Source organism: Paraclostridium sp., from assembly GCF_051656405.1.
Lineage (GTDB): Bacteria > Bacillota > Clostridia > Peptostreptococcales > Peptostreptococcaceae > Paraclostridium.
The window spans coordinates 1-54,796 of the sequence record NZ_JBOGBV010000014.1 but is presented as its reverse complement, the minus strand read 5'-3'; the positions used below and the strand labels follow the sequence as shown (position 1 = coordinate 54,796).

The window sequence follows — 54,796 nt, the reverse complement described above, 5'->3', positions numbered from 1 at the left end:
TAGATGTTATAGTTATAAAAAAATTAGGTGTTGTTATGCTAGATGCAACAGCTCCTCATATTGTAGATCCTAAAAATCCAGGAGCTATAGATGAAATTTTAGATTTAGGAAGATATTGGGATAGAAAAGCTATTGAATTAAATAAAAAAGACTCAATTGATTGTAATAAAGAGGTAAGTAGGTTCTTCCAAGTTGGATTTAAATATTTTGAAGCAGCAGCTCCTATAGCTTATGAAATACAATCTAAAAACGTAGATTGTATGGACTTTGGAAAAGTAAACTTGTTAACTGCAAATTTACTTCAATCAATATTTGAAAATGTAATTCCTAATGGTGAATATAAAGAACAAATACATTTATTTGGAAGTGCATTATCTCCTTTAGGTCATGTAGAATACACAGATACAATTTTGAAAGACGTAAATAAAATTTACTACCTAGAAGGAGATTTAGGTACAGGAAAATCAACTTTATTAAATAAAGTTGCAAATAAAGCTACAGAAAATGGTCTAGAGGTAGAAATATTCCATGCTCCATTATTACCAGAAAAAATAGAAACTATTTTAATTAAAGATTTAGACTTAGCTATAACAACTAGCAAATTATTTAAAGATAAGAATTTAGAAACTTTAGATTTAAATAGTTATATGGATACTAAAAAACATGATAAGTATGAAGATGAGCTAAGTTATAGTAATAAAGTTTTAAATGATTTAGTTGAATATGGATTGTTAAATATTAAAAGAGCAAAACAGCAACACGACTTATTAGAAGAGTACTATGTGCCTAATATGAATTTCTCAGAAGTGAATAAATTAAAAGATATAATAATAGATAGAATTTTAGAATATAAATAAAACAAAAAGAGAGCCTTATTAGGCTCTTTTTTTGTTTATTTATATAATTTTATTTATATAAATAGAATTATTTGAATGTATGAATAAATCCTATATGTTAATAATTGTAGATGAAGTTAGTATATAAACTATTGAAATACTCAATAGTTTATATACTAACTTCAAAATAATATAAATAAGTGAAAGGAGAATGAGATAAATTTTAGTATTAGACAAAAAAGCTCCATCTACAATAAGAAAAAATTTAGCTATGAAGTATAATGCAATACCGATTGAAATAAGAGAAAATGATTTGGTAGTAGCTATAAGTAAAGAAAATATTTATGCATTACAAGATTTTAGATTAGCAACTAGAAAAAATATAGTTTTTAAATTAGAAGATGAGTTAAAAATAAAAGAAGCTATAAAAATATATTACTCAGAATGTGATATAAATAATGATGACTATTACCAAAGTATATTAAATGAGATGTTATCTAAAGCATTAAATTTTAATTCAAGTGACATACATATAGAACCATTTGAGGATAATCTAAAAATTAGGATGAGAATAGATGGAAACTTAAAAGAGATTTATAACTACTCGAAAGATATGCATATGCAATTAGTTACAGTTATAAAATTAATTGCAGGATTAGATATAGCTGAAAAAAGATTGCCTCAAGATGGGCGCATAGACAAAAAAATTAATGGAAATACATTAGACCTTAGATTATCTACTATACCTACTGTGCATGGAGAAAAGGTGGTTATTAGAATATTAAATAGAAACAAATTTCTAAAGAATAAATCAGAAATTGGATTTTCAAATATTGCTATAAATAAGATTAGAAATATAGTTAATCAAATGAGTGGTATCTTGCTTATAACAGGTCCTACTGGAAGTGGAAAAACAACAACTTTATATTCAATATTAAATGATTTTAAATTTATGGATAAAAATATAGTAACAATAGAAGACCCGGTTGAATACAAGATAGAAGGCATAAATCAGACTCAGGTAAATACAAAAATAGGATTAACTTTTTCAAAAGGATTAAGATCCATATTAAGGCAAGATCCAGATGTAATAATGGTAGGAGAGATAAGGGATCAAGAAACTGCCCAAATAGCCATTAGAGCCGCTTCTACAGGACACTTAGTAATAAGTACCATGCACACTAATAATGCGATTGAATCAATAAACAGATTGCTTGATATGGGGATACCAAGATATTTAATTGCATCAACATTAAATGGTATAATATCTCAAAAATTAATTAGGCGTGTATGCAAAAACTGTAGTTTTGAAGAACATATAGAAACAAATATATCTAAATATCTAAAATTACATAAAGATATAAAAATTAAGAAAGCTAAGGGGTGTAGGGATTGCAATGGCACTGGATATAAAGGAAGAGTAGCACTGTATGAAATAGTAGAAATGGATAAAGATATTAGGAATGCTATAATGAGTCAAAATAATATAGAAGATATTTATAATACTGCCAGACTAAATAATATGATTACCTTTTTAGATAGTTGCTCATATTTAATTAATGAAAATATAACAACAATAGAAGAAATTATAAGTGCTAGAGCTATATTGAATAGAGGTGAAACAAATGTCTCTATATGAATGTATAGTATATGATGAGCATGGAAATAGAGCAAGGAAAAAATTAAATTTTGATTCGGAAAAAGAATTGAAAGTATATGCATTAGAAAATAACTTTAAAATAGCAAATATAAGATTATTAAAAGATAGAAATAACAAAAGTTTAAGAGACAAAGACCTATCTACTTTATGTAATCAATTAGGAATGTTGATTTCATCGGGATGCGAAATTACACACTCGCTAAATACAATTCAATTAAATTGTAGTAAAAAATTAAAACCAATTCTAAAAAATATAAATTATAACCTTCAAAAAGGAAACTCTATTTCGTTATCATTTAAAAACTCAGCTAAGTTTTCAAAGTTTTTCATAAATATGGTTAAAGCAGGAGAAGTAAGTGGTAAATTAGATGAAATCTTAATGAATCTATCAGATTATTATAAAAAAGAATATGAATTTAAAAGAAAATTAATCTTGGCTATGGTATATCCTATAGCGTTAATTCTTACATGTATATGTGTAATTTTATTTACATTAATATATACTGTCCCTAAATTTCAACAATCGTTTATTGGAAGTGAAAGTAACCTGTCTCTAACCACTAAGGTTTTAATAAATTTTTCTATGAATTTAAGAAATCATTATAAAATAATTTTTTTAATAATAGGTGCTATTATAGGACTTCTAATTTACATGTTTAAAAAAGAATATAAAGTTAGAATGTATTTTGATAAGAAATTATTTAAATTTAAATTAACTAGAAATATTATTCAAACTATAGAAGTAAATAAATTTATAAGATGTATATACATATTGATAAGTAGTGGAGTACAAATTACAAATGCTTTGGATATATCTTGTGATGTAATAAGTAACAAATATATGGTACAGAAATTAAATATATCAAAAAACTTAATTCAAAAAGGAAACAGTATAGCGTTCTCATTAGATAAGTCACAAGTCTTTCCTAAAATAGTAATATCCATGATAGAAGTAGGTGAAGAAACAGGCAAAATGGAACATTGTTTACGAAATATAAATACAAATTATGAAAATGATTTAGAAAATTTAACTAGTAAAATAATTAAACTAATAGAGCCTATTATTGTTTTAGTTTTAGGATTAGTTATAGGAACTTTACTAGTTTTTATAATGACGCCTGTATTTGATGCAGTAACTTCATTTGAATAAAAATAAATAAAAGGAGAAATGAAATGAAAATAGATAAGAAGATAATTATGAAAAAAAGAAGAGGTTTCACATTAATAGAACTTGTAATTGTAGTTGCAATACTTGGGGTACTATCAAGCATTGCATTAGTCAAGTTTGGTGATGTTGAAAAAAATAGTAAGCTAAATGCAGATTATGTTACGGCGAACAATATAGCTACAGCTGCAAAAATAGCGATAAATAGTGATGTATCTGAAGATGAAATTAGTGTAGATTATTTAGTTGAAAAAAATTATTTAGAAGGCAAGCCTAAAGTTCAAAGCCAAAGAGATAAAAACTTTAAAATATATACTAAAGGCGAAGATATACAGGTGAAAGTAGATGAACAAACTTTTTATCCTAAAAATGAACAAGAATAAAGTATAGAGGTGATAAAAATAAAAACATTAACTTTAGAGATAAAAGAAAATACAATTAAAATGCTTGTTATAGAAAAGTATTTTGGACGTGTTAAATTTAGAAATATGAAAACTTTTGAATTTAATCAAATAGATCAAAATGGATTAATTTTAGATATTAACAAGTTAAGTAAAATAATAAAAAATGAATTGAATAATTTTAAAATACCATGTAGGAGAATATCTTTTGCAGTTCAAAATGAAAGTATAATAAATAGAAATATTAAAGTGATAAATACTGGGCATAAGGGTGATATAAAGGGTCTTATAGGATATGAGTTAAGTGAGTATATGCCTATAAATATGAAAGATTATATATTAAAGTACAATATATTAAAACAAGAAGACGAGTATCTAGATGTACAAGCTATACTTATGCCAATATCCCTTATGAAAAGGTATAGAGAACTAGCTAAATCATTGAAATTTAAACCTATAAGCTTAAGTGTTAATTTTGATATATTAAATAAACTTATATATAACGAAACTATTGAAATAGAAGGAGAAAACAATTTGATTTTAGATATGGGAAGACAATACACTAATGTAAATTTAATTAAAAATAAACTTATTATAAACTCATACACATTAAATAATATGGATGTATATGAGTTTTTAAATAATGAAATTGAAAATAATTATGAGAAAATATATTACTATGGTTTTCAAAACTGTGAACTTATAAAAAATTTAAAGACAAAATTTAAGGTAAATAAACTTTTTTTAAAAGATGAAAAACAAGATGAATTAAATGATTTTATTAATAATATAGGATTGATATAGTTATGAAGAATGGAAAAATATTAAACTTTTTTTTCGAAGATGAGAAGTTTTACAATAAGGAAATAGATAAAGAAAAATTAATATTAATTAGCATTATAGTATTTACAATTGTAATTAATTTAAATAAATTTTATAAAATTCAAAATCTAGAAGAAAATGTGACAGAAAGGAAATCTGTTTTAAATTGTATTGAACAAAATAAAGAAACTTCAAATATAAAACAAACCACATCAAAACTATCTAGTATATTGAATTTAATGGATGATAGTGAATTAAAAAGTATAGAAATAAAAAATAAAAAATTAAAATTTAAAGGTGAAACTAATGACTTTGAAAAAATAAAAAATTATTTGGATATAGTTAAGGAAATAGAAAATACAAAAGAAGCTAATATCGATTTTATAAATAACAATGAAAATATATATGAATTCGAAATAAGTAGTTTTTAGGAGTTAATGATGAAAATAAATAAAAATAAAATAAATATAAGTATTTTTTTAGTATTATTTTTAGTTTTGAATTTTAGTTTTATATATTTGAAATTGGATAAAAAAGAAAAATTGTTAGGCAATCAGATTAAAGTTATAAAAAAGTTGGAAAATGAAAAAGATCAAAAGTTAAAAGCTGGATATAGAGAAGATATAATAATAAGTATTCAAAAACAATTTAAAGATATTGCAACTATAAAATATATCAAGACAAATTTAAATAGTGATGATGAAATAGAGCTTGAAGGAGAGATAAATGGAGATAGAAATTTAATATATCAAAGTATTGAAAGTATAAATAATTCAAAGAAAAAAATAAACATAGATAGTATAAATATAACAAAGATGGATGAAAATATTATAAATTGCAAATTTAAAGTAAAAGTCATATAAAAGGTTTTCCTATGTTTTATGTAGAATAATTTAATATATAAGAATATTCTACAAATTCTTAAGGAGGACTCCAATGGATAATAATATACTTTTTTTAAATAATTATATAAATGATATCGAATATGATTTTCTTAAAAATGGAAACACAAAGTACACTTACGTATGTAAAAAATTTTATGGTGTAGATATAGAAAAGATAAGCATATATATTTGGACATTAAATATAATGGATGAATTTAGTCAAACAATTAATGAAAAGTGTAAAGACATAGATAATATAGAGAAAATATCTAAAGATGTTTATGATTTAATAAAAACAGATAGGAAAAAAGTTATATTGTATTCATATTTAAAAGGACATTTGTTGGGATACAACAATTATGTATTAATAAAAGAATTTAAAAGCATAAATAAGGATATTATTGAACAAGATTTGGCTGAACTTTTATCGAAATCTGAACCAGATGAATATCTTGAAATAAAGAAATTTCAAGGCGATATAAAGTTAAAAGATATATATATTAATGATGAAAATAAACTAATTGAAAATATAAAAAAATTTTATTTAAATAGTATGGAGGAAAAAATAAAAGATTTAAATTTAAAAGTAGATGTAGAAAAAATAATTAATTCAGTAAATGAAATTATGATAAACGATGCAAAAAACAAATATAATGAGGCAATTTTAGATGGAATTATACAGAAAATCAATAAAAAATCGCTTAAAATCAATAAAATAACTTTATAGTGTAGAATCATTGAGGGAAAGATGATATAATTATAAATTGTATTTAAATTTAGAAATGAAGGAGTGAAAGTAACAGTGTTAGGGAGAAACGAGTTATGCCCATGCGGAAGCGGGAAAAAATATAAAAAATGCTGTTTAAATAAAGATGTTGTGTCGGAGAGAGCTAGTAGAAAAATTGTACTTTCACAAAAACAATATTCACAACTGTACTCAAAACTGTATGAATATTCAAGACAGCCGAAGTTTAAAGAAGAGTATAAAAAAGCACAAGAAATGTTTTATATATTAGATGATGAAAATGTAAATGGTAAGTTTGAAAGCTTCTTTAATACATACTTTATACAAGACCATATAATGGAAAATAAAAAAGTTATAACTGTAGACTTTTTTGAAGAAAATAAAAATAGCTTAACTAAGCCAGAAGTAGATATACTAAAAAGCTTATTTGAATCTTATGTAAGTGTGTATGTTATAAAAGAAAAGTTAGAGGATAAAATTTTATTAAAAGATGCTATAACAGGAGATGAAATATACACTGAAGATATAAATCTATTAAATGGGTTTAATCAAGGTGACTGTATAATAGCTAGAATAGTTGAAGTAGGAGAATCTCATCTATTACTAGACGTTACAGTAAGTATATCAGATGCTGTTAAAGATGTAATAGTAAATGATATAAATCATTTCTTTAGCCAATATGAAGATTTATATAAAGATATAAAAACTTTCTTAATATATCATACTCACATACTTTACAAGTACATTCAACAATTACTAGATCCTAACATAGCTGAATATCTTAAAGATCAAAAAGACGTTAAAGCTAAAAAACAAGAAGAAGTTAAGGAAATGATTGACGAGAATGAGTGCTCAGTTTCAGCTTTACTTAAAGCTCAAGTTGAAAGTGATATATTAGAAAACTGCTTAGAGTTTTGGAACGAATATAAAGCTAAAAATAGCGAAATAAAAGGTTCTGAGAATGGATGGGCAGCAGCAGTAGAATATCATATTAAAAAAGAAAATGGACAAACAGTAACTCAATCACAAATCTCTAAAAAATATGATATAAGTCCAAGTACTTTAGGTAAGAGACATAAAGACTTAAAAATGTAGTAAAACTTAATTTAAAATATACAGAAAGAGGTATATAGATGAGCCTTAATTTAGGAAAAGCAATTGCTGTATCAACAAGTTATATAAAATCTAATCCAGCAGTACCGGTATATAAGGGAGATGAAACTCCTGAGAATTTATATGCAGTAATATACCATATAGAAATAGGGTACAACGAAAAAAGTTTAGAAAAGGCGATGCAATACATAATTATAGATTATAAAGAATTTGAATTATGTGAGAGCGATAAAAATGAATTAGTAAGTATAGCAAAACAATACTGTGAACAAAACGGTATAAAGGATGATGAGCAAACTCAAATAGCATTACTAGATAATGAAGAGGCAGAGAATTTCTTAGAAAAAGTATTTAACAACATGAAAGTTATAAGAGGGTTAATAACTCAAAGAGATTAAGTAACAATATAATTAGAATTTACCATAAAAGCTAGGCCCTACGAAGCCTAGCTTTTATTTTTACTAAAGAAAGGTAGGTATGACATGTTAAGAGTTTCTAATATTAAGTTAGATATAAATGAAAGCTTAGATAATATAAAACCTATGTTATTAAAAAAATTAAAAATTAGTGAAAAAGAATTACTTAATTATAAGATATATAAAGAATCTATAGACGCTAGAAGAAAAGGCAAAATAGATTTTGTTTACACTGTTGATGTAGAACTTAAGCATGAAAATAACATATTAAAAAAATCAAAAATTAAAGATGTTGTAGAAGTTAAAGAAAAATCATATACAGATGTACAAAGTGGTACTGAAAAGTTAAAAAACAGACCTGTTGTAATAGGAAGTGGGCCAGCTGGATTATTTGCAGCATTAGTTTTAGCTCAAAGAGGATATAATCCAATTTTACTTGAAAGAGGACTGGATGTAGATACAAGAACAGAAGATATTAAAAAGTTCTGGGAAGATGGAAAGTTTAATCCAAAATCTAATGTCCAATTTGGAGAAGGTGGAGCAGGAACATTTTCAGATGGAAAATTGACTACTAGAATAAAAGACATAAGATGCAGAAAAGTTTTAGAAGAACTTGTTAACTTTGGAGCTCCAGAAGAGATTTTATATTCATATAAGCCACATGTTGGAACAGATATATTAAAAGAAGTAGTTAAAAATATAAGAGAAGAAATTATAAGACTAGGCGGAGAAGTTAAATTTGATGCGAAAGTTACAAAGATAGATATAGAAAATAGCGAAATAAAATCTGTAATTGTAAATGATAATGAAACTTTTGAAACAGAGGCTGTAATACTTGCAATAGGACATAGTGCTAGAGATACATATAAAATGCTATATGAACAAGGTGTAAAAATAACTCAAAAACCTTTTGCGATAGGAGCAAGAATAGAGCATCCTCAAACATTAATAAATAAATCTCAATATAAAGAGTTCTATGATCATCCTAGATTAGGGGCAGCTGATTATAGATTAGTTGAACACACATCAAATGGAAGAAGTATATACACTTTCTGTATGTGCCCAGGAGGGACTGTGATAGCCTCAGCATCTGAGGAAGGTCAAGTTGTTACTAATGGGATGAGTGAACACGCTAGAGACCAAGAGAACGCAAATAGTGCAGTTTTAGTAAATGTTGCTACAGAGGACTTTGAAAGCGACCATCCGTTAGCAGGAGTTTACTTCCAAGAAAAATATGAAAGATTAGCATTTGAACTAGGTGGGAAAAACTACAAAGCTCCAATTCAATTAGTAGGGGACTTTTTAAATGATAGAGTAAGTACTGAATTAGGATCTGTAAGACCTTCATATAAACCAGGATACGAATTTATAGATTTAAGAGGTTGTTTACCGAAGTTTGTATGTGACACAATGAAAGAAGGATTACTTTTACTAGATAAAAAGTTAAATGGATTTGCTATGAATGATGCAGTTCTAACAGGGGTAGAAACTAGATCTTCTGCACCTATAAGAATAGTTAGAGATGAGAAAACATTAGAATCTGTTAATGTCAAAGATTTATATCCTAGTGGTGAAGGAGCTGGATATGCAGGAGGAATAGTGACTGCAGCTGTAGATGGAATAAAGTGTGCTGAAAAAATTATTTCTAAATATTGTGAAAATTAAAAGTTAACCATAATTTAATAAATATTTAATATATTTTTAATATTTAACATAGATTTAACAAAACTAGACAAGCTGTTTGATAAAATGGATAAGGCTCTATATTTGTAGACTAATAGTATAAATATTTCAAGGAGGAAATGAAATTGGATATAGTAATTAGCCTTATGGGAGGATTGGGTTTATTCTTATATGGAATGAACTTAATGGCAGAGGGTCTTGAAAAATCAGCAGGATCGAAACTTAAAAGAATAGTTGAACTTCTTACTAGTAATATATTCATGGGAGTTATTGTAGGTGCATTTGTTACTGCAATCATACAAAGTAGTAGTGCTACAACAGTTATGGTAGTTGGATTTGTAAATGCAGGTATAATGAATTTAACACAAGCAATAGGCGTTATAATGGGAGCTAACATAGGAACTACTGTAACTGCTCAGCTTGTATCATTTGACTTAAATGGAATGGCACCTATAGCATTAGGGATTGGTATTATTTTATATTTATTTGCATCCAAGCCAAAAGTTAAAAACATAGCAGAAATATTAATTGGATTTGGTATATTATTTACTGGTATGGACTTTATGAAGAATGCAGTTGAACCATTGGCTGAATATAAAGGATTTACAGACTTATTAGTAGGGTTTGGAGATCATCCTTTATTAGGATTATTATTAGGATTTGGGATAACAGCTATAGTTCAAAGTTCAAGTGCTTCTATGGGTATGCTTATAGCCTTAGCATCACAAGGATTAATACCTTTAAATGCAGCATTACCTATATTATACGGACAAAATATAGGGACATGCGTTACATCATTAATATCAAGTGTTGGGGCGTCTAGAAATGCTAAAAGAGCAGCTGTTATGCATTTAATATTCAATGTTTTAGGTACGGCAGTATTCTTGATAGTATTAAACAAACCAGTAGTAAGCTTTGTAACTAATATGAATCCTGGTGATGTAGCTAGACAAATAGCTAATACTCACACATTATTCAATATACTATCAGTTATTATATTACTTCCATTTACGAAGTTTATTATAAATCTTGCTATAAAGCTTGTTCCAGATAAAGCTGGAGAAGAAGATGAAAGTAAAGCTATAAAGTATCTAGATGATAGAATAGTTGAAACACCATCAATAGCTGTAGCAAGTGTAGTTAAAGAAACTTTAAGAATGGGTAAAAAAGCTAAAGAAAGTGTAAATTATGCGCTACATGGATTTTTAGAACAATCTCAAGAGAATATAGATAAATCATTTAAAAATGAAAAAATAGTGAATGAATTACAAAAGGGAATTCTAAACTATTTACTTAAATTATCAAAAGCTCATTTAGATGAAGATGCTAGAGATATAGTAGATTCTTTATTTAATACAGTAAATGATATAGAAAGAATAGGGGACCATGCTGAAAATATAGCTGAATTAGCTCAAGATATAATTAATTCAGATTTAAAATTATCTAAGCAAGGAACTGAAGAAGTGAGAGAATTATACAATAAAGTTATAGCAACTTATGATTATGCACTACAAGCTATGAAAACTTATGATGTAGACTTAGCTTGTAAAGTTATAAAGATGGAAGAACAAGTTGATATAATGGAAAAATCATGTAGAGCAAATCATATACATAGATTAAATAATAGTTTATGTAGTATAGACAGCGGAATTATATTCTTAGATTTAATATCTAACCTTGAAAGAATATCAGACCATGCGGTTAATATAGCTCAACAAGTTATAGCAAACAAATTAGAAAAACAATAATATAACTATCGACAAACTCCTGTATAAAAAATATACAGGAGTTTTGTATATATAAATGAATAATTGAAAATATTAAAATTAAATTATAAATAAATATTATAATTAATTTGGAAAAATACATATTGTTTGATATAATTTTCTATATAATAAATTTTTAACGAGATAAGGAAGGTAATGGGCTATGAAAAAGTTAAGTTTTGATTATAGTAATTCAATAGGTTTTTTAAATCAAAAAGAAATCGATTGTATGAGCGAGTATGTAAAAGTTGCTCATGAAATGATACATAATAAAACTGGTGAGGGGAACGATTTCTTAGGTTGGGTAAACTTACCTAGTGATTATGATAAAGAAGAGTTTGATAGAATAAAAAAAGCTGCACAAAAAATAAAGCAAGATTCAGATGTACTTTTAGTTATAGGGATAGGTGGATCTTACTTAGGAGCAAGAGCTGCAATAGAAACATTAGGACACTCATTTAGAAATAACTTAAGTAAAGAAGAAAGAAAATCTCCAGAAGTTTATTTTGTAGGTCAAAATATAAGCTCTACATACATGTTAGATTTATTAGATATAATCAAAGATAAAGATGTATCTATAAATATAATATCTAAATCTGGAACTACAACAGAGCCAGCTATCGCATTTAGAGTATTCAAAGATTTCTTAGAGAAAAAATATGGAAAAGAAGAAGCTAGTAAAAGAATATATGCTACAACTGATTCTAAGAAAGGTGCATTAAAGTCTTTAGCAAATGAAGAAGGATATGAGTGTTTTGTAATACCTGATGATGTTGGTGGAAGATTCTCTGTATTAACTCCTGTTGGATTATTGCCAATAGCAGTTTGTGATATAAATATAGATGCTATGATGCAGGGTGCAAAAGATGCAATGGATGATTTTTCTAATCCTGACTTAAAGTCAAACTATAGTTATCAATATGCTGTAGCTAGAAATATTCTTCACAGAAAAGGTAAAGATGTAGAGTTAATGGTAAATTATGAGCCAAGCTTACACTATGTTGGAGAGTGGTGGAAGCAACTTTACGGAGAAAGTGAAGGAAAAGACAACAAAGGTATATATCCAGCTTCAGTAGATTTCTCAACAGATTTACATTCTATGGGACAATATATACAAGAAGGTAAAAGAATAATATTTGAAACAGTTTTAAATGTTGAAAAAACTAGAAGAGAAATAACTATAAATGAAGAAAAAATAGATTTAGATGGCTTAAATTACTTAGCTAACAAGACTGTTGACTTTGTAAATAAAAAAGCTTTCCAAGGCACTTTATTAGCTCATACAGATGGAAATGTTCCAAATTTAATAGTAAATATACCTCAATTAGATGAATATAATTTTGGTTACTTAGTTTACTTCTTTGAAAAAGCATGTGCAGTAAGCGGATACTTATTAGGAGTAAATCCATTCAATCAACCAGGAGTAGAAGCATACAAGAAAAATATGTTTGCTTTATTAGGAAAGCCTGGTTTTGAAAAAGAAAGAGCTGAATTAGAAAAAAGATTAAACAATTAAGGTTTAATTAAGGATACAGTTATATAATAAACACTATACAGAAATTAACTGTATAGTGTTTTTATATTTAAGAATATAAAAACATTAAAAAAATAATAATAATACAAAAAGTAAAACAATATAAAAATTAAAATAGGAGGGATAAATATATGAGTAGTGGAAAGAAGACTAGTATAACTCTTATTATAATAGTTAGTATAATAAGTGCGATGGTTGGAAGTTTTATAACAGCTTTTATACTTGGGGATAAGCTATCATCTAAATCTGATGGGAATAAACAAGATATCGTTGTAAATGAAGGGACTAAAAGTGAAAATATATATCATGCAGTAACTGATAAGGCAATGCCTTCTGTAGTAGGTATAACAACTACTACAATAGATACTAATAATATATTTGCAATACCACAACAATCACAAGGTGTTGGAACAGGATTTATAGTAGATTCTAAAGGATACATATTAACAAATTCACATGTTGTATCTGATGGAAAAGCATCTGATGTAAATGTTTTATTTAATGATGGATCAACTTCAAAGGGAAAAGTTTTATGGAATGATCCAACTATAGATTTAGCTATTGTAAAGGTTGATAAGACAGGACTTCCTGTAGCAGACTTAGGAAATAGTGATTCTGTAAGAACTGGAGATTTAGCAGTAGCAATAGGAAATCCACTAGGATTAGAATTCCAAAAGAGTGTTACACAAGGAATAATAAGTGGATTAGATAGAAGTATACAAACAGAGCAATCTAATATGACAGGGCTTATACAAACTGATGCAAGTATAAATCCAGGTAACAGTGGAGGACCTTTATTAAATGATAAAGGAGAAGTTATAGGTATAAACACAGCTAAAGCATCTGGAGCAGAAGGATTAGGATTTGCCATACCTATAAATACAGCAAAACCTATAGTAGAGCAAATTATCAAAGATGGTAAATTTGAAAAAGTAACATTAGGTATAAAAGGTATAGATGTAAAAACATTTGAAACAACAACAGGAACTGACTTAGCTGCTGATGAAGGTGTTTATATAGCAGAAGTAATAGCTAATACTCCGGCACAAAAATCAGGAATACAAGCAGGAGATGTAATAACAAAGGTTGGAGATACAAAAATAACATCAATGAGTGATTTAAATAAAGCATTATATAAATTCTCAGTAGGAGATAAAGCTAAGATAGAAGTAAATAGAGGTGGAAAAAACATAACTGTAGATATTAAGTTTTAAATATAAATAAAAAAGATGGGATTCAATCCCATCTTTTTTTTATTTATATCAATAGATTAACTTGTCATTTTGTTTTTACTGCTAGGGCAAGAACCACTGCTAGAACAACCAGAACAACCAGAGCATCCATTACCTTTTGCTTTTACGTTCTTGTAAAGAATAAATGCTGCTGCAAGTACGATTATTCCTCCAACTAATAATTCTACTAATGAAGATGCTGAAGCTCCTTCAAATGCTAATGAACCTAGAGTTTTAACCATGAATGCTACAATCCAAGCTAAAACAAATTGGTAAACTGCTGATATCATCATCATTTTGCTTCCGTATTCTTTTTTCATTGTAGATAAAGCTGCTATACATGGAGTATATAAAGCAGAGAATACTAAAAATGCATAAGCTGAAACACTTGTAAATACTGTTGGTAAAACTGTATTTAAATTTCCATAAAGTATTTCCATTGTACTTATAAGAACTTCTTTTGCACTTATACCAGTTAATATAGAAACTCCTGCTCTCCAATCTCCAAATCCTAAAGGAGCAAATATAGGAGCTATTAATCCACCTATTAAAGCTAAGAAACTGCTATTTATATCACTAGTAAATCCGCTGAAATTAAATGATGATAATGCCCATATAACAACAGACATAGCAAACATTATTGTACAAACTTTTATTAAGAAACCTTTAGCTTTATTCCATGTATTTTTAAATAAAGCGCTTAGAGTTGGAAGTTTATACTCTGGTAACTCTAAAACAAAAGGTTCTATATCAGCTTTATATACTGTCTTATTTAATATTAAGGCTATTATTATTGCGATCACTATACCTAATAGATATAAAGATGTAGTTACAATAGCTGCATTTTTAGGGAAAAATATAGATACAAATAATGCATAAACAGGTACTTTAGCACCACAAGTCATAAGTGGAGCAATAAGTGCTGTAACTTTTCTATCTTTTTCACTTTCTAAAGTTCTAGTAGCCATTATCGCTGGAGAAGCACAACCGAATCCCATTATCATAGGTATAAATGCTTTACCAGATAAACCAACTTTTTTCATTATGCTATCCATTAAGAATGCTGTTCTAGCCATATATCCACTATCCTCAAAGAATGACATTCCTAAGAATAATACAAATATTAATGGGAAGAATGGTAGAGCTCCACCTAATCCACCTATTATTCCATCTACTATTAGTGAATGGAACCAAGGACTAGAATTTGCTAACAAAGCATCTACAGGTGTAGCTATATAAGTATCTATTAAAGTTTCTGTTAATGTTTGAAGAGGCCCACCGACCCATTCAAATGTAAATTTAAAAAGTGTTAATAGTGCTAAAACAAATATAGGATAAGCTAATATTGGATTTAATATTATATTATCTAGTTTGCTACTAATACTTTCCTTATTTTTAGAATCCGACTTCATAGATTTACTTAATATTTTTTCGATTTCCTTATAGGTATTTATTTCGTTTCCAAAATCTTTTCTATAATTAGAAGTTATATTTAAACATGATTTTATTTCATTAGATATATTTTCAAGACCTTCTTTTTTCTTAGCGACTATAGGTATTACTTTAACCCCTAATTCCTTTTCAAGCTTTGCTGGGTCTATGTGTATACCTTTAGCCTCTGCAACATCTATCATATTAAGTAATAATATAATTGGCTTATTGTATTGCATAAGCTGAGTAGTTAAATATAAGTTTCTATCTAAGCTAGATGCATCTACTATATTTAATATTAAGTCTACATCTCCGCTTTCTAAAAACCTTTTAGATACTTTTTCTTCGTTAGAGAATGTATCCATAGCGTATATACCAGGAAGGTCAATAACCTTAATATCTTCATTTATAAATCCTTCTTTTTTTTCTATAGTAACTCCAGGCCAGTTACCTACATATTGTTTAGATCCAGTAAGAATATTAAACACTGTAGTTTTACCAACGTTAGGATTACCGAATAATGCAACATTAATCACGATGATACCTCCTATTTTAAGCTAATGTTTTTTGCGTCACTCTTTCTTATCGCTAAATCGAATCCTCTAAAACGAACTAATATAGGATCTCCTAATGGAGCGATTTTTCTTACTTCTATTTCAGTTTCATTTATACATCCAAGAGCTAATAATCTTTTAGCTAATTTTTCGTTTCCGTATATATTATTAATGATACCTTTTTCACCGACTTTTAAATCGTAAACAGTCATCATTAGCACCTCCTAATGAGTTTCATTCTCAATTAATTATAATATAAATATACCATTTAATATTCAAAAAGTCAATAAATAGTGAATAGATTAAAAAAATAATTAAAAAACTTACTTTAAGACTATGGTAGTATATAGGTAATAGAAAATTTCAACTAAGGGGGAGCGAAATATATGAAGACTAAAAAACTGGCTCATATGTCATTGATGGTTGGATACAGCTTAATATTATATATAATCGAAAGCTACATGCCAAATCCGCTAATTGCTATATTTCCAGGCGCTAAGTTAGGGATTGCAAACATAGTTACATTAACTTCTTTAGTTTTATTTGGTCTAAAAGATACATTCATAATTTTATCTGTACGGGTGCTTATGTCATCTATATTTGCAGGTCCAATATCATATTTATTGTTTAGTATAGCGGGTTCATACTTAAGTTTGATATTTATGTACTTAGCTTTAAAAATTAATAAATTTTCATTAATAGGGGTAAGTGTTATAGGAGCTATTGGTCATAATATAGGGCAGTTAGCGGTGGCTGGAATGATAATAAAAAATGGTATGATATTTGGATATTTACCATATATGTTATTCGCATCTATAATAACTGGACTGTTTGTTGGAATTGCTTCTAAATTTACAGTAGGAAAGTTATCTAGTATTGATAAAAACGTTTATTGACACACTAGGGAAAACCTTGTTAAAATATAAATGAATATATATAAATTTGTAACTATGGTGATAATATGACTAAAAATGAACTGATTTTACTAAAGAAAGAAATAGAAGCTTTGAGGGAAGAAATAAATACTTATATAGAATACCCGGATATATTTAAAGATGAGTTGGTTAGTACGAGTAATAAAATTGATCAAGCAATAAATAAGTATATACAGCTGAGCAAAGAGTCTTCTGAATAAAAAGAAGGCTTTTTTTGCGCTTAAGCAAAAGTGAATTTTTGCATGTGGAAAAATTCACAAATGATAGATATATAAACTGGTTTGATTAGGTATATCATTTAAGTATAGCGTCAATAATTAATAATTGAGATATAGAAATTGTTAAAAGAAAGGTATTAATTATGATTTTGGCAAAGTTAATAAACTCAGTTATTATAATTATTTGTGCGTATGTTTTATTAAAATTAATACAATACTTTTTAAAAAAACTATTTGAATTTACTAGATTTGACGTAAGATATGAAAACACTTTAAACAGTCTTTTATGCTCAATGTCATATTATGTTATATTTATCTTAACGATAATACTATTGTTGAAAGAATTTAACATAGTTGATGTAACTAAATTCGGTACTTTAGTTACAGGCGCAAGTATAGTTGGATTGATAGCTGGGGTTGCATCTCAAAGTATACTAAAAGATATATTCAATGGTTTTTTTATAATATTTGAGAAGCAAATACAAGTTGGTGACTTTGTTTTTATAAATGAGGAATTTAGAGGAACGATAGAAGAAATAGGGCTTAGGAGTACTAGCTTAAGAGATTGGGATTTGAGAAGAGTAACTATCCCAAATGGAAATATTATTAGTATTAGAAATTACAGCAGGAAAAATATGCGAGTAGTTGTGAGTGTTAGAGTGCCGTATCAAGAAGATCCTTTAGAAGTTATTAAGTCATTAGAAGAAGTATGTACCATATTAAATGAAAGGCATAAAGAATTTTTACATACAAAAAAGGGGAAGGAAAATGTTGGGTCATTTAGTGTTTATGGAGTTACAGATATTGAAGAAAAGTCTGTAGGAGCTAAATACACTATAACTGGAATTGTTCAATCTCATAAATATTTTACAGTGCTTAAAGACACAAAACTACAGATACTCATAACATTTAGAAATAATGGAATAAATATAGCTTACCCTACTCATATAAATATAGTTAAACAAAATATGTGTGATTAAGATTAAGGACTATTCAAAATAGTCCTTTTTATTTTCGGTTAAAATATAGTCGTAATAATGGACTAACCCCTGCAAATATAAATATAAATATACCTAACTATAAAGGAGGGGGAGTAAAATATCACCTACTGAAATTTTAACTAGATTATTAATAGCTCTTATTATAGGAGGATTGACTGGACTAGAGAGAGAAAAGTCATATCAATTTGCAGGATTTAGAACACATATTTTGGTTTCGATTGGATCATGTATAACAGCTATAACATCTGTAACATTATTTATGGAATATAGTTCAAAAACAAATTTGGACCCATCAAGGTTAACAGCTCAGGTATTATCAGGGATAGGTTTTTTAGGAACGGGAGCTATACTTAAAAACTCAAGTGGAATAAGAGGGCTTACTACGGCAGCAGGAATATGGGCAACAGCATGTATAGGAATTGCTATAGGCTATGGTCAATATATACTAGGAATATCAGCTTGGCTATTTGTAATGGTTACACTATATATATTGAAAAATATAGATAAAGTAGTTTTTAGAAAAAAGCAAAATATATTAACTATAAAGATAGATAATGTAAATATTATTTCTACTATATACAATAAACTTGAAAAATCTCAAATAAATGTTAGTAATATTGATGTAATTAGTGGAGAAAATGATTATATAATAAACTTTTTCATTGTTTATGATAGACGAATTATGGTAGAAAAGATAATATTAGAATTAAATGACCTAAAAAATATAATAAGTGTAGATTATTTACATTAAAATATATAAAATAAGATATAGCTATAATTAAAATCGAGGTGTATGAATTGAAGACAAACATAAGAGTAATAATTGAAGGGTCAACTGATTTCCCTAAAGAACTATTAGATGAAATGGGAGTAAAAGTTGTAGGAATAAATATAGCATTTGGAGAGGAAAACTATATAGGCGGAGAAGAAATTACTGAAGAAACGTTTTATGAGAAAATGAAGGGGTGTAAAGAATTACCTAAGACATCAAGTCCATCACCTGAGAGATTCATAGAAATGTTTGACTGTGAAGAAGAGGAAATATTAATTATTACACTTACTTCTAAATTATCTAGTACTTATAGTAGTGCTGTATTAGCTAAAAATATATATTTAGAACATAATCCTGAAAGTGAAAAGAGAATAGCTGTTGTAGATTCATTAAGTGGATCTATAGGAGTTGGATTAATGGTTTATAAATCTAATAAATTAATAGAAGAAGGAAAATGTTTAAAAGAAGTAGTTGAATATTTAGAAGATATAAAAGGAGACATAGCTTTTTATGGTGTGTTAGATACGCTTGAAAACGCTATAAAAGGTGGAAGGGTAAATCCTATCGCTGGAAAATTAATAAATGCGCTTAACTTTAAAGTTATAATAGAAATATCAGAAGGATTAGTTAAACCTATAGATAAAGCAAGAGGCGAAGGTAATAGTATGAAAAAGCTATTTGAGAAGGTAAAAAACAATGTTCATGATATAAAAAATAAAAATTTAGTTATAGGACATTCAAACTGTAAAGAAAAAGCTGAAAAAATAGCTAAACATATAGAAGAAAATTATGAACATAAGGACATAATAATATCAAGTATAGGTCCTGTTATGGGAACTTACACATCAGAAGGAGCAATATTAATAGCTGTTCTGTAAAATATTATAAACAAAGGAGTGAAATTATGGGATTAGATAGAGCTTCTATAGAAGAAAAGTTTAAATGGGATATAGACAATATGTATAAAAGTGAAGAAGCTATAGACCAAGATATAAAAAAAGTAGATGCAATTATAGGTGAACTTAAAACTTACAAAGGAAAACTTGCTGATAGCAAAGAAAACCTTTATAAGGTATTAATAGATTCAGAAAAAGCATCTAGAATACTTCAAAATTTATACGTATATACTCATATGAAACAACATGAAGACACTAGAAAAAATGAGAATCAGGCTAAAGCTACTAAGACTGAAATGTTATCTACAGAATTATCAATGGCAACATCATATATGGTTCCGGAGATAATAGCAATGGATGAATCAAAATTACAAGAGTATTTAAGTGATGAAAAATTAAATTTTTACAAAAAACATTTAGATGAAATACTAAGGGATAAACCTCATACACTTACAGAAAAAGAAGAAGAAATACTAGCAGCAGCTTCAGATTTAAGTGGAATAGCTGAAAATGTATATGAAATGTTTTCTTTTGCAGATTTAAAATTCCCTGAAATAAAAGATGAAAAGGGAGAAACTGTACAAATTACTCATGGAAATTACTCTGCGTTCTTAAAGAGCAAAGATAAAAGAGTTAGAAAGGATGCATTTGATGCTGTATATTCAACTTACGATGAATATAAAAATACATTTGCATCAACTTTATACGGTGGAATAAAAAGTGAAATTTTCTATGCAAAAATGAGAAACTTTAAATCAGCTATAGAAGGTTCATTATTCCAAGATGATATAAGTGTAGATGTATATAATAACTTAATTGATGCAGTTGATGAGAGTTTAGATACATTAAATAAATATGTAGATTTAAGAAAAAAATATTTAGGTATAGACGAAATGCATATGTATGATTTATATGTACCTATAACATCAAACTTTGATATGAAGGTAACTTATGAAGAAGCACAAGAAATAATATTAAAAGCATTAAAACCATTAGGTGAAGAATACTTAAGTGTTGTTAAAAAAGCTTTTGATGAAAGATGGATAGATGTTTATGAAAATGAAGGTAAGCAAGGTGGAGCTTATTCATGGGGAAGTTATGATTCATCTCCATACATATTGATGAGCTATAAAGATGATTTAAACTCATTGTTTACATTGATTCATGAACTTGGACATTCTATGCATAGTTACTACTCAAGAAGTAATCAAGAATATTTATATTCATCATACAAAATATTTGTAGCAGAAGTTGCATCAACTTTAAATGAATTATTGCTTGTAAATTATTTACTAGAAAACTCAAAATCAAAAGAAGAAAGAATGTATCTTTTAAATTATTATTTAGAACAATTCAGAACTACAGTATATAGACAAACTATGTTTGCTGAATTTGAAAAGATAACTCATGAAAAAGTAGAAAACAAAGAACCGTTAACTGCTAAAGAATTTACAGAAATATATTATGATTTAAATAAAAAATACTATGGAAAATCTTGCATAGTAGATGAACCGATAGGATTAGAGTGGGCTAGAATACCTCATTTTTATTCAAATTTCTATGTATATAAATATGCAACAGGATTTTCAGCAGCTAGTGCTTTAAGTGAAAAAATCTTAAAAGAAGGTGATGTAGCTGTTGATAAGTATATAGAGTTCTTAAAAAGTGGAGGATCGGAATATCCACTTAACCAACTAAGAGCTGCTGGAGTAGACATGGAGAAAAAAGAATCTATAGAAAATGCTTTAAATGTATTTAAAGAATTAGTAAATGAATTAGAGAGAGAATGTTAATCAACATTCTCTTTTTTTTTGAAAATATTGAATTTAGTTTGAAAAACTTCATTTTACGGCGAGTTAACATACTTTACTTTCAGTTAACATAACTCTAATTTAAACTTAACATTTAAACTTTATTATTGAATTGTAGAGAAAAAACTTAAAAAAGAATAAAGCATAGTAAAGTTGACAAACTAAAATTATAAATTAGAAATCATAAGAGTTATAAAAAATTGGAGGTATTTATGTTAGCTAATGAGCAACTGATTAAAACTAAAAATAACAACAAAACAAAGTATACAATAGAAAAAATAGCAAAAAATGTATTTATGATAAGTGCTTTAATTGCAGTAATTAGCTTATTACTTATTATAGGTTTTGTTTTTTATAAAGGACTTACACCATTTATATCAAAAGGATACTCATTTATAGACTTTTTAACAGGTACTTCGTGGGTTCCAAGTGCAGATCAATATGGAATTTTACCTATGATAGTAGCATCAATTTTATCAACACTAGGTGCACTTTTAATAGGTGCTCCGATCGGGATTCTTACAGCAGCATTTATTGCAGAAGTAGCTCCTAAAAAAGTAGCAAACCTAATAAGTTCTGGAGTTGACTTATTAGCAGGAATACCATCTGTGCTTTATGGATTATTTGGATTAGCAGTTATTGTTCCAACTATTCAAGATGTATTTAATTTACCAAAGGGACAAAGTTTATTTGCTGTAATAATAGTTCTTTCTATAATGATGTTACCTACGATAATAGCTGTTTCAAAAACTGCTATAAAAGCTGTACCAGATGCTTATAGAGAAGGGTCTTTAGCTTTAGGAGCATCAAAAATTGAAACAATATTTAAAGTAGTTTTACCAGCTGCAAAATCAGGTATTTTAGCGGCTGTAGTATTAGGAACAGGAAGAGCTTTAGGTGAGACTATGGCAGTAATACTAGTTGCAGGTAACTCACCAGTTTTACCTAACTCACTTATGGATAGTGTAAGACCATTAACAACTAATATTGCATTAGAAATGGGATACGCATTTGGAACACATCAAGAGATGCTATTTGCGACAGGAGTTGTACTATTTATATTTATATTAGTACTTAACTTAGTATTAAGTAAACTTTCTAATAAGGCAGGCAATTAATATGAGAAAATTAAGAGAAAATTTTTTAAAGGCGGCAGTTTGGCTATCAGCTATATTCACAATAGGAATGTTGTTAGTAATAGTTGGATTTATATTTATAAAAGGTATTGGGGGAATAAACCTAAACTTTTTAATTAGTGATTATTCAGCAAGTGGTGATGGTGGAATACTACCAATGATCGTCACAACTTTATATACAGTATTTTTATCATTAATAGTTGCTACACCAATAGGTGTTTTAGCGGCAGTATATCTACAAGAATATGCTAAAAAAGGACCAATAGTTAATATTGTAAGATTTGCAACAGAGAGTTTAGCAGGAATACCATCTATAGTTTATGGATTATTTGGAGGTATATTCTTTGTTATAACACTTCAAATGGGATATTCAATTATTGCAGGATCATTAACAGTGGCTATAATAATTCTACCTGTAATAATACGTACAACAGAAGAAGCATTAAAGACAGTTCCACAAGGATATAGAGAAGCATCTTTAGCTATGGGAGCTACAAAATTCCAAACTCTATACAAAGTAATAGTACCAAGTGCATTACCAGGGATTTTATCAGGAATAATACTATCGATAGGTCGTGTAGTTGGAGAATCAGCAGCTATATTATTAACAGCTGGGACAGTAGCACAAATGCCAACTAGTATATTTGATAGTGCTAGAACACTTACAGTTCAATCTTACTTAGTTGCTAAAGAAACTGGAAATATACAACAAGCAGCTAGCGTAGGTATAGTTTTAATAATTATCGTATTATGTTTAAATACTTTAGCTAAATTTATAGTTAAAAAGCTTAGTAAGGAGAGCTATTAAGATGAAGAATATAAAAATAAATGTAAAAAACTTAGAACTTTTCTATGGAGATAACAAAGCATTAAAAGGAATAGATATGCAGATAAAAGAAAAAAAAGTAACTGCATTAATAGGACCTTCAGGATGTGGAAAATCAACTTTTTTAAGAACTTTAAATAGAATGAACGACTTAATTGAAAATGTTAAAATAAAAGGGGAAATATCTGTAGACGGAGAAGATATATATAAATCTGATGATGTTATAAAACTACGTACAAAAGTAGGAATGGTATTCCAAAAACCAAATCCATTCCCAATGAGTATATATGATAATGTTGCATATGGACCTAGAATACATGGAATAAAAGATAAAGCTACCTTAGATAAGATTGTTGAAGAAAGCTTAAGGGGAGCTGCTATTTGGGATGAAGTTAAAGACAGATTAAATAAATCAGCTTTAGGATTATCAGGAGGGCAGCAACAACGTATTTGTATAGCTAGAACAATAGCTATGAAGCCAGAAGTAATATTAATGGATGAGCCAACTTCAGCGCTAGATCCGATATCAACATCTAAAGTAGAAGAATTAATAGATGAGTTAAAAGATAAATATACTATAGTAATAGTAACTCATAATATGCAACAAGCAGCGCGTGTATCGGATGAAACTGCATTTTTCCTATCGGGAGAGGTTGTAGAATTTGACGAAACAAAAACTATATTTACTAGTCCAAGAGATAAACGTACAGAAGATTATATAACAGGAAGATTTGGATAAAATAAATATAAAATAATCAATAAAAAGGAGTTTTAAAATGGTCAACAATAACTTAGAGTTAAATATAAATACTCTTATAAACTATACACTAAAAATGTTTGATAAAAGTCAAGAAATTCTAGAAGAGTCAATAAACAGCATGATAACAAAAGATATTGAAAAAGCAAAAGGAATTTCAGAAAAAGATGACGAAATAGACACTTTAAGAGACTATATAAGGGATAGAAGTATTGAACTTATGGCATTAAAACAACCTATGGCAAAAGATTTAAGATTTATATATGCATTAGAAAGTATGTGTTTAGAGTTAGAGCGTATAGGCGATTATTCTGTAAATATATCAGTTGAAGTTGTAAAGATAGGAAAAGAAGAATATATAAAAGAATTAATAGATATACCTAAAATGAAAGATATATGCATTGATATGATAAAAGATGCAAAGAAAGCTTTAGAACTAAGAGATGAAGAGCTTGCATACAATACAGCTTTAAAAGATGACTTAGTAGATAAGTTGTATGATGTTATACATGAACATACTCTTAAAGTTATGCATGAAAAAGAAGTAAACATAGACCAAGGAGTGACAATGCTGTTTGTTGCTAGATATTTAGAACGAATTGGAGACCATATTACCAATATATGTGAAAAAATTATATATGCATTAAGAGGCGATATGATTGAAATAGGATAAAACTACAGGAATGTAGTTTTATTTTTTTGTGCTAATATTTTATTGAGTGCAAACATATCTATTTAAAGTACAGTGTTTAATTATAAAATTTAGCTATATTGATTGAAATAATTGTCAATAATAACTAATAGTATTTATTAAAATATAAAAAACAAAGGGGAAGTGGGGATGAAAAGAAAAATAAAACCTATTTTTTTAAGTGTATCTACAGTTGTATTACTTTTGTTTTTATTATTTGTTACATTTGATAAAATAACTGCTACATCAAGTGAACAAAATAATATAGATATAGAATTGCTAGAAAGTGATACGATGACATTAACTGACCTCATGATGAAAGCAAGTAGTGTAAATAATAGAGGACCGAAGCCAAAACCTGAGAAGGTTGCTTATATAACAATTGATGATGGACCGTCTAAATATACTGATGGAATATTATCTATCCTAGATAGCAATAATGTTAAAGCCACGTTCTTTATGATAGAAGGTAATATGAAACAACATCCAGAACAATTAAAAAGAATCGCTCAAGAGGGCCACTCTATGGGATTTCACAGTGTAAGTCACGACATATCTGTACTATATAAAACTCCTGAAAATACTGTTAATGAATTTGATAAGTGCCAAGACACATTAAATAAAATTGCTAAAGTAAACTCAAACTTAATAAGATTGCCTTATGGTAGTAAACCTTATGCTCCAGAAGAATCATACAATGCATTAGTTGATGATGGATTTAAAATCTGGGATTGGAATTTGGATACAGAAGATTGGAAGGGAACTCCACAAACTATAGTAAACAATGTAAATAAATATTCCGATCAACATAGTGAAGTTGTACTTTTAATGCATGAAAAGGAACAAAGTGTTAAAGCTCTTCAAGGTATAATAAATCAATTAAAAGAAAAAGGATATACAATAATGCCAATAGAAGAAAGTGATATGCCAAAAAACTTTTGGGAACAAAACTTACGTAACTGAATATAATATTTATAAATATTGACAATAATAATGATGATTATATATAATTAAAAGATAAACAGAATATTTAAAAACTGAGAAAAAGAGGAGTATGCAAACTCAACTTACAGAGAAGAAAGTTCACCGGCTGAAAGACTTTCTAAGAAATGAATTGCAGAAGGTAGCTTTGGAGTTTCTAAGCTGAAAATAATAGTAAGCTTAGACGGTGAGAATCGTTAAATTTATTAAGTGTTATGTAAAGTTTAATTAAAAACTTTACATAAAATTAAGGTGGTAACGCGAGCTTTTCGTCCTTAAATAGGATGAAGGGCTCTTTTTTATGTATATAAAATAAAAAATAGGAGGAATTTACATGGAAAATACAAACTTACCAAAAACGTATAATCCAAAAGACTTTGAATCAAGATTATATTCAAAGTGGGTAGAAGAAGGTTTATTCAAATCTAAGCCAAACCCAAATAAAAAGCCATTTACTATAATGCTTCCCCCACCAAACATAACGGGGCAATTACACATGGGGCATGCTCTTGACCATACATTACAAGATATACTTATAAGATGGAAGAGAATGGACGGTTATGAAACTTTATGGCAACCAGGAACAGACCATGCATCTATAGCAACAGAAGTTAAAGTTGTTGAAAGAATAAAGCAACAAGAAGGAAAAACTAAGTACGAAATAGGAAGAGAAGAGTTCTTAAAAAGAGCTATGGACTGGAGAAATGAATTTGGTAGAAAAATAGTAGACCAAATGAAACAATTAGGAGATTCATGTGACTGGGAAAGAGAAAGATTTACAATGGACCAAGGTTGTAATGAAGCAGTTACAGAATTCTTTGTAAAGTTATATGAAAAAGGTCAAATTTATAAAGGAAACAGAATAATAAACTGGTGCCCAGATTGTAAAACTACATTATCTGATGCAGAAGTTGAGCATGAAGAACATGATGGAAAGTTCTATCATATAAAATACCCAATAGCAGGTAGTGATGAATTTTTAGAAATAGCTACAACTAGACCAGAAACAATGCTTGGAGATACAGGTATAGCTGTAAACCCAGAAGATGAAAGATACACTCATTTAGTAGGAAAGCATGCTATACTGCCATTAGTAGGAAGAGAACTTATTATAGTTGCAGATGATTACGTTGATTTAGAGTTTGGTACAGGTGCAGTTAAAATGACTCCAGCGCATGATCCTAATGACTTTGAAGTAGGTCAAAGACATAATCTTGAAAAAATAAACGTAATGAACGAAGATGGAACTATGAATAAATTAGCTGGTAAGTACGAAGGTATGGACAGATATGAGTGCAGAAAGCAACTTATAGCTGACTTAGAAGAATCTGGATACTTAATAGCTATAAAAGATCATAATCACAATGTAGGATCTTGTTACAGATGTAAAACTGTAGTTGAGCCAAGATTATCAGATCAATGGTTCGTTAAAATGGATGAATTAGCAAAACCAGCTATAGATATATTAAAGAAACAAGATTTAGAGTTTGTTCCAGATAAATTTGATAAAACTTACTTACAATGGTTAGAAAATATAAGAGACTGGTGTATATCAAGACAGTTATGGTGGGGTCACCAAATACCAGCATACTACTGTCAAGAATGTGGTGAAGTAGTAGTTGCTAAAGAAATGCCAAAACAATGTAAATGTGGACATACTCACTTCAAGCAAGATGAAGATGTATTAGATACATGGTTCTCATCTGCATTATGGCCTTTCTCAACATTAGGATGGCCTAATAAAACAGAAGAGCTAAACTATTACTATCCAACAAGTGTACTTGTAACTGGATACGATATAATATTCTTCTGGGTTGTAAGAATGGCATTTGCAGGAATGTTCTGTATGGGAGAAACTCCATTTGAGCATGTATTAATACATGGACTTGTAAGAGACTCAGAAGGTAGAAAAATGAGTAAATCTCTAGGAAACGGAATAGATCCATTAGAAGTAATAGACATGTACGGAGCTGATGCTTTAAGATTCATGTTAGCTACAGGAAACTCTCCAGGCAATGATATGAGATTCTATATGGAAAGAGTTGAATCATCTAGAAACTTTGCTAATAAGTTATGGAATGCATCTAGATTCGTATTTATGAACATAGATGAAGAAATAATGAATGGTGTTACTAGAGAATCAGTAGAAAAAAATATGACTTTAGCTGACAAATGGATAATTTCAAGAGCTAACAATGTTGTTAAAGAAGTTACTGATAACATGGATAAGTTTGACTTAGGAATAGCAGCTCAAAAAATATATGACTTTGCTTGGTCAGAGTACTGTGACTGGTATATAGAAATAGTTAAGCCAAGATTATACTCAGATGATAAAGAAGCTAAGCAAACAGCATTATATACATTAACATATGTATTAGAAAAAATATTAAAACTTCTTCATCCATACATGCCATTTATAACTGAAGAAATATATACTCACCTTCCAACTGTAGAAGGAAGTATAGTTGTAGCTCAGTTCCCTCATTACGATGGAGCTGACAACATGGCTAAAGAAGAAGAAATGATGAACTTAACAATGGATGGTATAAGAAACATAAGAAACGTAAGAGCTGAAATGAACGTACCACCATCAAAGAAAGCTAAAGTGATAATAGTTCCAACAGCTGATAAGAAAGAAGCTATGGAAGCTGGACTTGATTACTTTGTAACATTAGCATCTGCATCTACAGTTGAAATAGTTGAAGATGAAACTAATATACCAGAAGACGCTGTAAGTGTTGTTATAGATGGTGTAAAAATATTTATACCTCTTGATGAATTAGTTGACTTCACTAAAGAACTAGATAGATTAAATAAGGAAAAAGCTAAATTAGAAGGTGAAATAAAGAGAGTAAACGGAAAACTTTCTAACCAAGGATTCTTAGCTAAAGCTCCAGAAAGCTTAGTTAATGAAGAAAAAGCTAAAAAAGAAAAATTTGAAGAAATGATGAAATCAGTTATTGAAAGAATCGAAAATATAGAAGCTAAAATGAAGTAGTAAAAATAGTAGAGACCCTGTTTAAGTTTTGCTCCACAAAGCGGAAAAGATGCTTTGAAATGTCGCTAAAACTTAAACGGGGTCTCTTTATGATGGGAAGATAAGGATAAAGGTAAAGAGTTATGTGAAGAATTAGGATTATAGGGTATAATAGTAAATAATAAAATTTAAGGAGGGGTATTTATGGCAGGAAATTTATTTGGAAGAATGGCAGCTGATACTTTAGGTTTATCTGATATAGGTAAAATAATATCGCCAAGAGATTTTGATAAAGTAGATGGTGATGATTATATAATGCATGAAGATGGAGAAAAAATATTCTTTGTTATAAAATCAAAATCGGATGAGTATGTGTTTACAAATAGAGGACTTTTACATGTAGATGGAGCTAATGCAATTAGCAAAAAAAGAACTGTTAAAAGACATGAATTTTATTATGAAAGGGTACATTCAGTAACGCTAGAAACTGCAGGAACTGTAGATTTAGATATAGAGATAAAATTTAGCTTTGGAGAAGAAGCATTTAGTATAGATGTAGATAAAAAACAATTAGAGCAATTAAAAGATTTATATAAAGCTTTAGTTGAAGTTGGAATACAACAAGGTAAAAATCAAGTTGCTATACAAGATGGAACAAAAGGTCTTGATATGGCAAACAATGCAATTTCAAGATGTAAGTTAGATGGAAATGCAGCAAATGTTGTAAAAGAGTTAACTAACTTTAACTTAGATTGGATGGAATCGCTAAGATTAAATTATAGCAATAAAGATTTCACTGAAGTATTTGAAAAATATATAAATAATTAAACCAATATATATAATAGTAGAGTATGTAGAGTCCATATATAAGTTTTGCTCAACAAAGCGCAAAAGATGCTTTGAAATGTAGCTAAAACTTATATATGGACTCTTTTAAATTTATGGATGAAAATATGAAATAGTATATAGATAAATTGACTAAATATAAGTTAAAATATAAGTTGGCAATTTTATTTTTGAAAATTTTCAGACAGGGAATTTACATATAATTTTTAAATTATTAACAAGAGGATTAATTGAGTATTTTGCCGAAATTAAATAACATTAGAAATAATTTACACTTAATTATACAATGGAGGAACAATATGAATTATAATGAGGCTTTACAGTTTATACACGAAAGTCATAAGTTTGGTATGAGACTAGGATTAGATAATATAAAAAAATTATTAGAACTATTAGGAAACCCGCAAAATAATTTAAAAATAATACACGTTGCAGGTACTAATGGTAAAGGATCAACATGTTCTTTCATAGCATCTATTTTAAAAGAAAGTGGATATAAAGTAGGATTATATACTTCTCCATTTTTAGAGACATTTACAGAAAGAATAAGAGTAAATGGAGAAAATATACAAGAAGAAGAAGTTGGAAAAATAGTATCTTTAATAAAAGAAAAAATAGAAATAATGGTTGGTGAAGGATATTCTTATCCTACTGAATTTGAAATAGTTACGGCTATGGCATTTTATTATTACAACCAAGAAAAAGTTGACTTTGTTGCTCTAGAAGTTGGTCTTGGAGGTAGATACGATGCAACTAATGTCATCGATAAACCTGTAGTAAGTGCAATAACTTCAATAAGTTTAGATCATACAGGTATACTTGGAGATACGTTAGGAAAAATAGCTTTTGAAAAGGGTGGAATTATAAAAGAAGATTGCACTACTATAGTGTATCCACAACAAGAAGAAGCAAGTGAAGTTATAAAAAATATATGTGCTGAAAAGAAATCTAAATACATAGAATGTGATTTTAAAAATATAGAAATAAAATCATCAAATATTAACTCACAAATATATAATTGTAATATAAATGGAAAAGAATTAAATGATTTAGAAATTAAATTAATAGGAGATCATCAGATAAAAAATTCTATTGTAGCTTTAAATGTTATTGAGTATTTAAATGATATTAAAATTACAAATATATCTGAAGAAAATATTAGAAAAGGTCTATTAGAAACTAAGTGGCCAGGAAGAATAGAAAAAATAAGTGAAAATCCAATGTTTATAATAGATGGAGCACATAATGAAGAAGGTGCTAAATCACTTGCGAATTCTATTGATAAATATTTTGAAAATAAAAACAAGATTCTAGTTATAGGAATGCTTGAAGACAAGGATATAGAATCTGTATTGGATTTATTAATACCTAAATTCAATAAGGTTATAACTACTACTCCTGATAATCCAAGAGCTATAGATGCTAATAAACTTAAAGAAAAAATAGAAAGATATAATATAGAAGTAACTTGCAAACCAAATATAAAAGAAGCTGTTGACTATGCATTAGAAATATCAAATAAAGATGATGTAATAATAAGTGCAGGATCTTTATATATGATAGGAAACGTAAGAACTATAATAGTAAATAAATAAAAAAGAGTTTGTAATTTGAGTTAAAATACTTAAATTACAAACTTTCTTTTTTTATTTTGATAATTGTTCACGTAAAGCTTTTGATAATTGATCAGGACAAGAAGTAGATTTTCCTCCACAAGTTATACCAGCTAATTTCTCTGCAACTTCATTAGCAGGAGTTCCTTCTACAAGATGTTTAAGACCTAATAAGTTACCAGGACATCCACCAACGAAGTCTACACTTGTAACTATATTATTTTCATCGATATCAAACACCATTTCCTTACAACAAACCCCTGATGGTTTAAATGATACTTTCATTATAAATACCTCCAAAAACATGATAAGTAAATAATATCAAATAATATAGATGAATATCAACAACTTTTTAATAAGCATAATTTCCTAGTTAGTAAAAAAAGTAATAAGACGAGCATTTTAAACAATATACTATGATAGTACATTTTATTGCGAGGGGGTTTTGTTTTGAAGCTATATACATCTAATTATTTATCACAGAGTTTAAGTGTAATAGATTATAAGTCTCTTAAATTGGAAAAAGAAATAAAATTAGGGCCAGACATATATCCTCACCATTTTTGCATAGAAAAAGATAAAAACATAATGTATATACCAAGTTCGTTTGATGGAGTTCTTTATGTTTTAGATATTGAAAAAGAGAAAATAATAGACTCTGTATCTATAGGAGGAAATTTAAGTCAGGTTTCACTTTGTAAAAATGAACTTTTTGTAGCTAATGAAGATTCTAATAGCATTTATGTATTGAATAAGGATAATCTGGAACCAATAGGGGTTATTAGCGTTGATAATATGCCTCATGGGTTTGCATATGATAAAGTAGAGAACAAACTATATGTGCCTTGTATAGATTCTATTCTATGTATAGATATAGAAAAGAAAATAGTTGAGCGAAAAGTTGATTTAGATTATAAAGCATGGCATATAAAGATAGATAAATATAAGGGTATTATATACACATCTACATTAGATGGTAAGATAATTATTTTAGATAAAAAAAATTTAAATATATTAGATACAATAGGAAATTTTTTAATTCCAGTTGAAATATGTGTAAATTATAAAAAAGAATATATATATATAGCAGACTTAGGCTATAAAGCTATAAAAATATTAGATTATAAAACACATAAAGAAATTGGATGTATAAAGGTAAATGGAAATCCTCAAGGGTTAGAACTATCAAATGATAGTAAATTTTTGTTTTTAACTGATACGTTTAATAATAGTGTTAAGATTTATGGAACGGATAAAAATGAGATTATAGATGAAATTAAGGTAGGAAAAGAGCCTACCACTATAGTTTTTGTGTAGGCTATTTTTTGTTTGTAATAAGTAGTTCTATTATTTCAGCATACATATACGATGCATTCTTTTTCCAATTGTCGCATATTAATTTTGCTTGTTTTTCGGAAGATACGTTTAAATTTAAATCTATTAAGTTTGATTGGTTTTCAATAACTCGTAGATTTACTATATATTCATTATCACTTTGCTTGACAAAGCTTGACTTTACTTGAGTATCTGCTAATAAGTTTTCTTTATTTAATTTTATATACTCATCTAGCTTCTCTGTAATTTGAGAAGGAATTCTAGATAAGAAGTAGTTTAGAGTCTCAATACCTTTTTGTGTTAAAGTGTAATACTCTCTATTTGAATCTTCATATATTTTTAAGAATTTGGCATCCATAAGTTGTGAAAGAAATTGCTGTAATGAGAAATAATTCATTACTTCCGTCTCAAGAATAACTTGTGTTATTTGAGAATTTGTTAAATTCATATTAGCTTTTTCTAAAACATATAAGATTAGTAACTTATGGTAAGCTAATTCTTCAGATGAGTTTTCAAACATAATATCATCCTCCGTATAATGTTTCTATATAACTACTATATTAAACTAAAACATATAAAAATAAAAGTAGAATTTAATATTTAAATATTTGCACTTATATAAAAATTTTATTTATCTATGTAAAAAGGCTACCTTGTCAGGTAGCCTTCTCATGAATCCTAGGTGTCTAATTTACTACTTATTTTCCAGACATTTGTCTTTCTGCCATTTCTACTAGCTTTTTAGTCATGTATCCACCTACATATCCATTTTGTCTAGCAGTTAAGTTTCCTTTATCTACTGATTCATAGTTAGATAAACCTAACTCATTAGCTATTTCTAGCTTCATTTGATTTAATGCTGCTTTAGCTTCTGGAACGGCTTTTTTAGTTGACATAGTAAATTTCCTCCTTAAAGTTATAAGATGTCTCAACAAGTTTTTTTCTAAAATCTTGTTGTTGGTATTAATTTAACCAATGCATAAAATTATATTCACATTTTAAAAAATTTTTTTAAAATTCTTAGGAAATTATATTTAATCTTGAATTATAGATAAATATAATTTCCAACTTAAAAGCTTGAGCAACGGACCTGTTTTTTCAAAAGGTCGTTGGCGACATGAGTGAAGCGAATTTTATTTGAATTTTTTATTTATTTTTATCTTTTTATCTTTTCTAATTCCTTCTTGAATTCCATGAGCTTCTCTTAAAAAATGTGTACTGTTTAATTTAACGCTTTTGATTTCATTATTTTCAGATTTTCCTTTTAAAATTCCAAACTCACTTCTTAGATTATTCATAAATACACCACCTTTTTTTAGATTACAATTAACTTTCCCAATTAATAAAATTAATTTAGTAGTAATTTTTTGAAAAAAATAAAAATAAACTTGTACTAGAGTATTTATAATTGGAGGGATGATATGAATAAGAAAATAACTGAAATTAAATCGTTGATATCTAGTTTCTTGTTTTTTGCTTTTACGCTTACAATTGTATTTGGGGTAGTGTATAGCGTAAGGTACATAGGGGAAAATATGTCAAATGAAAAAATTCCAATAAGTAAAGTAGAAACTGATGATAGAAAAATATCTTTAACTTTTGATATAGCATCTGGATCATCTAATATAGAAACTATATTGGATACTTTAGATAAATATAATGTAAAAGCATCATTTTTTCTAGTTGGAAATTGGGTAGATGAAAATGAAAAAATAGTAAAAGAAATTAGTGAGCGTGGACACGACATAGGAAACCATTCAAATTCACATGCTAATATGAAAGAAATAAGTGAATCTGATTTAAAAAATGAATTAAATACAACATCATCCAAAATAGAATCTATAACCGGAGAAAAGACAACTATGTATAGACCTCCTTTTGGAGAATTTGATAACAAGAGTTTAAAGGTTTGTGAAGACTTAGGATATACTGTAGTTAATTGGGATATAGATTCGTTTGATTGGAAGGAAATAGGGCCTAATTTTGTCACAGAGAAGGTTTTAAAGGGAGTTCAACCTGGATCTATAGTTTTATTTCATGGAGATATAAAAAATAGTGAACAATATTTAGAAAAAACAATATCAAAGTTAAAAGAAAAATATGAAATAGTTCCACTATCTAAGCTAATGTATAATGAAGGTTATGAAGTTGATTCAAATGGAATTCAAAAATTAATAAGTAATTAGAAAAAGTTATAGGCGAAAGCCTATAACTTTTTCTAATTACTTATTTTACAAATCGTATTTAAATAGTAAGTATTTTATGTAGAAGGTATATAGTATAATAGTACTTATAAAAATTTTCATTCTCAGGAGGTTATAATGTTTTCTGTACCAGAAACTAAAATAGTAAAAGATGTTATGGGAAAGAGTTTTGTCTTAGTTGATGAAAACATCACACTAGGACAAGCTATTGACTTGATTGTAAGTAAAAATGAAAGAGAAGTTATGGTTGATAATGGAAACGGCGGCATAAAAGGAATCGTGTCATTAACGGATATATGTAACCTGTCATTAAAACGTAAAGATTATAAAAATGAGTTAGTTAAAAATGCAATGAGTAAAAATCTAATAAGTATAAATAAAGATGCAAAGTTAGATGAATGCAGAAACATAATGATGAGAAACAACATAGGGGTATTACCAGTATTAGAAAATGAAAAGTTAATAGGGGTCGTAAATCAAAAACATATAAGAGATTTTTTATATATGGAGTTAGAAGATTACGGAATAACTGTTAAGCATATAATAGGCGAAATAAAAGAAGGAATATGTGCTATAAATACAGATGGAAAAGTTGTTCTTTGGAATAAATTTATGGAAAATCGATATGGAATAAAGTCAGAAGAAATTGTTGGAAAATCCATGGAGAAGTATCTTAGTGGAACTATATCAGCTAGAGTTCTAAGAACTAAAACAAGAGAAAGTGGTATATACAAAAATAATGATAATGAAAATGATGTTTATGGAGTAGTTGATGCAAACCCTATATTCATAAATTCGGAATTTGTAGGAGTTGTATGTACAGAAGTAGATATAACAGAGGCACAGAAGCTTTCAAGAAAACTTGATAAGGCAAATGATAGATTAAAATACTTAGAGGATGAAGTAAAAAATTTATCAAAAGGAAGTTTTGATAATATATTAGGTAGAAGTTATAAATTAGAGAGAGCGAAGGAAGTTGCTAAAAGGGTTTCGAATACAAATAGTAGTATATTTATATTTGGAGAAAGTGGAACAGGTAAAGAAGTTTTTGCACGAGCTATACATGATTACAGTGAAAGAAAAGGGCCTTTTATACCTGTAAACTGTAGTGCCATACCATCAGAATTATTTGAGAGTGAATTTTTTGGATATGAAGCGGGGTCGTTTACCGGTGCAAACAAAAAAGGTAAAATAGGTATATTTGAATTAGCAAAACACGGTACTGTATTTTTAGACGAGATAGCAGATTTACCATTAAGCATGCAGGCAAAACTATTAAGAGTATTGCAAGAAAAAGAAGTAAGAAGAATAGGTGGAGAAAAAACTATAAAAATAGATGCTAGAATTATATCTGCAACTAATAAAAATTTACAAAATTTAGTTGAAGAAGGCAAGTTTAGAGAAGATTTGTATTATAGATTGAATGTAGTAGAAATAGATTTACCGCCATTAAGAGAAAGAAAAGAAGACATATTACTTTTAGTTAATAAATTTATAAAAGAGATATGTGAAGAAAATAATCGAGAACCATTAAAAATAAGCAAAGAAGCTATGGATATATTGCAAAGATATACTTGGAAAGGTAATATAAGAGAATTAAAAAATACAATAGAAAACATAGTAGTGTTATCTACTGGAGATGTAATAGATAAAGATGATATACCTGTTTATATAGTTGAATCTAGTCAACATATAAGTGTAGATGAAGAATATCCACTAGATCTTAATAAAGCTATAAGTAAATTAGAGGTAAAAACTATAAAGGTTGCATTGAGTATGACTAATGGAAATAAGGCAAAAGCAGCTAAAATACTTAATATACCAAGAACAACTCTTTATTATAAGATTGAACAGTATGATATAGAAGTGACTAAAAATAGACATTAGACGAAAAATAGACACTTATAACGTTTTCAATTTAAAATAGGGAAGTTAGGGGGATGTGATAAAAATAACTATAAAAAAATTAAAATGAAATCTTAAAAGTGTCGGAAATGTGACATTTATTCTCGGGAAAACGTAATTTGTCGTTGTAATTTGATGAAATTTGGTATAAAATATATGTAGAGATTAAAGATAAATACAAAAAACGTGTCGAAAAATGTTATTTTATAAACGAATACGACAAAAGTTTCAAAAAAATAATTAAAATAAAATAATTGGCACGGTAATTGCTAATAATAAAACAGTGTAAAATAAAAATAGTCAGGGGGTGAAATCTATGATGCTTAAAATAGAATTAAGACAGCATGTAGGTGCGCCATGTAAACCTATAATTGAGGTTGGAAGTGAAGTTAAAAAAGGACAACTTATAGCTGAACCACAAGGATTAGGAGCAAATATACATTCAAGTGTTTATGGTAAAGTCGTTGAAATTACAGAAAGTTCTATAATAATAGAAGCTTCTGAGAATCAACCTGATGAGTATGTAAAGATAAAAGATACAGAAAATAACTTAGACGCTATAAAAGAAGCTGGTATAGTTGGTGCAGGAGGAGCTGGTTTCCCTACACATGTGAAACTTAATGTAGATCTTACAGGAGGTTGTATCATAGCAAATGCTGCAGAGTGTGAGCCAGTACTTGGTCACAATGTGGAGCTAATGGAAAATAATCCAGAAATAATAATTAAAGGATTAAAATACATGCTTGATATAACTAAAGCTGATAAAGCTTATATAGCTGTAAAGCCAAAGTACAAAAAAGCCATAATGGCATTAGGAAAAGCTTGTAAGAATGAAGCAAACATAGAATTAAAATATTTACCAGATATGTACCCAGCTGGTGACGAGAGAGTTATAATAAGAGAATTATTAGGAATAACTCTTGTTCCAGGTCAACTTCCAATAGAAGCAAAAACTGTAGTTTCTAATGTTGAAACTATAAAACGTATAGTAGAAGCTATAGAAGAAAGAAAACCTTTTATAACTAAAGACATAACTGTTGGAGGAAGAGTAAAAGGTGCAGAGAACAAAGGCAAAGTATTTATGGATGTTCCTATAGGAATGCCTATAATAACATATATAGAAACATGTGGAGGATTCATTGCACCATATGGAGAAATAGTTCTTGGAGGTCCTTTCACTGGAAGACATGGTGAAGAAGAAAGTCCAGTTACTAAAACTTTAGGTGGAATATTAGTATCTATGCCACTTCCACAAGAAAGCAAGAAATTAGGAATAATAGCTTGCGAGTGTGGAGCACAAGAAGATAGACTAAAACAAATTGCATCTTTAATGGGTGCTGAAGTTGTAGCAGAAGAAAAATGTAAGAGGATGACTGAGGTAAATGGTAGATTTAGATGTGATTTACCAGGTATATGCCCAGGTCAAGCAGAAAAAGTGCTTAAGTTAAAGAGTCAAGGAGCTGAAGCTGTATTAATAGGTAACTGCGAGGACTGAACAAACACAGTTATGCAAGTGGCGCCTAGGTTAGGTTTGCCTGTATACCATAGTACAGACCATGTATTAAGAGCTTCGGGACATAGATTATATAGAAGAAAAAAATAATGCTAGGAGGTATTAGAAAATGTCAATAACTGTAGAAACAGCTAAAGCTCATGCTAAAGATCCAGCGGTATGCTGCTGTAGATTTGAAGCTGGGACTGTACTAGAACCATCAAATTTAGAAGATCCAGCAATATTCGCTGACTTAGAGGATTCAGGATTATTAACAATAGCAGATGATTGTTTAACAATAGAGCAAGTTTTAGGAGCTAAATTATTAAAAACTTTAGATGCTTTAACTCCAATAACTGCTGACTGTGTAGAAGGTGTAGTAGCAGTAGCTGAAGAGGCTAAAGAAGAAGTTAAGGAAGAAGTTAAAGAAGTAGCACCAGTTGCTTCAGTAGCTCCAGTATCTCAAATAGCTCCAGTAAATGGACAAACTATAAAGATACATATAGGTGAAGGTAGAGATATAAACTTAGAAATACCTTTAAATGTAGCTCAAGGAATGGGTGTAGCACCAGTTGCTCCTGTAGCTGTAGCAGAAGCTGTAGAAGTTAAAGCTGAACCAGTTCAAGAAGCTAAAGCAATAAGAAGCTTAACTAAAAAACATTTTAAAATAGAAAAAGTAGTTTTCGCTGAAGAAACTAAAATAGATGGAACTACTTTATACTTAAGAACTCCAGAAGAATTAACTAAAGAAGCTGTAAATTCAGAAGAATTAGTTGTTGATATGAAGTTAGAAATAATAACTCCAGCTGAATACAACAAATACAGTGAAACTATAATGGACGTTCAACCTATAGCTACTAAAGAAGAAGGAGATATAGGAGAAGGTGTAACAAGAGTTATAGACGGAGTTATAATGATGGTAACTGGTACTGATGAAAATGGAGTTCAAATAGGTGAATTCGGTTCTTCAGAAGGTGTATTAGAAACTAACATAATGTGGGGAAGACCAGGTGCCCCTGATAAAGGTGATATATTCATCAAAACTCAAGTAACAGTTAAAGCTGGTACAAACATGGAAAGACCAGGACCATTAGCTGCTCACTGTGCATCTGATTATATAACTCAAGAAATAAGAGAAGCATTAAAGAATGCTGAAGAATCTTTAGTAGTTGATACTGAAGAATTAACTCAATATAGAAGACCTGGAAAGAAAAAGGTTGTTGTAGTTAAAGAAATAATGGGACAAGGGGCAATGCATGATAACTTAATATTACCTGTTGAGCCAGTTGGAACATTAGGAGCTAAACCAAACGTTGACTTAGGAAACGTTCCAGTAGTATTATCTCCACTTGAAGTATTAGATGGTGGTATACATGCATTAACTTGTATAGGACCTGCATCTAAAGAAAACTCTAGACATTACTGGAGAGAGCCATTAGTAATAAAAGCTATGCATGATGAAGAAATAGATTTAGTAGGTGTTATATTTGTAGGATCTCCACAAGTAAATGCTGAGAAATTCTATGTATCTAAGAGATTAGGTATGATGATAGAAGCTATGGGTGTTGATGGGGCTATAGTAACAACTGAAGGATTCGGAAACAACCATATAGATTTCGCTTCTCACATAGAGCAAATAGGTAAGAGAGGTGTAGCTGTAGTAGGTGTAAGTTTCTCTGCTGTTCAAGGTGCTCTAGTTGTTGGTAATGAATACATGAAATACATGATAGACAACAACAAGTCTAAACAAGGTATAGAAAATGAAGTATTATCAAACAATACATTATGCCCAGAAGATGCTGTAAGATCTTTAGCAATGTTAAAGACAGTAATGGGTGGAGAAGAAGTTAAATCTGCTGAAAGAAAATGGAATGCTAACGTTAAATTAAATAACGTTGAATTAATAGAAAAAGAAACTGGTAAGAAGTTAGAACTTGTTGAAAACGAGCAAACTTTACCAATGAGTGAAAAAAGAAAGAATATATACGAAAAAGACGCTAAATAGTAAAAGACGTTAATAGGTTATGGAAGGATGAAATATTATGGATAGATTAAAATATATATCAACTGAAAGAATGTATGAAGGAGTTATAGTAGATATCACTGATGGTGGAGTAACTATAGACTTAAAAGGCAGATTAGGCCAATTTAAAATACCGAAAAGAATGCTTATAACTGATTATGAGCTTAAGCTTGGTCTTGAGGTTGGGTTTATGTTAAGTTATCCAGAAGTACTAAGTCCGGAACCTAATCAAAAGTATGTAGATATAATCGAAAGAAATAAAAAAAATAAAGAAGAATTAGAGAAATAGAAGGGAGAGAAAAACTATGAGCCTTACAACAATAAAAGGACTTCAATCTGAAATATTTGTACCAATAACACCTCCTCCTGTTTGGACTCCTGTAACTAAAGAACTAAAGGATATGACTATAGCTTTAGCTACAGCGTCAGGTGTACATTTAAAAGCTGATAAGAGATTCAACCTAGCAGGTGACTTTACATTTAGAGAAATACCAGATACAGCAACTACTGATGAGATGATGGTATCTCACGGAGGATATGATAACGCTGATGTTAATAAAGATATAAACTGTATGTTCCCTATAGACAGACTACATGAATTAGCTAAAGAAGGATTTATAAAATCTGTAGCTCCAGTTCATATAGGATTCATGGGTGGTGGTGGAGACCAAACTAAATTCACTGAAGAAACTGGTCCTGAAATCGCTAAAAGATTAAAAGATGAGGGAGTAGACGGTGTAGTTCTAACAGCTGGCTGAGGTACTTGCCATAGAACTGCCGTGATCGTGCAGAGAGCAATAGAAGAAGCTGGTATACCAACTATAATAATAGCAGCTCTTCCTCCAGTAGTTAGACAAAACGGAACTCCAAGAGCAGTTGCTCCACTAGTTCCAATGGGTGCTAATGCTGGTGAACCAAATAATAAAGAAATGCAAACGCATATATTAAGAGATACTTTAGAGCAATTAATAGCTATACCATCTGCTGGTAAGATAATTCAATTACCATACGAGTATGTAGCTCAAGTATAATAGATAACACAGCCCTTCCCTAGCAATAGAGAAGGGCTTATATAAAAAGGTGATATAAATGGAAGAGAAAATACTTAGACGTTTGGTAATTAAACCATTTCATATAAATAATGTTGAATTCAATGAAAAGTTCTCAATAAAAAAAGGTACACTATCCATAAACAATGACTACATAAATGAAATTAAAAATTCACATGAATTAATAACGGACATAAAATTAGATATAATCAAACCAGGAGATTATAACAAGGAAATTAATACTATCATGGATATAATTCCTATATCTACTAAAGTTTTAGGTAGATTAGGTGAAGGAATAACACACACTTTAACAGGTGTTTATGTTATGCTTACTGGTGTTGATGAGGATGGAAGACAAATGCATGAATTTGGATCTTCAGAAGGTATACTTTCTGAGCAAATGGTGTTTGGAAGATATGGGACTCCATCTACTAATGATTACATAATTCATTTTGATGTTACAGTTAAAGGTGGTTTGCCATATGAGAGAAAACTTCCAATGATGACATTTAAGGCATGTGATACTTTTATACAAGGTATAAGAAATGTTTTAAAACAGCAAGACGGAAGAGATGCTACAGAAATTCGTGAATATTTTGACAAAATTAGACCTGACGCTAAAAAAGTTGTAATAGTAAAACAAATAGCAGGTCAGGGTGCAATGTATGACAATCAATTATTTTCTTATGAACCAAGTGGTTTAGAGGGCGGTACATCGATTATAGATATGGGAAATGTACCGATGATAATATCACCTAATGAATACAGAGATGGCGCCTTGAGAGCTATGACTTAATGAGGTGAGATAATGGGTATAGGACCATCAACTAAAGAAACATCATTACATCACTTTAGAGATCCGCTTCTTGATATAGTTAGTAATGACAAAGACATAGATCTTCTGGGGATAGTAGTAGTAGGAACGCCTCAGGACAACAAAGAAAAAGAATTTGTTGGACAAAGAACAGCTGCATGGCTAGAAGCTATGAGAGCAGAGGGCGTCATAATTTCATGTGATGGGTGGGGAAACTCACACGTAGATTATGCTAATACTATTGAAGAAATAGGAAAAAGAGAGATCCCGGTAGTTGGACTTACATTTAATGGAACTCAAGCTAAGTTTGTAGTTACAAATAAATATATGGACACAATAGTAGATTTTAATAAATCAGACAAGGGGATAGAAACAGAAGTTGTCGGAGAGAACACTGTAAGCGAGTTAGACGCAAAAAAATCATTAGCCTTATTAAAATTAAAAATGCAAAGAAATAATAAAAAATAATAATAATATAGGGGGCCGTAAAATGAAATTTTCAAGAAGTATACAAGCGATAGATTCTCATACAATGGGAGAACCAACAAGAATAGTAACAGGTGGAATACCTAATATAAAAGGAAAAACTATGGCTGAGAAAAAAGCGTTTTTAGAAAATAATCTAGACCACTTAAGAACAGCTATAATGTTAGAGCCAAGAGGACATAATGATATGTTCGGTTCTATAATAACTCAACCTTGCAACGATGAAGCAGATTTCGGAATAATCTTCATGGATGGTGGAGGATACCTAAACATGTGTGGACATGGTTCAATAGGAGCTGTAACAGCTGCAATTGAAACTGGTATGGTAGAAATGAAAGAGCCTACAACTCATGTAGTTATGGATACTCCAGCAGGAATAGTAAGAGCAGATGCTAAAGTTGAAAACGGAAGAGTTCAAGAAGTTTCTATAGTAAACGTACCTGCATTCTTATACAAAAAAGATGTACAAATAGAAATGCCTGAAATAGGAACTGTAACTTTCGATATATCTTTCGGAGGAAGTTTCTTTGCTATAGTTAAAGCTAGTGAGTTAGGATTAAAAGTTGAGCCAAAGAATGCTCAAAAACTAACTGAAATAGGTTTAAAAATGAGAGATATAATAAACGAAACTATAGAAATACAACATCCAGAGTTATCTCATATAAAAACTGTTGATTTAGTTGAAATATATGATGATCCAACTCATCCAGAAGCTACTTACAAAAACGTAGTTATATTTGGACAAGGTCAAGTAGATAGATCTCCATGTGGAACAGGAACAAGTGCTAAGCTTGCAACTTTATACTCTAAAGGAGAATTAAAAGAAGGCGAATTATTCGTATATGAAAGTATATTAGGAACTCTATTCAAAGGAAGAATAGTTGGTGTTGATAAAGTAGCTGATTATGAAGCAATAATACCTGAAATAACAGGAGCTGCGTATATAACAGGATTCAACCATTTCGTAATAGATGATAATGATCCAGTAAAATATGGATTTATACTAAAGTAATAAAATAACTGTATAAATTCTAATTAAAATATGATTAAATACTACTAGTAGTATTTAATCATATTTCTATGTAAGACACTTTTTAGTAAAATCATTAGGAGGAATTATTTGAGATGTTAAATTTAATAAGAGTATTATTAGCAGCTTTTGTTTCATTATTCGGTTTTAACTTCATCAAGGACTTATCAAAAGCTAAATCATCTAACGGATTTGAAGATGTACCAGCTTGGAAGCCTTTAGCTACAGGTTTTGTAACGGACTTCTTTGACACTTTAGGAATAGGGTCATTTGCGCCAACAGTAGCAATGATGAATGCTCTAAAAATTAATATACCTGACAAGTTAATACCAGGTACACTAAACGTATGTCACACAATACCAGTTGTATTTGAAGCATTTATATTTACGACAGTTATAAAGGTTGATTCAATAACTTTAATAAGTTTATTAGGAGCAGCAGTTGTAGGATCTTATGTAGGTGCTGGAATTATATCTAAGATGGATGAAAGAAAAATCCAAATAGTTATGGGATTCGCACTAGTTGTAACAGCTATATTAATGTTATTAGCTCAATTAGGATTAATGCCTGGTGGAGGAAATGCAACAGGATTAACTGGAGCAAAACTTGTTATAGGGGTAGTAGGTAACTTTATATTAGGAGCATTAATGACTGCTGGAGTTGGACTATATTCTCCTTGTATGGCAATGGTTTATTTCTTAGGAATGTCACCAACTGTAGCATTCCCTATTATGATGGGATCTTGCGCTTTATTAATGCCAACAGCAAGTGTTAAATTTATAAAAGAAGGAACATATGCTAAGAAAACTTCTCTATTTATAACAATAGGTGGAGTTATAGGGGTATTTATAGCAGCTAACTTTGTTAGCTCAATGCCTATGGATATATTAAGATGGGTAGTAATAATTGTAATAGCATATACTTCAGTAACTATGTTAAAAAAAGCATTTGCTAAGCAAACAGCTTAATAAATTAATAAGATGAGACTATACCGTATTTAAAAATACGGTATATTTTTTATTTTTTGAAATTTAAAGCTTTTAATCAAATTTATTTTATTAAAGGTGTAATAAAAATGGCCATGCAGAAATATATTTATTATATAGATTTTAAGATAAAATATGGTTTAACAATTGTGGGGGGAATAAAATGATAAATTTAAAAGAAGATACTAACATAGTAAATTTAAGAGGAGAACTTGAAGAGGAATTGACATTTAGCCATGAAATATTTGGGGAAAAATTTTATAGTGCAAGGATTAAAATACATAGATTAAGCGATACATATGATGTTTTACCTATAACTATATCAGAAAGATTATTAGAAGAAGTAAATATAAATGAAAATAACTTAGTTGACCTAGTTGGTCAGTTAAGATCTTATAATAAAAATATAGATAATAAAAATAAACTAGTTCTAACTGTATTTGCAAGAGAAATAAAGGTTGTTGATGGAGAAGCTAAAGATCCAAACAATATTTTCCTTGATGGATATATCTGTAAAGATCCAATATATAGAAAAACTCCATTAGGGAGAGAAATAGCAGATTTACTAGTTGCCATAAATAGACCATATAATAAATCTGATTACATACCATCAATAGTATGGGGTAGAAATGCGAAATTTGCAAAAAATCTGAAAGTTGGAGATAGAATCCAAATGTGGGGCAGAGTACAAAGTAGAGACTATGAAAAGAAACTTGAAAGTGGAGAAACAGAGAAAAGAGTTGCATATGAAGTCTCTATTTCTAAAATAAAAAGACTAGATGAAAACAATATAAATTAATATAGAAAGTCAAGGAAAACATTATTAAAAAAATAATTTTAAAATACTTTAAAATGGTTATTGAATAGTTGCTTGGGATTTATTATAATCTATTCTATGATGTAAAAAATGATAATAAATCCAAAAGAGGGGGAGCACTGTGAAAAGCGTAGTACAATGGAATTATGAAGCAAATTATTTTGCACAGGATACCGTAGAAGATATATTAAATGTAATTAAATATGAAATGGGAGAAAGAATCCTATTGGTAGGAAATATAGGTACCCTAGGCAAGAGGTTAAGGATGCTTGGAGCCAATGTAACTATACTTGAAGATAGTGCATACCAAGATATTTGCTATTCTTTAATTCATAATGAAAACTGCAGTGTCGTTAAAGGTTGTTTAGAATTATTACCATTTGAAGATGGATTCTTCGATAAAGTAATAGTACTAAATCAATTTAATTACACTCACAACCAAAAGAAAGCATTGAAAGAAATTTATAGAGTGTTAAAATTAAGAGGAGAAGTTGTTTTACAAGACTCTAATTTACACAAATTTAAAGTTAAACTTAAAAAGTTTAAGCATAGAGTATGTGGAGAACGTATAAAATACTATTACCCACATGAACTTATAAAGACATTAGAACATTCAAAATTTAAAGGAATATTAGAAAATAAAGACTGTGAAAAGTATATTTATATAGGAATGAAGAATGATTAAAAAGACTGGGGTTAAACCTAGTCTTTTCTTGTAGGAGGAAATTTTATGAAAATACATTATAATGTGATAATTATCTGTATGTTGTTTGTAATCTTAGTATCAATACAGTATACTTTAAATAAAATATACAAAACTCTCAATGAAATTAAAGTACTGATGTACAAAGATAAACTAAGGGATGGAAAGTATGATTAATTTAAACTTTATAAGAAAAGATATACAAAACATAGCAGAAGCTATATCGTCTGTTTTAGAAATTGATGTAACAATAGTAGATTCGAGTTTAGTTAGAATAGCGGGTACCGGAACTTATTTTCATAAAATAGGACAACAATTAAAAGAATACTCAGCGTTTAAATATTCCTTAACTACTAAAAAAGAATTAATAATAGAAGATCCAAAGAGCAATGAGATATGCAATGAATGTTATACTCGTGAAGTTTGTAAAGAGTTTGCAGAGGTATGCTGCCCTATAGTATATGATGATAAGTCCTATGGTGTAATTGGCCTTATAGCTTTTACGAAAGAGCAAGCAGATGTAATTAAATTTAGAAAAGATGATTTAATGAACTTCTTGCATAAAATGGCTGATCTGATATCAAGTAAGTTAAAAGCAGAAATAAAAACTTATGAGGTAGAGTTAGAAAAGAAAAAGCTAAAAACATTGTTAGATAATATGGATAAAGCAGTTGTGTCATTAGATAAAGATGCAAATATAGAAAAGTACAATTTGAAATTTAAAGAAATTTTTGAAGTTAAAGGTAATATAATAGGAAACTTTATAGGCGATGTATTAAACTTTGCGAAAGACAATAATTTCAATAATATAAATAATGATAAATCTTGTAGCTTTACATATAGAGGAGCAAAGAAGGAATTTAAAGGAATATATAATATAAAGCCTATTATTTTAAATGAAGAATTAAAAGGATATGTATTGGATTTTATAGATAAAGTAGATGCTATAAAAAACTACAACAAGATAAGTAATGATCATAAGATATATTTAGAAAATATAATTGGAAGCAGTTATGCCATAAATAAATCAAAAGAAGAAGCATTGATGGCATCGAAAACTAATTCTACAGTTTTAATAACTGGAGAGAGTGGTACGGGAAAAGAGCTATTTGCAAGAGCTATACATAATCACAGTTGTAGAGCAGGAAATCCTTTTATCGCTATAAACTGTGCAGCTATTCCAGATAACTTACTAGAAAGTGAATTATTTGGATATGAAGAAGGTGCATTTACAGGAGCTAAAAAAGGTGGAAGCTTAGGTAAATTTGAATTAGCTGATAAAGGTAGTATTTTTCTTGATGAAATAGGTGATATGAGCTTACATTTACAAGCAAAATTACTTAGAGTATTGCAAGAAAAAGAAGTTGATAAAATAGGGGCTAAACACAATGTATCAATTGATGTAAGAATAATAGCGGCTACTAATAAAGACTTAGAGCACATGGTCAGAAAAGGCACATTTAGAGAGGATTTATACTATAGACTAAATGTTATACCTGTAGTTCTACCAACTTTAAGACAAAGAAAAAATGATATACACTTACTAATTGAATATATGATGAAAGAATACTCTAATAAGCTAGATAAAAATGTACAAGATATAGATTTACAAGCATTAGAATATTTATGTGAATATAGCTGGCCAGGAAACATTAGAGAACTACAAAATGTTATAGAATATAGTGTAAATAGATGCGAAGGTAAGATTATAACATTAGATAATTTACCTAATAGAATAAAACGCGCAAATTCAAATGAAGATCAAATTATAGATTCAAATGAAAATATAAAAACTTTGGACGAACTTGAAAAGAAAGAAATAATAAAAGCATTAGAAAAATATAAAGATTATAAAAAAGATAAGGATTTAGCTGCAAAAGCTTTAGGAATATCTAGAGCTACGTTATATAGAAAAATAGAAAGATATAAAATAGTCTCAAAATGATACTTAATCTCATTTTGAGACTATTTTTTTTCGGAATGAGACTGAAATGATAAAAAATTATTTTTCTAAAGTGTAAATAAAGCGATTTCAAGGGTTTGAAAAATAATAAAAGTTGGCATAGTTCTTGCTTTATAAATAAGACATAAATATTATAGCTATCAGGAGGAAAACACAATGAAAAATTTACAAACAAAATTAGTTAATATATTAAACGCAGAAGTTAAACCAGCATTAGGTTGTACAGAACCAGTAGCAGTAGCATTAGCTTGTGCTAAAGCAAAAGAAACTTTAGGTGAAGAAGTAGTAAAATGTACAATAGGTCTTAGTCCTAACGTATACAAAAATGGTATGTGTGTAGGTATACCAGGAACTGAAAGATTAGGATTAAAAATATCTGCAGCAATGGGACTTATAGGTGGAAAATCAGAAAACGGATTAAGAGTTTTAGAAACATTAACAAAAGAAGATGTTAAAGTTGCAGAAGACTTCATGGATAACAACGATATAAACATATCACCAATAGATACAGAAGAAAAAGTTTATATAGAAGTTGAATTAGAAGGTAAAAACAATACTGCTAAAGTTGTTATAAGAACTAAACATGACAATATAGTATTTGTTGAAAAAAATGAAGATGTATTAGTAAGTGAAGAAGTAGTTGAAGCTGCAACTACAGCAGAACCTAAAGAAAATATATTAGATACTATAACAATAAAAGAAATAGTAGAAGCTATGGAAACTGTAGATTTTGAAGAAATAAAATTCTTATTAGATGGAATAACTATGAATGAAGAGATAGCTAAGTACGGATTAAATGAAAAAGTAGGAGTAGGTGTAGGATTTGGTATAAAGAAATCTATTGAATCAGGATTATTAGGTGATGACTTAATGAACTATACTATGATGATAACAGCAGCTGCATCTGATGCAAGAATGGCTGGAGTTAAATTACCAGTTATGAGTTCTAACGGAAGTGGAAACCACGGTATAACTGCTATACTTCCAATAGTTGCATATAACGATAAATTCCCTCAAAGTGAAGAAAAATTAGCTAGATCATTAGCAATATCTCACTTATTAACTGCATACGTTAAAAACTACACAGGAAGATTATCAGCAGTATGTGGATGTGGAGTTGCAGCAAGTATAGGAGCTACATCAGGATTATCTTGGTTAATGGGATGTAATGAAACTCAAATAGAAGGTGCTATAGAAAATATGGTAGCTAACTTAAGTGGTATGATATGTGATGGAGCTAAGGCTGGATGTGCATTAAAACTTGCATCAGCAGCATCAGCAGCAGTACAAAGTGCTATAATAGCTAAACAAGACTGTATAGTACCTCCAATGAATGGAATAGTAGGAACTGGAGCAGAGCAAAGTATACAAAACCTAGGAAGAGTAAGTGATAAGGGAATGACTACAACTGATAAGGTTATAATAAGAGTAATGGATGACATGAATAAAGCTAACTAATATTGTATTTACCCCGTTGCAAAATTGGTAAATCTCCTATAAAATAGATATACTATAACATTTCGGAGGTTGTAACATGGATATAGAAACAAAAAAATGGGAAGTATTATGCTCAGAAGAACAAATACAAGAAAGATTAAAAGAATTAGGAGCACAAATATCTAAAGATTATGAAGGCAAAAAATTAATGGTAATATCACTATTAAAAGGAAGCTTCATATTCTGCGCAGACTTAGTAAGAAACATAACAGTACCTGTTAAAATCGGATTTATGACTACTTCAAGCTACGGGCATGGAGAAAGCAGTACTGGTCAAGTTAACATGGTAGCAGATATAAGTGATGATATAGAAGGATATGATGTTTTAGTTGTAGATGATATAACAGATACAGCTCTTACAATGAACTTTGTTATGGGTCACTTAAAAACTAAGAACCCTGCTAGTATAAAATGTTGTGTTCTTTTAGATAAACCAAGTAGAAGAAAAGTGGAATTAGTTCCTAATTACTGTGGATTTGAAATAGAAGATAAATTTGTTGTAGGATACGGATTAAACTTCGGAGACTACTACAGAAACATACCTTACGTATTTAACGTTACTGACGAAGATAGATAATAAGAAGATTGGGATTTTCCCAATCTTTTTTTATGCTTAAATAAATTATATTAAACAAGGCATTAATAACAATGGTTTTAAAAAACTTAGGCACTAATAGCAATACAAAGCGCATATATATTGGGTATAATAAAAACATATAAATTGATAATAAAGGAGATTTGTATGAACAATATATGTAATATAAAAGAGTGCATGAAAAATAATAGAAAAGAATTACATGTACTAGCTGAAATAGGAAATCAAGAGTTTAAAACTAGTAAATATATAAAAAATTATTTAAATAATATAGGTGTAGAATATGAAGAAATGTTAGATACTGCTGTAGTTGGAATTATAAAAGGTAAAAATCCTAAAAAAACTATAGCTTTTAGATCAGATATGGATGCTCTTACATTAGGGGAAAAAGCTATGCACTTATGTGGGCATGATGGACATATGAGTATATTACTTGGATTAGTAACATACTTAAATGAAAATAGAGAAAATATTATGGATAATATTGTATTTATATTCCAACCAGCAGAAGAAGGTCCAGGAGGAGCTAAACCATTAATCAACGCAGGTATAGTAGAAAAGTATAAAATAGATGAAATATATGGTCTTCATATATATCCAGAAATACCTGAAGGTTATGTAGGAACTAGACCAAATTACTTCTTAGCACAAGTTGGAGAATTAGACATAGATATTATTGCTAAAAGTGGTCATGGAGCTATGCCTCAAAATGGAATAGATGGAATAGTTTTAGCTTCTAGCTTTATTAGTAGCTTACAAACAATAGTATCAAGAAATATAAGTCCACTAGATAATGCCGTACTTACTATAGGTAAAATGCATGGAGGGACTAGAAGAAATATAATAGCTGAAAATATTAGAATAGAAGGTACTATAAGGGCTTTTAAACCAGAGGTATATGAAACTATTAAAGAAAGAATTAGAGAACTAGCAAAAGGATATGAAGTAGCTTATAACTGCAAGATAGAAGTGGAAATAAGAGATGACTATCCAGCTGTTAATAATAATGAAGTTTTATTTGAAGAGTTTGAACAGGCTATAGGAACAGATAAACTTATCAAACTAGAACCTATAATGATATCAGAAGATTTTTCTTACTATCAACAAGTTCTTCCAGGATTATTTTTCATGTTGGGAGCAAGAAATGAAGAAAAAGGATTTGTAAATGGACTTCATAGTTTAAACTTTAATTTTGATGAAAATATATTAGGAAATGCGTTAGATGTATATATCAAATTATTAAAATATAAAAAATCGATATTATAATACTAAATCACTCCTCAATTTTGTATAAATTTTGTTCATATGACAAAAATATAAAATAAAGGAGTGATTTTTATGAATTATAAAGATATTGATATAAATAAACCAAGAGAGAAAAGTGCAACTAAGAAAAAGAAAATATTGACAGATGATGATATAATGAAATATGAGATAGCATCAGAACTTGGACTAATGGATAAGGTTTCTGAGCTTGGTTGGGGAGGTTTAACAGCCAAAGAAGCAGGGCGTATAGGTGGTACGTTAACATCTCGTAAAAAGAAAAAGAAAAAAATGGAAAAGGAAGAAAATAAAGACGATGGATCAGTATAGAGATTTTGCATTTGTATATGATGAACTTATGAATGATGTTGATTATGACAAATGGATTAAATATATAGAAGATATAATAGACAACGAAAATGTAAAAGTTAAAAATATACTAGAATTAGCATGTGGAACAGGAAATATAACTATTCCTTTAGCTAAAAAAGAATACGATATAGCTGGAATTGATATATCTGCAGAAATGTTAGGTGTAGCTAGAGAAAAAGCTGAAAAACAAGGAATAGAGCTTGTATTATTACAACAAGATATAGCTGAACTTGATTTTGATATAACAGGTTTAGATTGTGTTTTATGTGCTTGTGATGGATTCAACTATATAACTTATGATGATGATTTACAAAATGTTTTTGATACAACACATGAGTTATTAAAAGAAAATGGAATATTCATATTTGACATAAGTTCATATTATAAATTAGCCAATATATTAGGTGGTAATATATATGGTGAAAATAGAGAAGATGTATCTTATTTATGGCAAAATTATTTTGATGCAGAAGAAAACTTATTAGAAATGGAATTAGCATTTTTCATAAAAGGTGAAGATGGAAGATATGATAAGTTTGAAGAGGTACATCAACAAAGAGCATACACAGAAGACGAAATAGTAGAAATGCTTCAAGAATCAGGTTTTAAAAATGTAAAAGTTTATGGAGATTTTACATTTGATAAGCCAAAAGATGATTCGGAAAGAGTATTTTTTGTTTGTAAAAAATAGACAGAAAGTTTTAACGTGATTGGAGGAAAATATTATGAAGGATTATGTTTTAAGAGCAACAGCTGGAGATGGCCAGGTAAGAGCTTTTGTTGCAACTACTAAAAATATGGTAGACAGAGCTAGAGATCTTCATAAGACAAGTAAAGTTGCTACAGCTGCTTTAGGAAGAACACTAACAGCAACATCTATTATGGGTCTTATGATGAAAAACGATGGAGATAAAATAACAGTTATAATAAAAGGTGGCGGACCTATAGGAAGTATATTAGCTACAGCTAATTCTAAGGGGATAGTAAAAGGATACGTTGATAACCCAAATGTTGTAGTAGAAGATTATGAAAATGGTAAGTTAAATGTTGCAGCTGCTGTTGGAAGTGAAGGAACAGTAAGAGTAACAAAAGACTTAGGATTAAGAGAACCTTACAATGGTTCATATCCTATGGTTAGCGGAGAAATAGCCCAAGATTTAACATATTATTTCGCATTATCAGAACAAACTCCATCAGTAGTAGCACTAGGAGTATTGACAAAAGAAGAAGAAGTTGAATATGCAGGTGGATTTATAGTTCAATTAATGCCGGATGCAGCTGAAGAAACTATATCAAAATTAGAGTCTAACGTTGCTAATTTAGATTCTATAACAAATATGTTAAAAGAAGGAAAAACTCCTGAAGACATACTTAATATAGTACTTGATGGATTAAATCCTCAAATTCTAGATAAATGTGATGTTGGATTTGAATGTGAATGCTCTAAAGAAAGAGTTGAAGGAGTTTTAATATCTATAGGACAACATCAATTAGCTGAAATAATAGAAGAAGATAAAAAAGCTGAAATAGGATGTCAATTCTGTAACTCAAAATACACGTTTGATGAAGATGAATTAAAAGCTATATTAGATAAAATGAACAAGTAATGAAATAATAAATAAAACCCTTTTGCATAAGAGTCATACCAAGTGGTAGAATATATTTATGCGAAAGGGTTTTTTTGGATTGAAAAATAAAAGCGGGGTGAAAAAATTTGAACTTTAACAACAGGCTAGAATTAACTCAATCTCAAAAGCTGGTGATGACTACACAGCTAAAACAGTCATTAGCAATACTCAATATGAGTAAAGTTGAATTAGAAGAAGAAATAAGAAAAGAATCAGAGGAAAATCCCTTATTAGATATAGAACGAAAAGAAGAAATAGACTGGGAAGCTTATGTGAAAAATATGGACACCGGATATAAAAGAGAAGTAAATTATAATCCAGATAATGATTTAAATTTAGAAAATATGATAAAAGAAGATGTTAATTTATATGAACACTTAAGTCTTCAAATAGGATTATATAAAATTAGCGACTTAGAAAAAGAAATTTGCAATTACATAATTGATAGCTTAGATGAAGATGGATATCTAAGATTTTCAGAACAAATAATGTTAAATGAGTTAAAAGAGTTAAATGTAGATGAATCTACATTTTTAGAGTGTTTAGAAAAAGTTCAACAGCTAGATCCTATAGGAGTTGGGGCTAGAGATTTAGTTGAATGTCTAATCTTACAAATTGAAAATTCAGGAGAATATGATGAAGATTTAATAAATATAATCAAAGAAGATTTAGACTTAATAGCTTCTAATAAGGTTAAGGAAATAAGCAAAAAACATAAGATTCCAATGCAAAGATGCGTTAACTTAGTTCATAAAATCAAGTCATTGGATCCGAGACCGGGGAGATTATGCTGCAGTGAGAAAACGGTATACGTGCAACCTGATGTTATAGTTGAAAAAATTGATAATGAGTTTATAGTTTATAAAAATGAAAAAGATTCTTATATGTTAAAGATTAATAATTTTTATAAAGAAGTACTTAGAAACACA

At 28.9% G+C, this 54,796-nt stretch carries 52 protein-coding genes, 2 pseudogenes and 1 other annotated feature; of the genes and pseudogenes, 48 read left to right on the top strand and 6 right to left on the bottom strand.

Annotated elements, in window-relative coordinates:
- From ACRDDE_RS02495 to htrA, 14 genes are all read left to right on the top strand, one after another.
- On the top strand, positions 1-857 hold an 857-nt coding region (locus ACRDDE_RS02495; RefSeq protein ID WP_438625293.1), incomplete at its 5' end, for an ATP-binding protein.
- A 250-nt stretch (positions 858-1,107) separates the two neighbouring features.
- Entirely contained in the window at positions 1,108-2,475 is a 1,368-nt protein-coding gene (locus tag ACRDDE_RS02490) for a GspE/PulE family protein (RefSeq protein WP_438625291.1), read from the top strand.
- On the top strand, positions 2,462-3,646 hold the full coding sequence (locus ACRDDE_RS02485; RefSeq protein WP_438625289.1) for a type II secretion system F family protein: 1,185 nt from the start codon (positions 2,462-2,464) through the stop codon (positions 3,644-3,646). The genes ACRDDE_RS02490 and ACRDDE_RS02485 overlap by 14 nt, the downstream gene beginning before the upstream one ends.
- A 23-nt stretch (positions 3,647-3,669) precedes the next feature.
- A complete protein-coding gene (locus ACRDDE_RS02480) occupies positions 3,670-4,044 on the top strand; it encodes a pilus assembly FimT family protein (RefSeq protein ID WP_438625287.1) in 375 nt (124 codons plus the stop codon).
- A 9-nt stretch (positions 4,045-4,053) separates the two neighbouring features.
- Complete coding sequence (locus ACRDDE_RS02475) at positions 4,054-4,866, top strand: hypothetical protein (RefSeq protein WP_438625285.1); 813 nt, start codon at positions 4,054-4,056, stop codon at positions 4,864-4,866.
- A gap of 2 nt (positions 4,867-4,868) precedes the next feature.
- Positions 4,869-5,315, top strand: coding sequence for a hypothetical protein (locus tag ACRDDE_RS02470; protein WP_438625284.1), 447 nt, complete (start codon positions 4,869-4,871; stop codon positions 5,313-5,315).
- A gap of 9 nt (positions 5,316-5,324) precedes the next feature.
- Entirely contained in the window at positions 5,325-5,747 is a 423-nt protein-coding gene (locus ACRDDE_RS02465) for a hypothetical protein (protein ID WP_438625283.1), read from the top strand.
- A 73-nt stretch (positions 5,748-5,820) separates the two neighbouring features.
- Positions 5,821-6,495 carry a hypothetical protein gene (locus tag ACRDDE_RS02460; RefSeq protein WP_438625281.1) on the top strand — a complete coding sequence of 225 codons (675 nt, stop codon included), beginning with the start codon at positions 5,821-5,823 and terminating at the stop codon, positions 6,493-6,495.
- Positions 6,496-6,570: 75 nt separating this feature from the next.
- The gene (locus ACRDDE_RS02455; RefSeq protein ID WP_438625279.1) at positions 6,571-7,608 is read left to right on the top strand and encodes an SEC-C metal-binding domain-containing protein; all 1,038 of its coding nucleotides are present in this window, start codon (positions 6,571-6,573) and stop codon (positions 7,606-7,608) included.
- Positions 7,609-7,646: 38 nt separating this feature from the next.
- Complete coding sequence (locus ACRDDE_RS02450) at positions 7,647-8,024, top strand: hypothetical protein (RefSeq protein ID WP_438625277.1); 378 nt, start codon at positions 7,647-7,649, stop codon at positions 8,022-8,024.
- An 84-nt stretch (positions 8,025-8,108) separates the two neighbouring features.
- Positions 8,109-9,707: an NAD(P)/FAD-dependent oxidoreductase gene (locus tag ACRDDE_RS02445; RefSeq protein WP_438625275.1), complete on the top strand. Its 1,599-nt coding sequence runs from the start codon at positions 8,109-8,111 to the stop codon at positions 9,705-9,707.
- A 143-nt stretch (positions 9,708-9,850) separates the two neighbouring features.
- On the top strand, positions 9,851-11,473 hold the full coding sequence (locus tag ACRDDE_RS02440) for a Na/Pi cotransporter family protein (RefSeq protein WP_438625273.1): 1,623 nt from the start codon (positions 9,851-9,853) through the stop codon (positions 11,471-11,473).
- 181 nt (positions 11,474-11,654) lie between these two features.
- Entirely contained in the window at positions 11,655-13,007 is a 1,353-nt protein-coding gene (locus tag ACRDDE_RS02435; protein WP_438625271.1) for a glucose-6-phosphate isomerase, read from the top strand.
- A gap of 149 nt (positions 13,008-13,156) precedes the next feature.
- On the top strand, positions 13,157-14,239 hold the full coding sequence (htrA, locus tag ACRDDE_RS02430) for a serine protease HtrA (RefSeq protein ID WP_438625270.1): 1,083 nt from the start codon (positions 13,157-13,159) through the stop codon (positions 14,237-14,239).
- A 56-nt stretch (positions 14,240-14,295) separates the two neighbouring features.
- On the opposite strand, the gene feoB is transcribed toward htrA, so the two are convergent.
- Positions 14,296-16,224: a ferrous iron transport protein B gene (gene feoB / locus ACRDDE_RS02425; RefSeq protein WP_438625269.1), complete on the bottom strand. Its 1,929-nt coding sequence runs from the start codon at positions 16,222-16,224 to the stop codon at positions 14,296-14,298.
- 11 nt (positions 16,225-16,235) lie between these two features.
- Entirely contained in the window at positions 16,236-16,454 is a 219-nt protein-coding gene (locus ACRDDE_RS02420; RefSeq protein ID WP_025162334.1) for a FeoA family protein, read from the bottom strand.
- A 174-nt stretch (positions 16,455-16,628) separates the two neighbouring features.
- Here ACRDDE_RS02420 and ACRDDE_RS02415 point away from each other — a divergent pair, with 174 nt between their 5' ends.
- The 14 genes from ACRDDE_RS02415 to ACRDDE_RS02350 all read left to right on the top strand — a co-directional run bounded on the left by ACRDDE_RS02415 (position 16,629) and on the right by ACRDDE_RS02350 (position 31,684).
- Positions 16,629-17,138 (top strand): Gx transporter family protein, encoded by a 510-nt coding sequence (locus ACRDDE_RS02415; RefSeq protein ID WP_025162335.1) that lies wholly within the window; start codon positions 16,629-16,631, stop codon positions 17,136-17,138.
- 65 nt (positions 17,139-17,203) lie between these two features.
- The gene (locus ACRDDE_RS02410) at positions 17,204-17,377 is read left to right on the top strand and encodes an aspartyl-phosphate phosphatase Spo0E family protein (RefSeq protein WP_438625268.1); all 174 of its coding nucleotides are present in this window, start codon (positions 17,204-17,206) and stop codon (positions 17,375-17,377) included.
- A gap of 161 nt (positions 17,378-17,538) precedes the next feature.
- Positions 17,539-18,375 carry a mechanosensitive ion channel family protein gene (locus ACRDDE_RS02405; protein WP_438625267.1) on the top strand — a complete coding sequence of 279 codons (837 nt, stop codon included), beginning with the start codon at positions 17,539-17,541 and terminating at the stop codon, positions 18,373-18,375.
- Between the two features lie 118 nt (positions 18,376-18,493).
- The gene (locus ACRDDE_RS02400; RefSeq protein ID WP_438625295.1) at positions 18,494-19,147 is read left to right on the top strand and encodes an MgtC/SapB family protein; all 654 of its coding nucleotides are present in this window, start codon (positions 18,494-18,496) and stop codon (positions 19,145-19,147) included.
- A gap of 47 nt (positions 19,148-19,194) precedes the next feature.
- On the top strand, positions 19,195-20,046 hold the full coding sequence (locus ACRDDE_RS02395) for a DegV family protein (RefSeq protein WP_226888288.1): 852 nt from the start codon (positions 19,195-19,197) through the stop codon (positions 20,044-20,046).
- 26 nt (positions 20,047-20,072) lie between these two features.
- Positions 20,073-21,857 carry an oligoendopeptidase F gene (gene pepF / locus ACRDDE_RS02390; protein ID WP_438625266.1) on the top strand — a complete coding sequence of 595 codons (1,785 nt, stop codon included), beginning with the start codon at positions 20,073-20,075 and terminating at the stop codon, positions 21,855-21,857.
- A 230-nt stretch (positions 21,858-22,087) separates the two neighbouring features.
- On the top strand, positions 22,088-22,993 hold the full coding sequence (gene pstC, locus ACRDDE_RS02385) for a phosphate ABC transporter permease subunit PstC (RefSeq protein WP_438625265.1): 906 nt from the start codon (positions 22,088-22,090) through the stop codon (positions 22,991-22,993).
- 1 nt (position 22,994) lies between these two features.
- On the top strand, positions 22,995-23,819 hold the full coding sequence (gene pstA, locus ACRDDE_RS02380) for a phosphate ABC transporter permease PstA (protein ID WP_438625264.1): 825 nt from the start codon (positions 22,995-22,997) through the stop codon (positions 23,817-23,819).
- 1 nt (position 23,820) lies between these two features.
- On the top strand, positions 23,821-24,576 hold the full coding sequence (gene pstB / locus ACRDDE_RS02375; protein ID WP_438625263.1) for a phosphate ABC transporter ATP-binding protein PstB: 756 nt from the start codon (positions 23,821-23,823) through the stop codon (positions 24,574-24,576).
- 37 nt (positions 24,577-24,613) lie between these two features.
- Positions 24,614-25,267 carry a phosphate signaling complex protein PhoU gene (gene phoU, locus ACRDDE_RS02370; RefSeq protein WP_438625262.1) on the top strand — a complete coding sequence of 218 codons (654 nt, stop codon included), beginning with the start codon at positions 24,614-24,616 and terminating at the stop codon, positions 25,265-25,267.
- Positions 25,268-25,435: 168 nt separating this feature from the next.
- On the top strand, positions 25,436-26,248 hold the full coding sequence (locus ACRDDE_RS02365; RefSeq protein WP_438625261.1) for a polysaccharide deacetylase family protein: 813 nt from the start codon (positions 25,436-25,438) through the stop codon (positions 26,246-26,248).
- Between the two features lie 67 nt (positions 26,249-26,315).
- Positions 26,316-26,546 (top strand) — a binding site (T-box leader).
- 54 nt (positions 26,547-26,600) lie between these two features.
- Positions 26,601-29,264: a valine--tRNA ligase gene (locus tag ACRDDE_RS02360; protein ID WP_438625259.1), complete on the top strand. Its 2,664-nt coding sequence runs from the start codon at positions 26,601-26,603 to the stop codon at positions 29,262-29,264.
- A gap of 183 nt (positions 29,265-29,447) precedes the next feature.
- Positions 29,448-30,071 carry a PH domain-containing protein gene (locus ACRDDE_RS02355; RefSeq protein WP_438625257.1) on the top strand — a complete coding sequence of 208 codons (624 nt, stop codon included), beginning with the start codon at positions 29,448-29,450 and terminating at the stop codon, positions 30,069-30,071.
- A 317-nt stretch (positions 30,072-30,388) separates the two neighbouring features.
- A complete protein-coding gene (locus ACRDDE_RS02350) occupies positions 30,389-31,684 on the top strand; it encodes a bifunctional folylpolyglutamate synthase/dihydrofolate synthase (protein ID WP_438625255.1) in 1,296 nt (431 codons plus the stop codon).
- A 51-nt stretch (positions 31,685-31,735) separates the two neighbouring features.
- On the opposite strand, the gene ACRDDE_RS02345 is transcribed toward ACRDDE_RS02350, so the two are convergent.
- Positions 31,736-31,987, bottom strand: coding sequence for a TIGR03905 family TSCPD domain-containing protein (locus tag ACRDDE_RS02345; RefSeq protein WP_438625253.1), 252 nt, complete (start codon positions 31,985-31,987; stop codon positions 31,736-31,738).
- Between the two features lie 165 nt (positions 31,988-32,152).
- Here ACRDDE_RS02345 and ACRDDE_RS02340 point away from each other — a divergent pair, with 165 nt between their 5' ends.
- Positions 32,153-33,019 (top strand): YncE family protein, encoded by an 867-nt coding sequence (locus ACRDDE_RS02340; protein WP_438625252.1) that lies wholly within the window; start codon positions 32,153-32,155, stop codon positions 33,017-33,019.
- A 1-nt stretch (position 33,020) separates the two neighbouring features.
- On the opposite strand, the gene ACRDDE_RS02335 is transcribed toward ACRDDE_RS02340, so the two are convergent.
- The 3 genes from ACRDDE_RS02335 to ACRDDE_RS02325 all read right to left on the bottom strand — a co-directional run bounded on the left by ACRDDE_RS02335 (position 33,021) and on the right by ACRDDE_RS02325 (position 34,335).
- Positions 33,021-33,557, bottom strand: coding sequence for a DUF4364 family protein (locus ACRDDE_RS02335; RefSeq protein ID WP_438625251.1), 537 nt, complete (start codon positions 33,555-33,557; stop codon positions 33,021-33,023).
- A 178-nt stretch (positions 33,558-33,735) separates the two neighbouring features.
- Positions 33,736-33,933: an alpha/beta-type small acid-soluble spore protein gene (locus ACRDDE_RS02330; protein WP_021430292.1), complete on the bottom strand. Its 198-nt coding sequence runs from the start codon at positions 33,931-33,933 to the stop codon at positions 33,736-33,738.
- A 237-nt stretch (positions 33,934-34,170) separates the two neighbouring features.
- Positions 34,171-34,335: a hypothetical protein gene (locus tag ACRDDE_RS02325; RefSeq protein ID WP_438625249.1), complete on the bottom strand. Its 165-nt coding sequence runs from the start codon at positions 34,333-34,335 to the stop codon at positions 34,171-34,173.
- A 123-nt stretch (positions 34,336-34,458) separates the two neighbouring features.
- On the opposite strand from ACRDDE_RS02325, the gene ACRDDE_RS02320 reads away from it, so the two are divergent.
- From ACRDDE_RS02320 to ACRDDE_RS02230, 19 genes and pseudogenes are all read left to right on the top strand, one after another.
- A complete protein-coding gene (locus ACRDDE_RS02320; protein ID WP_438625248.1) occupies positions 34,459-35,223 on the top strand; it encodes a polysaccharide deacetylase family protein in 765 nt (254 codons plus the stop codon).
- A gap of 135 nt (positions 35,224-35,358) precedes the next feature.
- Positions 35,359-37,128 (top strand): sigma-54 dependent transcriptional regulator PrdR, encoded by a 1,770-nt coding sequence (prdR, locus tag ACRDDE_RS02315; protein WP_438625246.1) that lies wholly within the window; start codon positions 35,359-35,361, stop codon positions 37,126-37,128.
- A gap of 334 nt (positions 37,129-37,462) precedes the next feature.
- A complete protein-coding gene (prdC, locus tag ACRDDE_RS02310; protein WP_438625244.1) occupies positions 37,463-38,749 on the top strand; it encodes a proline reductase-associated electron transfer protein PrdC in 1,287 nt (428 codons plus the stop codon).
- 19 nt (positions 38,750-38,768) lie between these two features.
- Complete coding sequence (gene prdA, locus ACRDDE_RS02305; protein WP_438625243.1) at positions 38,769-40,643, top strand: D-proline reductase (dithiol) proprotein PrdA; 1,875 nt, start codon at positions 38,769-38,771, stop codon at positions 40,641-40,643.
- Positions 40,644-40,680: 37 nt separating this feature from the next.
- Positions 40,681-40,950, top strand: coding sequence for a CBO2463/CBO2479 domain-containing protein (locus tag ACRDDE_RS02300; protein ID WP_021430161.1), 270 nt, complete (start codon positions 40,681-40,683; stop codon positions 40,948-40,950).
- Positions 40,951-40,966: 16 nt separating this feature from the next.
- Entirely contained in the window at positions 40,967-41,692 is a 726-nt protein-coding gene (gene prdB, locus ACRDDE_RS02295) for a D-proline reductase (dithiol) protein PrdB (RefSeq protein ID WP_438625241.1), read from the top strand.
- 58 nt (positions 41,693-41,750) lie between these two features.
- Positions 41,751-42,995, top strand: a pseudogene (gene prdD / locus ACRDDE_RS02290) (proline reductase cluster protein PrdD).
- A gap of 22 nt (positions 42,996-43,017) precedes the next feature.
- On the top strand, positions 43,018-44,025 hold the full coding sequence (locus ACRDDE_RS02285) for a proline racemase (protein WP_021430157.1): 1,008 nt from the start codon (positions 43,018-43,020) through the stop codon (positions 44,023-44,025).
- Between the two features lie 113 nt (positions 44,026-44,138).
- Positions 44,139-45,011 carry a sulfite exporter TauE/SafE family protein gene (locus tag ACRDDE_RS02280; protein WP_148551570.1) on the top strand — a complete coding sequence of 291 codons (873 nt, stop codon included), beginning with the start codon at positions 44,139-44,141 and terminating at the stop codon, positions 45,009-45,011.
- 181 nt (positions 45,012-45,192) lie between these two features.
- On the top strand, positions 45,193-45,828 hold the full coding sequence (locus tag ACRDDE_RS02275) for a single-stranded DNA-binding protein (RefSeq protein WP_438625239.1): 636 nt from the start codon (positions 45,193-45,195) through the stop codon (positions 45,826-45,828).
- Positions 45,829-45,967: 139 nt separating this feature from the next.
- The gene (locus ACRDDE_RS02270) at positions 45,968-46,531 is read left to right on the top strand and encodes a class I SAM-dependent methyltransferase (RefSeq protein ID WP_021434101.1); all 564 of its coding nucleotides are present in this window, start codon (positions 45,968-45,970) and stop codon (positions 46,529-46,531) included.
- Between the two features lie 178 nt (positions 46,532-46,709).
- The gene (locus ACRDDE_RS02265) at positions 46,710-48,494 is read left to right on the top strand and encodes a sigma 54-interacting transcriptional regulator (RefSeq protein ID WP_438625237.1); all 1,785 of its coding nucleotides are present in this window, start codon (positions 46,710-46,712) and stop codon (positions 48,492-48,494) included.
- 174 nt (positions 48,495-48,668) lie between these two features.
- Complete coding sequence (locus ACRDDE_RS02260; RefSeq protein ID WP_438625235.1) at positions 48,669-49,970, top strand: L-cysteine desulfidase family protein; 1,302 nt, start codon at positions 48,669-48,671, stop codon at positions 49,968-49,970.
- Between the two features lie 76 nt (positions 49,971-50,046).
- Positions 50,047-50,586 (top strand): hypoxanthine phosphoribosyltransferase, encoded by a 540-nt coding sequence (hpt, locus tag ACRDDE_RS02255; RefSeq protein ID WP_021430311.1) that lies wholly within the window; start codon positions 50,047-50,049, stop codon positions 50,584-50,586.
- Positions 50,587-50,751: 165 nt separating this feature from the next.
- Positions 50,752-51,870 carry an N-acetyldiaminopimelate deacetylase gene (locus ACRDDE_RS02250; protein ID WP_438625234.1) on the top strand — a complete coding sequence of 373 codons (1,119 nt, stop codon included), beginning with the start codon at positions 50,752-50,754 and terminating at the stop codon, positions 51,868-51,870.
- A 72-nt stretch (positions 51,871-51,942) separates the two neighbouring features.
- Positions 51,943-52,197: a small, acid-soluble spore protein, alpha/beta type gene (locus ACRDDE_RS02245; RefSeq protein WP_021430255.1), complete on the top strand. Its 255-nt coding sequence runs from the start codon at positions 51,943-51,945 to the stop codon at positions 52,195-52,197.
- Positions 52,184-52,930 carry a class I SAM-dependent DNA methyltransferase gene (locus ACRDDE_RS02240; RefSeq protein WP_438625232.1) on the top strand — a complete coding sequence of 249 codons (747 nt, stop codon included), beginning with the start codon at positions 52,184-52,186 and terminating at the stop codon, positions 52,928-52,930. Before ACRDDE_RS02245 ends, ACRDDE_RS02240 begins: the two co-directional genes overlap by 14 nt.
- A 34-nt stretch (positions 52,931-52,964) precedes the next feature.
- Positions 52,965-53,846 (top strand): Hsp33 family molecular chaperone HslO, encoded by an 882-nt coding sequence (gene hslO / locus ACRDDE_RS02235; RefSeq protein WP_438625230.1) that lies wholly within the window; start codon positions 52,965-52,967, stop codon positions 53,844-53,846.
- Between the two features lie 107 nt (positions 53,847-53,953).
- Positions 53,954-54,796: pseudogene (locus ACRDDE_RS02230) on the top strand (RNA polymerase factor sigma-54); the annotation flags it as partial.

What these genes read in the sequence shown, in the direction of transcription:
- ACRDDE_RS02490 (WP_438625291.1), top strand. Translation starts at nt 1,108, where the DNA reads ATGAAGTATAATGCAATACCGATTGAAATAAGAGAAAATGATTTGGTA.
- ACRDDE_RS02485 (WP_438625289.1), top strand. Translation starts at nt 2,462, where the DNA reads ATGTCTCTATATGAATGTATAGTATATGATGAGCATGGAAATAGAGCA.
- ACRDDE_RS02480 (WP_438625287.1), top strand. Translation starts at nt 3,670, where the DNA reads ATGAAAATAGATAAGAAGATAATTATGAAAAAAAGAAGAGGTTTCACA.
- ACRDDE_RS02470 (WP_438625284.1), top strand. Translation starts at nt 4,869, where the DNA reads ATGAAGAATGGAAAAATATTAAACTTTTTTTTCGAAGATGAGAAGTTT.
- ACRDDE_RS02465 (WP_438625283.1), top strand. Translation starts at nt 5,325, where the DNA reads ATGAAAATAAATAAAAATAAAATAAATATAAGTATTTTTTTAGTATTA.
- ACRDDE_RS02460 (WP_438625281.1), top strand. Translation starts at nt 5,821, where the DNA reads ATGGATAATAATATACTTTTTTTAAATAATTATATAAATGATATCGAA.
- ACRDDE_RS02450 (WP_438625277.1), top strand. Translation starts at nt 7,647, where the DNA reads ATGAGCCTTAATTTAGGAAAAGCAATTGCTGTATCAACAAGTTATATA.
- ACRDDE_RS02445 (WP_438625275.1), top strand. Translation starts at nt 8,109, where the DNA reads ATGTTAAGAGTTTCTAATATTAAGTTAGATATAAATGAAAGCTTAGAT.
- ACRDDE_RS02435 (WP_438625271.1), top strand. Translation starts at nt 11,655, where the DNA reads ATGAAAAAGTTAAGTTTTGATTATAGTAATTCAATAGGTTTTTTAAAT.
- htrA (WP_438625270.1), top strand. Translation starts at nt 13,157, where the DNA reads ATGAGTAGTGGAAAGAAGACTAGTATAACTCTTATTATAATAGTTAGT.
- ACRDDE_RS02420 (WP_025162334.1), bottom strand. Translation starts at nt 16,454, where the DNA reads ATGACTGTTTACGATTTAAAAGTCGGTGAAAAAGGTATCATTAATAAT.
- ACRDDE_RS02415 (WP_025162335.1), top strand. Translation starts at nt 16,629, where the DNA reads ATGAAGACTAAAAAACTGGCTCATATGTCATTGATGGTTGGATACAGC.
- ACRDDE_RS02410 (WP_438625268.1), top strand. Translation starts at nt 17,204, where the DNA reads ATGACTAAAAATGAACTGATTTTACTAAAGAAAGAAATAGAAGCTTTG.
- ACRDDE_RS02405 (WP_438625267.1), top strand. Translation starts at nt 17,539, where the DNA reads ATGATTTTGGCAAAGTTAATAAACTCAGTTATTATAATTATTTGTGCG.
- pepF (WP_438625266.1), top strand. Translation starts at nt 20,073, where the DNA reads ATGGGATTAGATAGAGCTTCTATAGAAGAAAAGTTTAAATGGGATATA.
- pstC (WP_438625265.1), top strand. Translation starts at nt 22,088, where the DNA reads ATGTTAGCTAATGAGCAACTGATTAAAACTAAAAATAACAACAAAACA.
- pstA (WP_438625264.1), top strand. Translation starts at nt 22,995, where the DNA reads ATGAGAAAATTAAGAGAAAATTTTTTAAAGGCGGCAGTTTGGCTATCA.
- pstB (WP_438625263.1), top strand. Translation starts at nt 23,821, where the DNA reads ATGAAGAATATAAAAATAAATGTAAAAAACTTAGAACTTTTCTATGGA.
- phoU (WP_438625262.1), top strand. Translation starts at nt 24,614, where the DNA reads ATGGTCAACAATAACTTAGAGTTAAATATAAATACTCTTATAAACTAT.
- ACRDDE_RS02365 (WP_438625261.1), top strand. Translation starts at nt 25,436, where the DNA reads ATGAAAAGAAAAATAAAACCTATTTTTTTAAGTGTATCTACAGTTGTA.
- ACRDDE_RS02360 (WP_438625259.1), top strand. Translation starts at nt 26,601, where the DNA reads ATGGAAAATACAAACTTACCAAAAACGTATAATCCAAAAGACTTTGAA.
- ACRDDE_RS02355 (WP_438625257.1), top strand. Translation starts at nt 29,448, where the DNA reads ATGGCAGGAAATTTATTTGGAAGAATGGCAGCTGATACTTTAGGTTTA.
- ACRDDE_RS02350 (WP_438625255.1), top strand. Translation starts at nt 30,389, where the DNA reads ATGAATTATAATGAGGCTTTACAGTTTATACACGAAAGTCATAAGTTT.
- ACRDDE_RS02345 (WP_438625253.1), bottom strand. Translation starts at nt 31,987, where the DNA reads ATGAAAGTATCATTTAAACCATCAGGGGTTTGTTGTAAGGAAATGGTG.
- ACRDDE_RS02335 (WP_438625251.1), bottom strand. Translation starts at nt 33,557, where the DNA reads ATGTTTGAAAACTCATCTGAAGAATTAGCTTACCATAAGTTACTAATC.
- ACRDDE_RS02330 (WP_021430292.1), bottom strand. Translation starts at nt 33,933, where the DNA reads ATGTCAACTAAAAAAGCCGTTCCAGAAGCTAAAGCAGCATTAAATCAA.
- ACRDDE_RS02325 (WP_438625249.1), bottom strand. Translation starts at nt 34,335, where the DNA reads ATGAATAATCTAAGAAGTGAGTTTGGAATTTTAAAAGGAAAATCTGAA.
- ACRDDE_RS02320 (WP_438625248.1), top strand. Translation starts at nt 34,459, where the DNA reads ATGAATAAGAAAATAACTGAAATTAAATCGTTGATATCTAGTTTCTTG.
- prdR (WP_438625246.1), top strand. Translation starts at nt 35,359, where the DNA reads ATGTTTTCTGTACCAGAAACTAAAATAGTAAAAGATGTTATGGGAAAG.
- prdA (WP_438625243.1), top strand. Translation starts at nt 38,769, where the DNA reads ATGTCAATAACTGTAGAAACAGCTAAAGCTCATGCTAAAGATCCAGCG.
- ACRDDE_RS02300 (WP_021430161.1), top strand. Translation starts at nt 40,681, where the DNA reads ATGGATAGATTAAAATATATATCAACTGAAAGAATGTATGAAGGAGTT.
- ACRDDE_RS02285 (WP_021430157.1), top strand. Translation starts at nt 43,018, where the DNA reads ATGAAATTTTCAAGAAGTATACAAGCGATAGATTCTCATACAATGGGA.
- ACRDDE_RS02280 (WP_148551570.1), top strand. Translation starts at nt 44,139, where the DNA reads ATGTTAAATTTAATAAGAGTATTATTAGCAGCTTTTGTTTCATTATTC.
- ACRDDE_RS02275 (WP_438625239.1), top strand. Translation starts at nt 45,193, where the DNA reads ATGATAAATTTAAAAGAAGATACTAACATAGTAAATTTAAGAGGAGAA.
- ACRDDE_RS02265 (WP_438625237.1), top strand. Translation starts at nt 46,710, where the DNA reads ATGGAAAGTATGATTAATTTAAACTTTATAAGAAAAGATATACAAAAC.
- ACRDDE_RS02260 (WP_438625235.1), top strand. Translation starts at nt 48,669, where the DNA reads ATGAAAAATTTACAAACAAAATTAGTTAATATATTAAACGCAGAAGTT.
- hpt (WP_021430311.1), top strand. Translation starts at nt 50,047, where the DNA reads ATGGATATAGAAACAAAAAAATGGGAAGTATTATGCTCAGAAGAACAA.
- ACRDDE_RS02250 (WP_438625234.1), top strand. Translation starts at nt 50,752, where the DNA reads ATGAACAATATATGTAATATAAAAGAGTGCATGAAAAATAATAGAAAA.
- ACRDDE_RS02245 (WP_021430255.1), top strand. Translation starts at nt 51,943, where the DNA reads ATGAATTATAAAGATATTGATATAAATAAACCAAGAGAGAAAAGTGCA.
- ACRDDE_RS02240 (WP_438625232.1), top strand. Translation starts at nt 52,184, where the DNA reads ATGGATCAGTATAGAGATTTTGCATTTGTATATGATGAACTTATGAAT.
- hslO (WP_438625230.1), top strand. Translation starts at nt 52,965, where the DNA reads ATGAAGGATTATGTTTTAAGAGCAACAGCTGGAGATGGCCAGGTAAGA.